The sequence below is a fragment of the Pseudomonas sp. PH1b genome (assembly GCF_000633395.1).
Classification (GTDB): domain Bacteria; phylum Pseudomonadota; class Gammaproteobacteria; order Pseudomonadales; family Pseudomonadaceae; genus Aquipseudomonas.
This window is the reverse complement of the sequence record NZ_AYMU01000033.1, coordinates 53,477-109,043: the sequence shown is the minus strand read 5'-3', so window position 1 is coordinate 109,043 and position 55,567 is coordinate 53,477. Positions and strand designations below refer to the sequence as shown.

Annotated in this window: 57 protein-coding genes (2 of these 57 cut by a window edge); 22 read left to right on the top strand and 35 right to left on the bottom strand. The window is 61.2% G+C overall.

Annotation, left to right across the window (positions count from 1 at the left end):
- The 16 genes from U873_RS0132035 to U873_RS0131960 all read right to left on the bottom strand — a co-directional run.
- Nucleotides 1-317, bottom strand: partial view of a F0F1 ATP synthase subunit epsilon gene (locus U873_RS0132035; RefSeq protein WP_011064380.1) — the 5' portion only. It extends 109 nt beyond the left edge of the window; 317 of the gene's 426 nt are visible here — the first part of the coding sequence; it begins with the start codon at nucleotides 315-317; its stop codon lies beyond the left edge, outside the window.
- A 45-nt stretch (nucleotides 318-362) separates the two neighbouring features.
- Nucleotides 363-1,739 (bottom strand): F0F1 ATP synthase subunit beta, encoded by a 1,377-nt coding sequence (gene atpD / locus U873_RS0132030; protein ID WP_025132146.1) that lies wholly within the window; start codon nucleotides 1,737-1,739, stop codon nucleotides 363-365.
- A 27-nt stretch (nucleotides 1,740-1,766) separates the two neighbouring features.
- On the bottom strand, nucleotides 1,767-2,627 hold the full coding sequence (atpG, locus tag U873_RS0132025; RefSeq protein WP_011064382.1) for a F0F1 ATP synthase subunit gamma: 861 nt from the start codon (nucleotides 2,625-2,627) through the stop codon (nucleotides 1,767-1,769).
- Nucleotides 2,628-2,677: 50 nt separating this feature from the next.
- Nucleotides 2,678-4,222, bottom strand: a complete 1,545-nt coding sequence (gene atpA / locus U873_RS0132020; RefSeq protein WP_025132145.1) for a F0F1 ATP synthase subunit alpha — start codon at nucleotides 4,220-4,222, stop codon at nucleotides 2,678-2,680.
- Nucleotides 4,223-4,243: 21 nt separating this feature from the next.
- Complete coding sequence (locus U873_RS0132015) at nucleotides 4,244-4,780, bottom strand: F0F1 ATP synthase subunit delta (protein WP_025132144.1); 537 nt, start codon at nucleotides 4,778-4,780, stop codon at nucleotides 4,244-4,246.
- A 12-nt stretch (nucleotides 4,781-4,792) separates the two neighbouring features.
- The gene (locus tag U873_RS0132010) at nucleotides 4,793-5,263 is read right to left on the bottom strand and encodes a F0F1 ATP synthase subunit B (RefSeq protein WP_025132143.1); all 471 of its coding nucleotides are present in this window, start codon (nucleotides 5,261-5,263) and stop codon (nucleotides 4,793-4,795) included.
- 57 nt (nucleotides 5,264-5,320) lie between these two features.
- Nucleotides 5,321-5,578, bottom strand: coding sequence for a F0F1 ATP synthase subunit C (atpE, locus tag U873_RS35620; protein ID WP_002555987.1), 258 nt, complete (start codon nucleotides 5,576-5,578; stop codon nucleotides 5,321-5,323).
- A 133-nt stretch (nucleotides 5,579-5,711) separates the two neighbouring features.
- Nucleotides 5,712-6,584, bottom strand: coding sequence for a F0F1 ATP synthase subunit A (gene atpB / locus U873_RS0132000; protein ID WP_025132141.1), 873 nt, complete (start codon nucleotides 6,582-6,584; stop codon nucleotides 5,712-5,714).
- 16 nt (nucleotides 6,585-6,600) lie between these two features.
- The gene (locus tag U873_RS0131995) at nucleotides 6,601-7,008 is read right to left on the bottom strand and encodes a F0F1 ATP synthase subunit I (protein ID WP_025132140.1); all 408 of its coding nucleotides are present in this window, start codon (nucleotides 7,006-7,008) and stop codon (nucleotides 6,601-6,603) included.
- A 148-nt stretch (nucleotides 7,009-7,156) separates the two neighbouring features.
- A complete protein-coding gene (locus U873_RS0131990) occupies nucleotides 7,157-8,029 on the bottom strand; it encodes a ParB/RepB/Spo0J family partition protein (RefSeq protein WP_025132139.1) in 873 nt (290 codons plus the stop codon).
- A gap of 9 nt (nucleotides 8,030-8,038) precedes the next feature.
- Nucleotides 8,039-8,836: a ParA family protein gene (locus tag U873_RS0131985; RefSeq protein WP_025132138.1), complete on the bottom strand. Its 798-nt coding sequence runs from the start codon at nucleotides 8,834-8,836 to the stop codon at nucleotides 8,039-8,041.
- A gap of 18 nt (nucleotides 8,837-8,854) precedes the next feature.
- Nucleotides 8,855-9,499 carry a 16S rRNA (guanine(527)-N(7))-methyltransferase RsmG gene (rsmG, locus tag U873_RS0131980; RefSeq protein ID WP_025132137.1) on the bottom strand — a complete coding sequence of 215 codons (645 nt, stop codon included), beginning with the start codon at nucleotides 9,497-9,499 and terminating at the stop codon, nucleotides 8,855-8,857.
- Nucleotides 9,496-11,388: a tRNA uridine-5-carboxymethylaminomethyl(34) synthesis enzyme MnmG gene (mnmG, locus tag U873_RS0131975; RefSeq protein WP_025132136.1), complete on the bottom strand. Its 1,893-nt coding sequence runs from the start codon at nucleotides 11,386-11,388 to the stop codon at nucleotides 9,496-9,498. The genes rsmG and mnmG overlap by 4 nt, the downstream gene beginning before the upstream one ends.
- Before the next feature lie 560 nt (nucleotides 11,389-11,948).
- Nucleotides 11,949-12,290, bottom strand: a complete 342-nt coding sequence (locus tag U873_RS0131970) for a hypothetical protein (protein ID WP_025132135.1) — start codon at nucleotides 12,288-12,290, stop codon at nucleotides 11,949-11,951.
- A 194-nt stretch (nucleotides 12,291-12,484) separates the two neighbouring features.
- Entirely contained in the window at nucleotides 12,485-13,315 is an 831-nt protein-coding gene (locus U873_RS0131965) for a phytanoyl-CoA dioxygenase family protein (protein WP_025132134.1), read from the bottom strand.
- A 57-nt stretch (nucleotides 13,316-13,372) separates the two neighbouring features.
- A complete protein-coding gene (locus U873_RS0131960; protein ID WP_025132133.1) occupies nucleotides 13,373-14,764 on the bottom strand; it encodes an amino acid permease in 1,392 nt (463 codons plus the stop codon).
- Between the two features lie 343 nt (nucleotides 14,765-15,107).
- Between U873_RS0131960 and U873_RS0131955 the strand changes: the two genes are divergently transcribed.
- Nucleotides 15,108-15,941, top strand: coding sequence for a GyrI-like domain-containing protein (locus tag U873_RS0131955; protein ID WP_025132132.1), 834 nt, complete (start codon nucleotides 15,108-15,110; stop codon nucleotides 15,939-15,941).
- Between the two features lie 25 nt (nucleotides 15,942-15,966).
- Here the strand turns inward: U873_RS0131955 and U873_RS0131950 are convergent, their stop codons facing one another.
- From U873_RS0131950 to rpmH, 6 genes are all read right to left on the bottom strand, one after another.
- Nucleotides 15,967-17,016 carry a hypothetical protein gene (locus U873_RS0131950; protein WP_025132131.1) on the bottom strand — a complete coding sequence of 350 codons (1,050 nt, stop codon included), beginning with the start codon at nucleotides 17,014-17,016 and terminating at the stop codon, nucleotides 15,967-15,969.
- 183 nt (nucleotides 17,017-17,199) lie between these two features.
- Nucleotides 17,200-18,570, bottom strand: coding sequence for a tRNA uridine-5-carboxymethylaminomethyl(34) synthesis GTPase MnmE (gene mnmE / locus U873_RS0131945; RefSeq protein ID WP_025132130.1), 1,371 nt, complete (start codon nucleotides 18,568-18,570; stop codon nucleotides 17,200-17,202).
- A 79-nt stretch (nucleotides 18,571-18,649) separates the two neighbouring features.
- On the bottom strand, nucleotides 18,650-20,350 hold the full coding sequence (yidC, locus tag U873_RS0131940) for a membrane protein insertase YidC (protein ID WP_025132129.1): 1,701 nt from the start codon (nucleotides 20,348-20,350) through the stop codon (nucleotides 18,650-18,652).
- Nucleotides 20,351-20,352: 2 nt separating this feature from the next.
- Nucleotides 20,353-20,598 (bottom strand): membrane protein insertion efficiency factor YidD, encoded by a 246-nt coding sequence (yidD, locus tag U873_RS35615; protein ID WP_003213574.1) that lies wholly within the window; start codon nucleotides 20,596-20,598, stop codon nucleotides 20,353-20,355.
- Nucleotides 20,591-20,992, bottom strand: coding sequence for a ribonuclease P protein component (gene rnpA, locus U873_RS35610; RefSeq protein WP_218188941.1), 402 nt, complete (start codon nucleotides 20,990-20,992; stop codon nucleotides 20,591-20,593). The genes yidD and rnpA overlap by 8 nt, the downstream gene beginning before the upstream one ends.
- Nucleotides 20,993-21,008: 16 nt before the next feature.
- Nucleotides 21,009-21,143 carry a 50S ribosomal protein L34 gene (gene rpmH, locus U873_RS35605; RefSeq protein WP_003213577.1) on the bottom strand — a complete coding sequence of 45 codons (135 nt, stop codon included), beginning with the start codon at nucleotides 21,141-21,143 and terminating at the stop codon, nucleotides 21,009-21,011.
- A gap of 565 nt (nucleotides 21,144-21,708) precedes the next feature.
- Between rpmH and dnaA the strand changes: the two genes are divergently transcribed.
- The 9 genes from dnaA to U873_RS0131890 all read left to right on the top strand — a co-directional run bounded on the left by dnaA (nucleotide 21,709) and on the right by U873_RS0131890 (nucleotide 30,359).
- Complete coding sequence (gene dnaA, locus U873_RS0131930; protein WP_025132127.1) at nucleotides 21,709-23,247, top strand: chromosomal replication initiator protein DnaA; 1,539 nt, start codon at nucleotides 21,709-21,711, stop codon at nucleotides 23,245-23,247.
- A 38-nt stretch (nucleotides 23,248-23,285) separates the two neighbouring features.
- Complete coding sequence (gene dnaN / locus U873_RS0131925; RefSeq protein WP_025132126.1) at nucleotides 23,286-24,389, top strand: DNA polymerase III subunit beta; 1,104 nt, start codon at nucleotides 23,286-23,288, stop codon at nucleotides 24,387-24,389.
- Nucleotides 24,390-24,409: 20 nt separating this feature from the next.
- Complete coding sequence (recF, locus tag U873_RS0131920) at nucleotides 24,410-25,513, top strand: DNA replication/repair protein RecF (protein WP_025132125.1); 1,104 nt, start codon at nucleotides 24,410-24,412, stop codon at nucleotides 25,511-25,513.
- A gap of 4 nt (nucleotides 25,514-25,517) precedes the next feature.
- The gene (gene gyrB, locus U873_RS0131915; RefSeq protein ID WP_025132124.1) at nucleotides 25,518-27,935 is read left to right on the top strand and encodes a DNA topoisomerase (ATP-hydrolyzing) subunit B; all 2,418 of its coding nucleotides are present in this window, start codon (nucleotides 25,518-25,520) and stop codon (nucleotides 27,933-27,935) included.
- A gap of 114 nt (nucleotides 27,936-28,049) precedes the next feature.
- Nucleotides 28,050-28,565 (top strand): Imm21 family immunity protein, encoded by a 516-nt coding sequence (locus U873_RS0131910; RefSeq protein ID WP_025132123.1) that lies wholly within the window; start codon nucleotides 28,050-28,052, stop codon nucleotides 28,563-28,565.
- A gap of 12 nt (nucleotides 28,566-28,577) precedes the next feature.
- A complete protein-coding gene (locus tag U873_RS34595) occupies nucleotides 28,578-29,048 on the top strand; it encodes a hypothetical protein (protein WP_043274763.1) in 471 nt (156 codons plus the stop codon).
- Nucleotides 29,049-29,176: 128 nt separating this feature from the next.
- A complete protein-coding gene (locus tag U873_RS0131900) occupies nucleotides 29,177-29,662 on the top strand; it encodes a DUF4265 domain-containing protein (protein WP_025132122.1) in 486 nt (161 codons plus the stop codon).
- Between the two features lie 23 nt (nucleotides 29,663-29,685).
- Entirely contained in the window at nucleotides 29,686-30,027 is a 342-nt protein-coding gene (locus U873_RS0131895; RefSeq protein ID WP_025132121.1) for a hypothetical protein, read from the top strand.
- 11 nt (nucleotides 30,028-30,038) lie between these two features.
- Nucleotides 30,039-30,359 carry a hypothetical protein gene (locus tag U873_RS0131890; RefSeq protein WP_029978795.1) on the top strand — a complete coding sequence of 107 codons (321 nt, stop codon included), beginning with the start codon at nucleotides 30,039-30,041 and terminating at the stop codon, nucleotides 30,357-30,359.
- 17 nt (nucleotides 30,360-30,376) lie between these two features.
- On the opposite strand, the gene U873_RS0131885 is transcribed toward U873_RS0131890, so the two are convergent.
- Complete coding sequence (locus U873_RS0131885) at nucleotides 30,377-31,105, bottom strand: response regulator transcription factor (protein ID WP_025132119.1); 729 nt, start codon at nucleotides 31,103-31,105, stop codon at nucleotides 30,377-30,379.
- Nucleotides 31,106-31,334: 229 nt separating this feature from the next.
- Between U873_RS0131885 and U873_RS0131880 the strand changes: the two genes are divergently transcribed.
- The 4 genes from U873_RS0131880 to U873_RS0131865 all read left to right on the top strand — a co-directional run bounded on the left by U873_RS0131880 (nucleotide 31,335) and on the right by U873_RS0131865 (nucleotide 36,138).
- The gene (locus tag U873_RS0131880; protein ID WP_025132118.1) at nucleotides 31,335-31,622 is read left to right on the top strand and encodes a hypothetical protein; all 288 of its coding nucleotides are present in this window, start codon (nucleotides 31,335-31,337) and stop codon (nucleotides 31,620-31,622) included.
- A gap of 296 nt (nucleotides 31,623-31,918) precedes the next feature.
- A complete protein-coding gene (gene aqpZ, locus U873_RS0131875; RefSeq protein WP_025132117.1) occupies nucleotides 31,919-32,608 on the top strand; it encodes an aquaporin Z in 690 nt (229 codons plus the stop codon).
- A 194-nt stretch (nucleotides 32,609-32,802) separates the two neighbouring features.
- Complete coding sequence (locus U873_RS0131870; RefSeq protein WP_025132116.1) at nucleotides 32,803-33,798, top strand: FecR domain-containing protein; 996 nt, start codon at nucleotides 32,803-32,805, stop codon at nucleotides 33,796-33,798.
- 18 nt (nucleotides 33,799-33,816) lie between these two features.
- Nucleotides 33,817-36,138 carry a CHASE2 domain-containing protein gene (locus tag U873_RS0131865; protein WP_025132115.1) on the top strand — a complete coding sequence of 774 codons (2,322 nt, stop codon included), beginning with the start codon at nucleotides 33,817-33,819 and terminating at the stop codon, nucleotides 36,136-36,138.
- 180 nt (nucleotides 36,139-36,318) lie between these two features.
- Here the strand turns inward: U873_RS0131865 and U873_RS0131860 are convergent, their stop codons facing one another.
- The 4 genes from U873_RS0131860 to glyQ form a co-directional block, all read right to left on the bottom strand.
- A complete protein-coding gene (locus tag U873_RS0131860) occupies nucleotides 36,319-37,089 on the bottom strand; it encodes a 1-acyl-sn-glycerol-3-phosphate acyltransferase (protein WP_025132114.1) in 771 nt (256 codons plus the stop codon).
- Between the two features lie 83 nt (nucleotides 37,090-37,172).
- Complete coding sequence (gene gmhB / locus U873_RS0131855; RefSeq protein ID WP_025132113.1) at nucleotides 37,173-37,706, bottom strand: D-glycero-beta-D-manno-heptose 1,7-bisphosphate 7-phosphatase; 534 nt, start codon at nucleotides 37,704-37,706, stop codon at nucleotides 37,173-37,175.
- A gap of 17 nt (nucleotides 37,707-37,723) precedes the next feature.
- Nucleotides 37,724-39,778: a glycine--tRNA ligase subunit beta gene (gene glyS / locus U873_RS0131850; protein ID WP_025132112.1), complete on the bottom strand. Its 2,055-nt coding sequence runs from the start codon at nucleotides 39,776-39,778 to the stop codon at nucleotides 37,724-37,726.
- Nucleotides 39,775-40,728, bottom strand: a complete 954-nt coding sequence (glyQ, locus tag U873_RS0131845; RefSeq protein WP_025132111.1) for a glycine--tRNA ligase subunit alpha — start codon at nucleotides 40,726-40,728, stop codon at nucleotides 39,775-39,777. The genes glyS and glyQ overlap by 4 nt, the downstream gene beginning before the upstream one ends.
- A gap of 81 nt (nucleotides 40,729-40,809) precedes the next feature.
- On the opposite strand from glyQ, the gene U873_RS0131840 reads away from it, so the two are divergent.
- The 3 genes from U873_RS0131840 (at nucleotide 40,810) to U873_RS0131830 (ending at nucleotide 42,726) form a co-directional block, all read left to right on the top strand.
- Nucleotides 40,810-41,370 carry a DNA-3-methyladenine glycosylase I gene (locus U873_RS0131840; protein ID WP_025132110.1) on the top strand — a complete coding sequence of 187 codons (561 nt, stop codon included), beginning with the start codon at nucleotides 40,810-40,812 and terminating at the stop codon, nucleotides 41,368-41,370.
- A 156-nt stretch (nucleotides 41,371-41,526) separates the two neighbouring features.
- Entirely contained in the window at nucleotides 41,527-42,414 is an 888-nt protein-coding gene (locus U873_RS0131835) for a lysophospholipid acyltransferase (protein WP_025132109.1), read from the top strand.
- A gap of 72 nt (nucleotides 42,415-42,486) precedes the next feature.
- On the top strand, nucleotides 42,487-42,726 hold the full coding sequence (locus U873_RS0131830; RefSeq protein WP_025132108.1) for a PilZ domain-containing protein: 240 nt from the start codon (nucleotides 42,487-42,489) through the stop codon (nucleotides 42,724-42,726).
- 114 nt (nucleotides 42,727-42,840) lie between these two features.
- Here the strand turns inward: U873_RS0131830 and U873_RS0131825 are convergent, their stop codons facing one another.
- The 5 genes from U873_RS0131825 to def form a co-directional block, all read right to left on the bottom strand.
- Nucleotides 42,841-43,161 (bottom strand): tetratricopeptide repeat protein, encoded by a 321-nt coding sequence (locus U873_RS0131825; RefSeq protein WP_177330337.1) that lies wholly within the window; start codon nucleotides 43,159-43,161, stop codon nucleotides 42,841-42,843.
- Nucleotides 43,162-43,259: 98 nt separating this feature from the next.
- A complete protein-coding gene (gene trkA, locus U873_RS0131820; protein WP_011058408.1) occupies nucleotides 43,260-44,633 on the bottom strand; it encodes a Trk system potassium transporter TrkA in 1,374 nt (457 codons plus the stop codon).
- A 22-nt stretch (nucleotides 44,634-44,655) separates the two neighbouring features.
- Complete coding sequence (gene rsmB, locus U873_RS0131815; RefSeq protein ID WP_025132106.1) at nucleotides 44,656-45,981, bottom strand: 16S rRNA (cytosine(967)-C(5))-methyltransferase RsmB; 1,326 nt, start codon at nucleotides 45,979-45,981, stop codon at nucleotides 44,656-44,658.
- Nucleotides 45,978-46,937, bottom strand: coding sequence for a methionyl-tRNA formyltransferase (gene fmt / locus U873_RS0131810; protein WP_025132105.1), 960 nt, complete (start codon nucleotides 46,935-46,937; stop codon nucleotides 45,978-45,980). The genes rsmB and fmt overlap by 4 nt, the downstream gene beginning before the upstream one ends.
- Before the next feature lie 69 nt (nucleotides 46,938-47,006).
- Nucleotides 47,007-47,513: a peptide deformylase gene (gene def, locus U873_RS0131805; RefSeq protein WP_025132104.1), complete on the bottom strand. Its 507-nt coding sequence runs from the start codon at nucleotides 47,511-47,513 to the stop codon at nucleotides 47,007-47,009.
- Between the two features lie 153 nt (nucleotides 47,514-47,666).
- On the opposite strand from def, the gene U873_RS0131800 reads away from it, so the two are divergent.
- From U873_RS0131800 to U873_RS0131790, 3 genes are all read left to right on the top strand, one after another.
- On the top strand, nucleotides 47,667-48,689 hold the full coding sequence (locus U873_RS0131800; protein ID WP_025132103.1) for a LysM peptidoglycan-binding domain-containing protein: 1,023 nt from the start codon (nucleotides 47,667-47,669) through the stop codon (nucleotides 48,687-48,689).
- Between the two features lie 86 nt (nucleotides 48,690-48,775).
- Nucleotides 48,776-49,882 (top strand): DNA-processing protein DprA, encoded by a 1,107-nt coding sequence (dprA, locus tag U873_RS0131795; protein WP_025132102.1) that lies wholly within the window; start codon nucleotides 48,776-48,778, stop codon nucleotides 49,880-49,882.
- Between the two features lie 54 nt (nucleotides 49,883-49,936).
- Complete coding sequence (locus tag U873_RS0131790) at nucleotides 49,937-50,494, top strand: L-threonylcarbamoyladenylate synthase (protein ID WP_025132101.1); 558 nt, start codon at nucleotides 49,937-49,939, stop codon at nucleotides 50,492-50,494.
- Nucleotides 50,495-50,691: 197 nt separating this feature from the next.
- Here U873_RS0131790 and U873_RS0131785 read toward each other — a convergent pair whose 3' ends face one another.
- Nucleotides 50,692-51,669, bottom strand: coding sequence for an NADPH:quinone reductase (locus U873_RS0131785; protein ID WP_025132100.1), 978 nt, complete (start codon nucleotides 51,667-51,669; stop codon nucleotides 50,692-50,694).
- 166 nt (nucleotides 51,670-51,835) lie between these two features.
- Between U873_RS0131785 and hemF the strand changes: the two genes are divergently transcribed.
- Both hemF and aroE read left to right on the top strand, forming a co-directional pair.
- Nucleotides 51,836-52,753 carry an oxygen-dependent coproporphyrinogen oxidase gene (gene hemF, locus U873_RS0131780; protein ID WP_025132099.1) on the top strand — a complete coding sequence of 306 codons (918 nt, stop codon included), beginning with the start codon at nucleotides 51,836-51,838 and terminating at the stop codon, nucleotides 52,751-52,753.
- Nucleotides 52,754-52,799: 46 nt separating this feature from the next.
- Entirely contained in the window at nucleotides 52,800-53,621 is an 822-nt protein-coding gene (aroE, locus tag U873_RS0131775; protein ID WP_025132098.1) for a shikimate dehydrogenase, read from the top strand.
- A 115-nt stretch (nucleotides 53,622-53,736) separates the two neighbouring features.
- On the opposite strand, the gene U873_RS0131770 is transcribed toward aroE, so the two are convergent.
- Nucleotides 53,737-55,305 carry a SulP family inorganic anion transporter gene (locus U873_RS0131770; RefSeq protein ID WP_025132097.1) on the bottom strand — a complete coding sequence of 523 codons (1,569 nt, stop codon included), beginning with the start codon at nucleotides 55,303-55,305 and terminating at the stop codon, nucleotides 53,737-53,739.
- Nucleotides 55,306-55,447: 142 nt separating this feature from the next.
- Nucleotides 55,448-55,567, bottom strand: the 3' portion of a protein-coding gene (gene choX / locus U873_RS0131765; RefSeq protein ID WP_025132096.1) for a choline ABC transporter substrate-binding protein. 798 nt of this gene lie beyond the right edge of the window; the window shows 120 of its 918 coding nt (coding positions 799-918); its start codon lies beyond the right edge, outside the window; it ends in the stop codon at nucleotides 55,448-55,450.

Sequence of the window (55,567 nt, the reverse complement as noted above, 5' to 3'; positions counted from 1 at the left end):
AGGGCCTTCTCAGCAGCCTTGACGGCTTCCTGAGCGGAGGCTTCGTCCAGGTCGGCAGCACGTTGCACGGTGTCGGCAAGAACCTTGACCATGTTCGGCTGAACCTCGAGGAAACCACCGGAGATGTAGAACACCTCGGCTTCCCCGCCCTGCTTGATCAAGCGGATCGGACCTGGCTTCAGATTGGTGATCAGCGGTGCGTGACCCAGAGCGATACCAAGATCACCCAGTTCACCGTGCGCAACCACCATCTCCACCAGACCGGAGAAGATTTCCCCTTCCGCGCTGACGATATCGCAATGGACTGTCATAGCCATCTGCTTGCCTCAACCTAAATTAGCGCCCGTTGCCGGGCGCCGGGATTACAGTTTCTTGGCTTTCTCGATCGCTTCTTCGATGCCGCCGACCATGTAGAACGCTTGTTCTGGCAGGTGGTCGTAGTCACCGTTGAGGATGCCTTTGAAGCCCGCGATGGTGTCTTTCAGGGAAACGTATTTACCTGGAGAACCGGTGAAGACTTCAGCCACGAAGAACGGCTGCGACAAGAAGCGCTGGATCTTACGAGCGCGGGATACCAACTGCTTGTCGGCTTCCGACAGTTCGTCCATACCCAGGATCGCGATGATGTCCTTCAGCTCTTTGTAACGCTGCAGTACATACTGAACGCCGCGAGCGGTCTCGTAGTGTTCGTTGCCGATCACGTTCGGGTCCAGCTGACGGGAAGTCGAGTCCAGTGGGTCTACCGCTGGGTAGATACCCAGGGAAGCGATGTCACGGGACAGAACGACGGTGGCGTCCAAGTGGGCGAAGGTGGTCGCTGGCGACGGGTCGGTCAAGTCGTCCGCAGGTACGTATACCGCTTGGATCGAGGTGATCGAACCTTCCTTGGTCGAAGTGATACGTTCTTGCAGAACGCCCATCTCTTCAGCCAGGGTCGGCTGGTAGCCTACTGCCGAAGGCATACGGCCCAGCAGTGCGGATACTTCGGTACCGGCCAGGGTGTAACGATAGATGTTGTCGACGAACAGCAGAACGTCGTTACCTTCGTCACGGAACTTCTCGGCCATGGTCAGGCCGGTCAGGGCTACGCGCAGACGGTTGCCCGGCGGCTCGTTCATCTGACCGTAAACCAGTGCCACTTTGTCCAGAACGTTGGAGTCCTTCATCTCGTGGTAGAAGTCGTTACCCTCACGAGTACGCTCACCCACACCGGCGAACACGGAATAACCGCTGTGCTCGATGGCGATGTTACGGATCAGTTCCATCATGTTTACGGTCTTGCCTACACCGGCACCACCGAACAGACCAACCTTGCCGCCTTTGGCAAACGGGCAAACCAGGTCGATAACCTTGATGCCGGTTTCCAGCAGGTCGTTGCCGCCTGCCTGGTCTGCGAAGGACGGAGCGGCGCGGTGAATGCCCCAACGCTCGTCGGTGTCGATTGGACCGGCTTCGTCGATCGGGTTGCCCAGAACGTCCATGATCCGGCCCAGGGTCGCTTTACCGACCGGTACGGAGATAGCTGCCTTGGTGTCGACAACGTCCAGACCGCGCTTCAAGCCTTCGGTGGAACCCATCGCAATGGTACGAACCACGCCGTCGCCCAGCTGCTGCTGAACTTCCAGAGTGGTTTCCGCGCCTTGTACTTTCAGCGCGTTGTAGATGCTCGGTACGCTGTCGCGTGGAAATTCCACGTCGATAACGGCGCCGATGATTTGAACGATACGTCCGCTACTCATAGCTGGATCCTCTGAATATTTGAACCGTTAAACCGCGGCAGCGCCGCCGACGATTTCCGAGATCTCTTGGGTGATCGCAGCCTGACGCGCCTTGTTGTAGATCAGCTGCAAATCGCTGATCAAATCACCGGCGTTGTCGGTAGCGTTCTTCATTGCGATCATCCGCGCCGCTTGTTCAGCTGCGTTGTTCTCGACCACCGCCTGGTAGACCTGCGACTCAACGTAACGGACCATCAAGCCGTCCAGCAGCTCCTTGGCATCCGGTTCGTAGAGGTAGTCCCAGTGGTGCTTGAGTTCTTGATCCGGGGTTGCCTCCAGTGGAATCAACTGCTCCACGGTCGGCTGCTGGGTCATGGTGTTGATGAACTTGTTGGATACCACGGACAGGCGGTCGATCCGGCCTTCCAGGTACGCATCCAGCATCACCTTGACGCTGCCGATCAGGTCATTGATCGACGGCTCTTCACCCAGATGGCTGATAGCTGCAACGACGTTACCGCCGAAGTTGCGGAAGAAGGCCGCACCCTTGCTACCGACCACACACAGATCGATCTCGACGCCTTGTTCGCGGTTTACCGCCATGTCCTTGACCAGGGCCTTGAACAGGTTGGTGTTCAAGCCACCACACAGACCACGGTCACTGCTCACCACAACGTAACCGACGCGCTTGATAGCACGGTCGATCATGAAGGGGTGACGATATTCCGGGTTGGCGTTGGCCAGATGACCAATAACCTGGCGGATGCGCTCCGCATAAGGACGGCTAGCAGCCATGCGCATTTGTGCCTTGCGCATTTTGCTGACCGCCACTTTTTCCATGGCGCTGGTAATTTTTTGCGTGCTTTTGATGCTCGCAATCTTACTGCGAATCTCTTTTGCGCCTGCCATGTAACACCTATCAGGTTAGCAAGCGGGAGCCTTGCGGCTCCCGCTGCGGCTTACCAGGTTTGGGTGGCTTTGAACTTCTCGATACCGGCTTTCAGGCCAGCGTCGATTTCGTCATTGAAGTCACCCTTCACGTTGATCTTCGCCATCAGTTCGGCGTGATCGCGGTTGAAGTAAGCAATCATGGCCTGTTCGAAGCTACCAACTTTGGCAATCTCGACGTCCGTCAGGAAGCCACGTTCAGCGGCATACAGGGACAAGGACATGTCGGCGATGGACATCGGCGCATATTGCTTCTGCTTCATCAGCTCGGTAACGCGCTGACCATGCTCAAGTTGCTTGCGGGTCGCTTCGTCCAGGTCAGAGGCGAACTGGGCGAATGCCGCCAGTTCACGGTACTGAGCCAGAGCGGTACGGATACCACCGGACAGCTTCTTGATGATCTTGGTCTGAGCGGCACCACCCACACGGGATACCGAAACACCGGCGTTCACAGCTGGACGGATGCCAGAGTTGAACATGGCCGATTCCAGGAAGATCTGACCGTCGGTGATGGAAATCACGTTGGTCGGAACGAACGCGGAAACGTCGCCAGCCTGGGTTTCGATGATCGGCAGTGCGGTCAGGGAACCGGTTTTGCCGGTCACTGCGCCGTTGGTGAACTTCTCTACGTACTCTTCCGAAACGCGGGATGCGCGCTCCAGCAGACGGGAGTGGAGATAGAACACGTCGCCTGGGTAAGCTTCACGGCCTGGTGGACGGCGCAGCAGCAGGGAGATCTGGCGGTAAGCCACTGCCTGCTTGGACAGATCGTCATAAACGATCAGTGCGTCTTCACCGCGGTCGCGGAAGTATTCGCCCATGGTGCAACCGGAGTACGGTGCCAGGAACTGCAGCGCAGGAGATTCGGAAGCACTGGCAGCCACCACGATGGTGTTGGCCAGGGCGCCGTTTTCTTCCAGCTTGCGAACCACGTTGGCGATGGTCGATTGCTTCTGACCGATGGCTACGTAGACGCAGAAAATGCCGCTGTCTTTCTGGTTGATGATCGCGTCGATCGCCAGAGCGGTCTTACCGATCTGACGGTCACCGATGATCAGCTCACGCTGGCCACGGCCGACCGGGATCATGGCATCGACAGCCTTGTAGCCAGTCTGTACAGGCTGGTCTACCGACTTACGCCAGATCACGCCTGGAGCAACTTTCTCGACCGCATCGGTCTCGGTGTTGTTCAGCGGACCTTTGCCGTCAACTGGGTTACCCAGTGCGTCGACTACGCGACCCAGCAGTTCCTTACCAACAGGAACCTCGAGGATGCGGCCGGTGCACTTGGCGCTCATGCCTTCAGCCAGAGACTGGTAAGCACCCAATACAACGGCACCTACAGAGTCTTGCTCCAGGTTGAGGGCCATACCGTAGACGCCGCCCGGAAACTCGATCATCTCGCCGTACATAACGTCGGCCAGACCGTGAATCCGCACGATGCCGTCAGAAACGCTGACGACAGTGCCTTCGTTACGGGCTTGGGAGGTCACATCGAGCTTGTCGATGCGGCCCTTGATAATTTCACTTATTTCGGAAGGATTGAGTTGCTGCATTGCTCTGCTGCCCCTTCAAACTCAAGATTTCAATGCTTCGGCAAGGTTCGCGAGTTTGCCGCGAATCGAGCCATCGATAACCAGGTCGCCGGCGCGGATTACGACGCCACCAATCAAGCTGGCATCCTCCGCAGCGTGCAGTCGCACTTCCCGGCCGAGCCGTGCACTGAGAACCTTGGCGAGTTTGTCTTGCTGTTCTTGGTTCAATGCGTAAGCACTGGTGACATCCACATCTACCGACTTCTCTTGCTCGGCCTTGTACAGGTCGAACAGAGCCGAGATCTCCGGCAACAGCAGGAGACGATCGTTTTCGGCGGCAACGTGAATGAAATTCTGTGCCTGTGCATCAAACTTGTCGCCACACACTTCAATAAAAGTGCTGGCCTTTTCTGCGCTCGTCAGTCGCGGGGCCTTAAGCACGCGCTGCATGGTGTCATCTTGTGACACCGCTGCAGCCAGGCCGAGCATGGCTGACCAAGAGGCCAGCTGCTGGTGGGCCTGAGCGTGCTCGAAGGCCGCCTTAGCGTAAGGTCGGGCCAACGTGGTCAATTCTGCCATGATCGCCCTCGCTTAAATTTCAGCAGCCAGTTTGTTAACCAGCTCTGCGTGCGCGTTTTGATCGATTGTGGCACCCAGGATCTTCTCTGCACCATTGACTGCCAGGCTACCCAGTTGGGCACGCAGCGCGTCTTTGACACCGTTCAGTTCCTGTTCGATCTCGGCCTGAGCCTGAGCCTTCACACGTTCAGCTTCGACACGAGCCTGTTCACGGGCTTCGTCGACGATCTGAGAACCGCGCTTCTTGGCTTGCTCAATGATTTCAGCTGCCTGAGCTTTTGCTTCGCGCAGTTGCTGACCCGCTTTATCTTGGGCCAGTTCCAGGTCACGAGCTGCTCGGTTGGCAGCGTCCAATCCATCCGCGATCTTCTTTTGACGTTCGTGCAAAGCAGCAATGACCGGAGGCCAAATGAACTTCATGCAGAACAATACAAAAATTAAGAACGCAACGGACTGGCCAATCAGGGTTGCATTAATGTTCACGCCAACACCTCGCTCGTTCGTTGTCCGTCACACCAATCAACTCGAAGAATCGAGTGATTAGCCAGCGAGTTGACCAACGAAGGGGTTTGCGAAGGTGAAGAACAGAGCGATACCAACACCGATCATGGTTACGGCGTCGAGCAGACCGGCAACGATGAACATTTTAACTTGCAGCATTGGAACCATTTCTGGCTGACGCGCTGCGCCTTCCAGGAACTTGCCGCCCAGCAGGCCGAAACCAATTGCGGTACCCAGTGCGCCCAGGCCGATCAACAGTGCAACAGCGATAGCGGTTAGACCAACTACAGTTTCCATCTTTCCTCCCGACTTTTACGTCGTATGGTTTAGGTTTTTTAGATTAAAGCGGTAAAACAAATCGTTTCATCGAGCCCGAGACGGGCTCCCTCTCGCCGCAACGAGAGGGACATCAGACTAGTCGAGACTGGTCTTAATGGTTCTCTTCGTGCGCCATCGACAGGTAGACGATGGTCAGCATCATGAAGATAAAGGCCTGCAGGGTGATGATCAGGATGTGGAACACAGCCCACGCCCATTGCAGAACCACACCCATCCCGCTGAGCCACAGCAGGCCGCTGCCGAACATCACAGCGATCAGGATGAACACCAGTTCGCCGGCATACATGTTGCCGAACAGACGCAGTGCCAGAGAGATTGGCTTGGCGATCAGGGTCACGAACTCCAGCAGGAAGTTCACCGGAATCAGCAGCGCCTGAACCAGAATGTTCTTGCTGCCGAACGGATGCAGGGTCAGTTCGCCGATGAAGCCGCCGATGCCCTTGACCTTGATGCTGTAGAAAATGATCAGTGCGAACACCGACAGGGCCATGCCCAGGGTCGCGTTCGGGTCAGTAGTGGAAACCGCACGGAATGGAATGTGCGGATCGCCCGAGATCAACATGGCCAGTTGTGGAATCCAGTCCACCGGTACCAGGTCGATGGCGTTCATCAGGAACACCCAGACGAAAATGGTCAGCGCCAGCGGTGCAATCACCGGGCTGCGACCGTGGAAGCTGTCCTTCACGCTGCCATCGACGAAGCCAACCATCACCTCGACGAAGTTCTGCAAAGCGCCCGGCACGCCGGAAGTCGCCTTCTTGGCCGCCATGCGGAACAGAAGAATGAAGATCACACCCAGTGCGACAGACCAGCCGAGGGTATCGACGTGGAATGCCCAGAAGCCCATTTCCTTGGCTTCTGCTGCGGAGTGGGCAAAGCCCCAGCTCCCATTGGGTAGCTGACCGAAGGTCAGGTTCTGCAAGTGGTGCTGGATATAGCCCGAAGCGGTTGTTTCTGCTGACATGGTTGCCTCAAACGCCCTAAGGTCTCGAAAGTCTTGTTCTCATTAGCAGGGGAGCGAACCAGCTGACCATCTGGGTCAGCACGAAGACGCCGAATACAGCCAGCGGCGCCAATGGCTTCACACCTGCAAACGTCAGTGCAAACAGCACCGCCGTCAAAATCAGTTTGCCCGCCTCACCGGCATAAAAAGACCGGACGATGGCTTGGGCTGCTCGGGCGCCGGAAAACCGAAATGCCCTGTGAGCGAAATACACATTGGGTAGCAAGGCTATCAGTCCTCCGCAAAGGCCTGAGTATCCGGCTACGACTCCACGCCATTGCCAGAGCGCCAGAGCGGCTATCAGTAGAATGACCAACTGAGCCAATAAAACCGGAAAAACCGCCAAGCGATGAAACGGCAAGCGGTTTGGCGTGCGGGTTTCCATCGCTCTTGCTCCTCAAGGGTCGGCTGCCAGAATTCAATAACTTGGCATAATTTGTGCCGACAAAATGCGCGCAGAGTATAGGGGCGGTTCAGCCCCTATTCAACTGCCGGGTAGTGATTTCCGACTGCGCGCTACATAAGGAAATGTTTCAGCGGATGTGAGCGAGGACGCCTTGCAGCTCATCCAGGGAGTTGTAGCCGATCACCAGCTGACCTTTGCCCTTCTTCCCGTGGCGGATCTGCACCGCAGAGCCCAGGCGCTCGGCCAGGCGCTGCTCGAGACGAGCGATATCCGGGTCCGGTTTGACCGGTTCGGCAGGCTCCTGCTTGCCGCTCAGCCACTGGCGTACCAGGGCTTCTGTCTGGCGCACCGTCAGGCCTCGTGCGACAACGTGTCGCGCCCCTTCAACCTGTTGATTTTCCGGCAATCCGAGCAATGCACGGGCGTGCCCCATTTCCAGGTCGCCGTGGGACAGCATGGTCTTGATCACCTCAGGCAAGGCAATCAGGCGCAGCAGGTTGGCCACGCTGACGCGGGACTTGCCCACCGCCTCGGCGACCTGTTGCTGAGTCAGCTGGAATTCCTGCTGCAGGCGCTGCAGGGCTACCGCTTCTTCGATGGGATTGAGGTCTTCGCGCTGGATGTTCTCGATCAATGCCATGGCAATGGCGGTTTCATCGGGGACATCGCGGACCATCGCCGGGATGGTTTCCTGGCCAGCCTGCTGGCTGGCACGCCAGCGGCGTTCACCGGCGATGATCTCGAAACGACCACCACCGATAGGGCGCACCACGATCGGCTGCATAACCCCCTGGGTCTTGATCGAGTTCGCCAGTTCTTCCAGCGCTTGCGGATCCATGTCCCGGCGCGGCTGGTACTTGCCGCGCTGAATCAGGTCCAGGGGCAGGTGTTGCAGTTCACGCTGGTCAGCCTGCACCGCTTGTTCTTCCAGTGCGCTGACAGTCGGACCACTCAACAGTGCATCCAGTCCACGTCCGAGACCTCGTTTCTTGACGGCCATGGGGATTCCTTAAGTTGGCTGGGCGGCTGCGGCGCGCGATTGTTTACGTTGCCGGCGAACCATCTCGCCCGCCAGGGCCAGATAGGCCAGCGCGCCACGGGATTGTTTGTCGTACGCCAATGCCGGCATGCCGTAGCTCGGCGCCTCGGCCAAACGGATGTTGCGCGGAATCACGGTGTCGTAGAGCTGATCACCGAAGTGTTCCTTGAGCTGCGCCGACACATCGTTCATCAGGCTCAGGCGCGGGTCGAACATGGTCCGCAGCAAGCCTTCGATCTTCAGCTCAGGGTTGAGCAGTTCAGCGATGCGCTTGATGTTATCCACAAGGTCGCTCAAGCCTTCCAGGGCGTAGTACTCGCACTGCATGGGGATAATCACCCCATCGGCGGCCACCAGGGCATTGAGGGTGAGCATCGACAGCGACGGCGGGCAGTCGATCAGGATGTAGTCGTAGTTCTCACGGATCGGTGCCAGGGCGCTGCGCAGACGGCTTTCCTTCATCTGCATTTCCAGCAGCACCACTTCCGCGGCGGTCAGGTCGCGGTTGGCCGGCAACAATTGATAACCACCGTGCTCGGAATAGTGCATGGCCTGGGCCAGGTCGCATTCGCCGATCAGCAGGTCATAGACCGAGTTTTCCAAACCGTGTTTATCCACACCGCTACCCATGGTGGCGTTGCCCTGTGGATCGAGATCGATCAGCAGCACCCGGCGCTTGGTCGCTACCAGGGATGCTGCGAGGTTGATGCAGGTGGTGGTCTTGCCCACGCCACCTTTCTGGTTCGCTATCGCGAATACCTTAGCCATTCTTGCTTGTGTTCCCAATCATGCCGTGCGGCGCAGTATCAGCAGATGGCGTTGGCCTTGGCAACCGGGTACGGCCAAGGCGTGTTCGCTATCGAGGTGGAAGTCTGCCGGCAATGCTAACAGCTCATCGGAGGGATGGACGCCCTTCATTGCCAGCCAGCGTGTATCGCGGTCGCCGAGGTGGCGGGTCCAGCTGGTGAAGTTTTCCATGCTGCTGAACGCCCGGGAAATGATCCCGTTGAAAGGCCGTTCAGGCGTGAAGGCTTCGACCCGACTGTGGATAACTTGCAGGTTGTCCAGCTTGAGCTCCAGTTTGACCTGGGTCAGGAACCGGGTTTTCTTGCCGTTGCTGTCCAGACAGGTGACCTGCGACTCGGGAAACAGGATCGCCAGCGGGATGCCGGGCATGCCGCCGCCGCTACCGACATCCAGCCAATGGCCGTTTTCGATGAACGACATCACGCTCAGGCTGTCGAGCAAGTGGCGGGAAACCATTTCGTCGGGATCGCGCACCGCGGTCAGGTTGTAGGCCTTGTTCCATTTGATCAACAGGGCCAGGTAGCCCAGCAGCAATTGCTGCTGGGTTTCGCTCAGGCTGACGCCAAGCTGGCGAGCACCTGTGGATAACTCTTCGGCGTGTTTCGAGGTAACCAACGAACTCAAGCGCTTTGCTCCAACTGACGGCCCGCGCCGCGTTTTTTCAAATGAATCATCAACAGGGAAATCGCCGCCGGGGTCACGCCGGGAATCCGTGAGGCCTGGCCCAGGGTTTCTGGACGGGTCGCGCCGAGCTTGCTCTGGATTTCCTTCGACAGTCCGGAAATACCGGAATAGTCGATATCCACAGGCAGCTTGGTGTCTTCGCTGGCACGCAGCCGGGCAATCTCGTCCTGCTGACGGTCGATGTAACCGGCGTACTTGGTCTTGATCTCGACCTGTTCCGCGACCTGCGGGTCTTCTGCGCCCTGCCCAGTCACTTCGACCAGACCAGCGTAGTCGATTTCCGGACGGCTCAAGAGGTTCAACAGGTTGTATTCGTGAGTCAGCGGGGTACCGAATTTTTGCGCGATGGCATCGCCCTGCTCGGTGCCCGGGCGAACCCAGGTGGACTTCAAGCGCTGCTCTTCCTGGGCGATTTCTTCACGCTTCTTGCAAAACGCGGCCCAGCGCACGTCATCCACCAGGCCCAGTTCGCGACCTTTTTCGGTCAGACGCAGGTCAGCGTTGTCTTCGCGCAGGATCAGGCGATATTCCGCCCGGGACGTGAACATCCGGTACGGTTCCTGGGTACCCAGGGTGATCAGGTCGTCTACCAGCACGCCGATGTAGGCTTCGTCGCGACGCGGGCACCAGCTGTCTTTGCCTTGAGCACGCAGTGCCGCATTGGCCCCGGCCAGCAAACCTTGGGCTCCGGCCTCTTCGTAACCGGTGGTGCCGTTGATCTGTCCGGCAAAGAACAGACCGCCGATAACCTTGGTTTCCAGGCTGTACTTCAAGTCCCGCGGGTCGAAGTAGTCATATTCGATGGCATAGCCTGGACGCACGATGTGGGCGTTTTCCATGCCGCGGATCGATTGCACGATCTGCAACTGCACATCGAACGGCAAGGATGTGGATATCCCGTTCGGGTACAGCTCATGGGTGGTCAAGCCTTCGGGTTCGATGAAGACCTGGTGGCTTTCCTTGTCGGCAAAGCGGTGGATCTTGTCTTCGATCGACGGGCAGTAGCGTGGGCCAATGCCTTCAATCACCCCGGAGTACATCGGCGAACGGTCGAGGTTCGAGGCGATGATCTCGTGGGTGCGGGCGTTGGTGTGGGTAATCCAGCAACTGACCTGCTGCGGATGCTGTTCCTTGGAGCCCAGGAACGACATCACCGGAATCGGCGTATCGCCGGGTTGCTCGGTCATCACCGAGAAATCCACAGAACGGCCATCGATACGTGGCGGTGTACCGGTTTTCAGGCGGCCGACACGTAACGGCAGCTCCCGCAGTCGTTGCGCCAGGGCTATCGAGGGCGGATCGCCGGCGCGACCGCCGGAATAGTTCTGCATGCCGATGTGGATAAGTCCGCCGAGGAAGGTTCCGGTGGTCAACACCACGGATTCGGCGAAGAAACGCAGACCCATCTGAGTCACGACGCCACGTACCTGATCCTGCTCGACGATCAGGTCGTCGGCCGCCTGTTGAAATATCCACAGGTTGGGCTGGTTTTCCAGAATCTCGCGTACCGCGGCCTTGTACAGAACGCGGTCGGCCTGGGCGCGAGTAGCGCGCACGGCTGGGCCTTTGCGGCTGTTCAAGACGCGAAACTGAATACCACCTTTATCGGTGGCCATGGCCATCGCGCCGCCCAGGGCATCGATTTCCTTGACCAGATGGCTCTTGCCGATCCCGCCAATTGCGGGGTTGCAACTCATGGCTCCGAGGGTTTCCACGTTATGCGTCAGCAACAGGGTTTTTGCCCCCATGCGTGCTGATGCAAGTGCTGCCTCGGTACCGGCATGACCGCCGCCGATGACGATCACTTCAAAACGGGAAGGGAAATCCACCACGCACCTCGTGCCTGCTTCAAGTAGGAGTAATTAGGAGTAGTTGTTGGGTTGGTTTTTGGACCAAGGCGGCAAGTATAGGGACTTCGCCCTTCCTAAAGAACCCTTTGAACAAAATTTAACCAGCTGTGGATGACTCACGGACAATAGAAATTAAAAAGAAAGAAATTTATTAAAACCTTGTTTTTATGTTTATTCTTATACAGCACCCTATCTGTGGATAAAGCTCTGAAGGCCTTATTATTCAATATGTACAGAGGTTTTTAACTCTGTGGTTAGGTGGTCATGAGGCCCTTGGATAAGCGCTTTAAGCCTGTGGATTAAAGGGGTGGTTATCCACAGAGGGGTTTTTCCTCAGTTTTGAAGCCCGGTTATCAACCGCCCACAAGGGCAGTTATGCACAGGGCTTAATCCACAGGAATACCCTCTGTGGATGAAAATCAGGCAGGGCAGGTCGTACCAGGACCGCAAGAGCTGGCAAAAATGAAGCGCAGAGGGACAACAGACGAGTCAGACAGGCTGCAAGAGCCTGTCTGTGGAACAGAAAGGAAGGCGGTGAGCTAGTCGGAGCGCTTGGTCAAGCGTCCCTGAAGCCACCAGCTTCCCCCCAGAAACAAGACGATCAGGACCAGCCAGTATTTCTTCAGCAGCGCTTTGATCCCTTCGATGCCATGTTCACCGGTTATTTCATCCTTTGGCCAGGTGTCCTCTGTGGACAAGGGGCTGTCGTTCCCTTGGGCAATCGAACTGTCCCCAGGAGCAGCTGTTGCTGGCACGGAAGCCGGCGACTCGAAGGCGGCGACACCCGTCGCCGCTGGCGCCTTATCGGTGGAGGGTTGAGCCCAGGCAGCCTGATGGACAAGGGCCAGGCTCAAGATGGCAAGACAAGCATAAAAGCGCATAAACACCCTTTCATCTCCCGCGTTGTGTACAGGGCGGCAATCACATTGCCGGAGTTTTCCATGCGGTCGTCACCCGACGAAGCATGTCCGCGTGACAGCAGCGGCGCGACATGCTGGCCGGCCCTGCCCGGCACGAATATCAGATCAATCTGAAATACCGGCGGATAGTGCGCCGCAATGCCGTGTTGAGTTCTTCAGCCTTGTCCTTCCTGGGTGAGTGGCCACAGGCGAGGGAACAGTGGATGTTCCATCGGCGCTCCTCCCTCCAGTTCGCTCGCCAGCCCCGGAAACTCTGGCGAGGTGCGCCACGGCCGCGGCGCATGACACATGTCCTCGCCAAGAAAGCGCAAGGAGAACGCCCGGCGTCGGCGAGCACCGCCCACACCTCCTGCAGCGTGGAGGGTCAGCATGTGGAAAAACACCGCATCCCCGGGTTCTAGGGCCCAGCCAAGGATGTTCCAGGCTGACCGGTCGGCTTCGATATCCGGGAGATCGGCAAGGCTACCTTCGGGAAACCACTTGGCCTGGTTGTCGAGAAAGGTCCTGGGCATCAACCAGGGGCCCAGATGGGAGCCGGCGACAAATTCCAGGGTTGACTCGCGCGCCACCGGATCCACGGGCATCCACATGCTGCAGTTCTGCCGTCCCTCTACGTTGTAGTACGGCTGATCCTGGTGCCAGGGCGTGGGCTGGCGAGTGTTGGGTTCCTTGACCAACAGATGATCGTGGTACAACCGGGCGCTGTTGCTGCGCATCAGCTGGCTGGCGACGTGCCCCACCCGGCTGTTGAAGATGAACTGGCGGTATTGGGGATTGTCCTGCCAATTGCAGAAATCCTCGAAAAACCAGCCAGGGTCATCCGCACTGCTGGCCACCTTGGCTCGTTCACTGGGGCTGGCCAGATTCTGTTCGATTCCCTGCTCCAGCAGAGCCACTTCGTCAGCGCTGAAGAGTTGGCGGATACATACGGCACCATCGCGCTGAAAAGCTTCGAGGGTGGATTCCGGCAATTGAAATGTTTGCATGGTGATTTCCTTTTCATTCGTTCAGAGCGTCTTGTTGCCAGGTGCGACGATTGCCACTCAATTCAAGGTGATTTCCTCGGCGGCCATCCGGCCGGGCCGGATCCAGATCCAGTAGGCCAGCGACAGCAGCAACAGCCAGCCTCCCCCGACATAGAGTGCCAGGCGGGTTTCGGGGAATGTGCCGAGCACAACGAAGATGAACAACATGAAAAGCACCGCGCAGATCTGGCCCGCAGCACCAAAAGGCACGGGAAAGTGCAAGGCCGCGATCTCATCCGGACTCAGCCCACGGCGCATGGCCATTTGCGAAAGCAGGATCATCAGCCAGACCCAGACCACCGAAAAGGTCACCATCGAAGCAAAGATCAGGAACAATTCTTGCGGTACCAGGTAATTGAGCAGGACCCCCAGCAACAATGCCCCGGACATCACCAGAACCGTCATCCACGGCACCCCGGACTCGGTGGTCCTGGCGAAAGCCTGCGGGGCCTGGCCAATGGAAGCCATGCCGTACAGCATCCTCCCGGCGCTGAAAATATCGCTGTTGATGGCAGAGATCACTGCGGAAATCACCACCAGGTTCAACACACTGGCCGCCGAACTTATCCCCAGGCCACTGAATATCTGAACGAAGGGGCTGCCCTGGCTACCGATTCCAGACCAGGGAAACAGGGTCAACAACACCAGCAAGGTCAGGACGTAGAAAATCAGGATGCGCAGCGGTACCGAATTGATCGCCTTAGGGATCATGCGCTGCGGATCCTTGGCCTCTCCCGCAGTGATGCCGATCACTTCGATGCCGCCGAAGGCGAACATGACCACGGTGAAGGACGCGATCATGCCCTCGAGGCCATTGGGGAAGAAGCCGCCATGCATCCACAGGTTGCTCAGGCTGGCGGTTTCCGTGCCCTGCCCCAGCTGGATTCCGAAAAACAACAGGGTAAAGCCGCCGGCGATCATCGCAATGATTGCCCCGACCTTGAGCAGGGACAGCCAGAATTCCATCTCGCCGAAGACCCGCACACTGCACAGGTTCAGCGCACCGATGCCCAGGACTATGCCCAGAACCCAGATCCAGCGTGGGGTATCGGGAAACCAGAATCCCATGTAGATGCCGAAGGCGGTGACATCTGCCAGGCACACCATCAACATCGAGAAGGCGTAGCTCCAGCCGGTAAGAAAGCCGGCAAAACGGCCCAGGTACTGGCTGGCGTAATGGCTGAATGATCCGGACACCGGGTTCTTCACCGCCATCTCGCCCAGGGCACGCATGGTCAGGTATATCGCGGCGCCACCGATCAGATAGGCCAGCAGTACCGACGGCCCGGCTCGCTGAATGGCTGCCGCTGAACCATAAAACAGACCTGTTCCGATGGCCGAGCCCAGGGCGATGAAACGGATGTGCCGAGTGCTCAGGCCGCGATGTAGAGCGGTGCTTGCGTTAGCCATGACTGTTCCTTGAATGCATGGGACCTGAGAGAAATCGATGGCCATCGGCTCTGTTGCCGACTCGATTTCTTCGGATGTACGAACCTGTACACCAGGTCTCGATGCAAATTGGGAACCACCTGGGGAAGTCCGGTAAATAACGCAGAAATGAAGGCGAAGACGCCAAGTAATGCGGCTAAATGAGCCAATCCTGGCAATTTGAGTGTTACGCAACCGAGCCCTACCAGGAAAGGGGGACAAAGGTAACGCCGATGGGCACCGATGATCCGGCTCGGAGAGAGGGGCTAAAATCGCAAAATCTGCAAATCGCCCCCTCATACAGTGGACCGCCAAGGAGGCCCCCATGAAACCCGCAACGCGAATCCACTACGCCCAACGCATGGAACCGGTCCTGCGGTGGCTGGCCAGCCACCCTCACTGCGATCCGGATCTGTACCAACTGGCGGATCTGGCCTGCATGTCGCCCTATCACTTTCACCGTATCTACCGAGCGATGCTGGGAGAGACCGTGAATGCCTCGGTGCAACGTATCCGCATGCACCAGGCAGCGGTGGCATTGGCCGGGTCGCAGGAGGCAGTGCATGAGGTGGCTTCGCGGGCCGGGTACGAATCGAGCGCCGCCTTCAACCGGGCATTTGCCGCTACGTTCGGGTTGCCCCCCGGCCGCTATCGCGAAACCCGTTCCCGCCCTTTCGCTCCCGAGGAGTCAGGTATGTACCCCATCACTCTAGAAACCTTCCCCGGCGTCACCCTGGCAACATTGCCCCACCGCGGCAGCTATCAGGAGATCGGCCCGGTGTTCACCCGGCTCTTCATGCTGGCAGCCAGCCGGGACCTTGCCCAGCCGGATGCCTGTGGTTTTGGCGTGTACTTCGACGATCCCGAACAGGTGCCGCCGGCGCAACAGCGTTCACTGGCTGGCCTATCGGTCGATCCGGATGCCCACCTGGGGGAAGACCTGGAAAGGTTCGACATCCCCGAAGGACGCTATGCGATCCTGAGCTATACCGGCCCCTACAACGAGATGGGCAAAGCCTACAGTTGGATGTTCTCCGAATGGTTGCCCGGCAGCGGCTTGATACCGGCGAACTTTCCGATGTTCGAACAGTATGTGAACGACCCGCGCAGTACCCCGCCGGCGCAGTTGCAAACGCGGATCTATTTGCCGCTGGGGTAAGTAGAGCGCACTAGCAGGTGGTGGCTTATTTGCCCGCACGCAAGGACACCGGGACGCCCCAGACCGGGTCTTCCAGGCCTTGCTTGCCCAGCGGCGTAATCTGCATGGGTTCAAGCCTGGACAGCATCTGCTGGTGTTGCGCGCTGAGGTTCTTGCGCTGGGCGATGAACTTCTGCGAAAACTCCATTGGCGCCGGGCGGGTATAGACAGTCATGTTCTCCAAAGGACACTCGATCATCTTGGGTTCGACCGCTCGGCACCCGGACTGCTGGTACTTGTAGCTGGGAGTTTTCAGGTGCATGCGCTGGCTCAGCACCAACTGGCCGCCTTTGAGGGTAAAGCTGGCCAATGCCTGCTTGGGGGGAATGCGCGACTGCACCTTGATCGCGGGGATATCGCGGTACTGCGTATCTTCACGATAGCCCGCTGCCCCGGTCTGCCTGGTGTCGTTGTATTGTTGCTCCCCCTGGCTTACACAGGCCCCCGAAGCCATGTGCACGGCAGTGCAGACCGTGCGGGTCTTGGTCTCTGTCAGGTAGCTGGCGTCATGCCAGTTGGTCTGCTTGTAGAACTCTCGATAGAGTTCCGGCGACAGATAGGAGGTGCCGTTGGCACCGCGCCCCGAGCCGATCGCGCCATTCTTGGCACCGACCTGGTCGAGCTGGGCATTCAACCGGTAATCATCACCGCCAGTCAGCAAGTACTTGCCCGGTGGCAAGACATGAACTTCGAACGACTGGAACAGGTAGACCGTCTTGGTGTCCTTTTGCAGCGAATTATTCTGGAAGCCGCGGCTGAAGGTCACCTGCGGTGCCGCTTCGTTCATCCAGATGACCCGGGTGGTGTACTGGGTCATGGCCATTGCATCTCCCAGCTTGGGGTGCGGTGTCAGATCAGCCACCAACACCACGGCCATATCCGATTTGAGTGCTTCATCGATCAGGTCCAGCAACTGCGAATAGCGTGGATCATCCCGGGTGCCTTCAGCGCTCATGAACTGATTGGGCGCGCACCCCGACAGGGCAAGCGATAGGGCCAGGGTGGGCAAGGCAAATCGAAGTCGTGGCAAGGTCATAGATCGATCCTTGATCAGGGGGAGTGGATAATTGAGCCCACATGCTACTGAATCGAGGTCGGATCGCGATACCCACGCGTGGGGGCTTCCGCTCGGCGGAATGGGCAGACATGTCCTGCAGCGCCAGGACCGTGGTTCAGCTGGTCGCGCGGCATTGCCGCGCTTGCAGGACGCTTTGAAAAGTCATTTGCCGATGCAGAAGCTGGAGAAAATACGCCCCAGCAGATCGTCGGAGCTGAAGGCTCCAGTGATTTCCCCCAGGGACTGCTGGGCCTGACGCAGATCCTCGGCCAGCAGTTCGCCCGCCCCCGCCAGGGTCAGTTGCGCGCGGCCATGCTCCAGCGCGGCGCTGGCATAGCGCAAGGCTTCCAAGTGCCTGCGGCGAGCACTGAAGCTGCTTTCAGAGGTTTGTTCGTACCCCATGCAGGCTTTCAGGTGATCGCGCAGCAACTCCAGCCCGGTGTCGGCCGACATGGCACTGAGGCTGATGGTGACATGGCCGTCGTCACAGGTTTCCAGGGCTATGGGTTCGCCCGTGAGGTCGGCCTTGTTGCGGATCAGGGTGACCTTGGCCGGATCCGGGCGCTGCTCGAGAAACTCCGGCCACAGGGCGAAGGGATCTGCTGCCTCGGCAGCCGTGGCATCCACCACCAGCAGTACCCGATCAGCCTCGCGAATAGCCTTGAGCGCACGTTCGACGCCAATCTTTTCCACTTGATCCTCGGTATCCCGCAATCCGGCGGTATCCACTACGTGCAAGGGCATGCCGTCGATGTGGATATGTTCGCGCAGAATATCCCGGGTAGTGCCGGCGATATCGGTAACGATGGCAGCCTCGCGCCCGGCCAGGGCATTGAGCAGGCTGGATTTGCCAGCGTTCGGGCGCCCGGCGATCACCACGGTCATGCCGTCACGAAGCAAGGCCCCCTGCCCGGCTTCCCGCAGTACTGTGGATAACTCATCGCGAACCGCATCGAGCATGGTCAGCACGTGGCCATCGGCGAGGAAGTCGATTTCCTCCTCGGGGAAATCGATGGCCGCTTCGACATAGATCCGCAGGGCGATCAGTTGCTCGGTCAAGTTATGCACACGTTGGGAAAACGCGCCTTGCAGCGAACGCAGGGCATTGCGCGCAGCTTGTGCAGAACTGGCCTCGATCAGGTCAGCGATGGCTTCGGCCTGGGCCAGGTCGAGCTTGTCGTTGAGAAACGCGCGTTCGCTGAATTCCCCTGGTCGGGCCAGGCGACAACCCAGGCCGAGGCAACGCTGCAGCAGCATGTCTAGGACAACGGGACCGCCGTGCCCCTGGAGCTCCAGTACATCTTCGCCGGTGAAGGAGTTCGGCCCCGGGAAATACAAGGCAATGCCTTCATCCAGAACCTCTCCCTGCTCACCCACAAAGGGGCCGTAATGAGCGAATCGCGGCTTCAATTCGCGACCACTGATGGCCTTGGCGGCCATGCCCGCCAGGGGCCCGGAAATCCGTACGATGCCCACGCCACCGCGACCTTGGGCGGTAGCAATGGCAGCGATGGTTTCACGAGGAATAGTCATAACCGCAAATCCAGACAAAAGTGACAGATAGCAAAACGCCCCACTAGGGGGCGTCTTGTGTGGTTATCCACAGCGTAGGTCAGGCAGCTTCTTTCTTGGTAGCCGCTTCGATCTTACGAGTGATGTACCACTGTTGGGCGATCGACAGGCAGTTGTTGACTACCCAGTACAGCACCAAACCAGCAGGGAACCAGAGGAAGAAGAAGGTGAAGATGATAGGCATCATTTTCATCACCTTGGCCTGCATCGGATCCGGCGGCGTCGGGTTCAACTGCTGCTGGATGAACATGGTGGCGCCCATGATGATCGGCAGGATGAAGAACGGATCCTTGATCGACAGGTCGGTAATCCACAGCATGAACGGTGCCTGGCGCATTTCCACGCTTTCCAGGAGCACCCAGTACAAGGACAGGAAGACCGGCATCTGCACCAGGATCGGCAAGCAGCCACCCAGCGGATTGATCTTCTCTTTCTTGTACAGCTCCATCATCGCCTGGGACATTTTCTGACGATCGTCGCCGAATTTTTCCTTCAGCGCGGCCAGTTTCGGTGCCACTGCACGCATACGTGCCATGGACTTGTAGCTGGCGGCCGACAGTGGGAAGAAGATCCCCTTGATCAGCATGGTCAGGAAAATGATCGACCAGCCCCAGTTACCTACCAGGCTGTGGATATGTTGCAGCAGCCAGAAGATCGGCTGGGCAATGAACCACAGGAAACCGTAGTCCACGGTCAGTTCCAGACCTGGGGACAACTCTTTCAGCACCGCCTGGCTTTTCGGACCGGCGTAGAGAATGGCACTGGTTTCAGCCTTGGCACCCGGAGCAACGGTCAGCGAAGGACCGGTGTAGCCGATGATGTAGTTGCCTTTGCTGTCCTTGCGCGCCAGTACCTGGTTGTTCTCGCCCTTTGGCGGAATCCAGGCAGTCACGAAGTAGTGCTGCAGCCAGGCGACCCAGCCACCCTGAACGTTTTCAGTGATCGGGGCCTTGGATTTGTCCTCGTTCACCTTGTCCATGTCTTTCATGGACACTTTTTTGTACGGCTCGGAACTTGTCCACAGGGCGGCGCCCAGGTAAGTCGCGGTGCCGGTGGCGGTGCTGGAGGACGGATCGGAACTGGCGTCGCGCTTGAGCTGGGCGAACATCGCACCGGTCCAAGGTTGAGCGCTTTCGTTGTCGATCAGGTAGGAAACGGTGATGTCATACAGGCCACGCTTCAGGGTGAAGCGCTTGATGTAGTTGACGCCGTCCTTGCTGAACTTCAGGTCGACCACCAGTTGGTCCTGACCGTCAGCCAGTTGATAACTTTTCTTCTCCGAGGAGTAGACAGGACGACCAGCCGGGTTGGCATCCGGGCCGTTGCTGCCAATCAGGCCGCTTTGCGCCAGATAAGTCCGTTCGTTGCCGTTGTCGAACAGCTGGAAGGGAATTTCCGGGTGGTCCTGACGACGTGGATACAGTGGCAGGCGCAGTTGCGCGATATCCCCACCTTGTGGATCGACAGCCAGGTCAAGCACGTCCGTTTTGATCTGAATGAGATCTTTGCTGACAGCTACCGGTGCTTCGGCAGGTGCAGTTGTATCACTGGCTGCACGCGGGATGTCGTCGTTGGCAGCAGGAGTGCCAGTTGGCGTATCCGGCAAGCCCGGAGTGGTCGTGCTGGAAGCAACATTCTGAGTCGGCAGGGCAGCTTGGCCATAATCCTGGTTCCATTTAAGAACCATGACGTAGGACACGATTGCCAGGGCGACGATCAGGATCGTGCGTTTGATATCCATGATTACTCGGCCATCGAAGAAGAACGGGAGGTAGGGATAGGTGGAACCGGGTCATAACCACCGGGATTCCACGGATGACAGCGACCTAAACGACGAAAGGTCAGCCAGCCACCGCGCAGAAGGCCATGATTTTCGATGGCTTCCAACGCGTAGCAGGAACAACTGGGGTAGAAACGACAGTGATTGGCCATCAGAGGACTAATGGCATAGCGATAAAACTGGATCGGAACGAGGGCCAGTTTACGCATCAGGACTGTCTACCCCTACAGTTTCGGATTTCACCGCTGGTTCCGGCTTGTTGCGTGCCAGACGTTTCCAGAGTTTGCCGAAATGCTGAATCAATTCGGGGTTTTCTACATCGCCCAAACCTTTGCGCGCGACGATAACGATGTCCCATCCGACCAGAGACTCCTGGTGGAGGCGAAACGATTCGCGCATCAGACGCTTGAGGCGATTGCGCTCAACGGAGAGTTTTACGCTCTTTTTCCCGATCACAAGCCCCAGACGGGGATGATCGAGGTCGTTGTTGCGCGCAAGGAGCAGGAGATTTTTCCCCGGAACCTTGCCGGTAGGGGAGTCAAAGACCGCCTTGAAGTGCCGGGGGGTAAGCAGACGCTTTTCCCGACTGAAGTCCTGACTCACCTCCAGTGCCGGATTATCAAACTGCCAGACGCGCACGACCTTTGGCGCGACGACGCGACAGGACGGCGCGACCGTTCTTGGTAGCCATGCGAGCACGGAAACCGTGGGTACGAGCGCGTTTGATAGTGCTTGGTTGGAAAGTACGTTTCATGTCGTGTTACCTGGTTCGTCCACAACGGGCCGGAATGGCCCCCGTTTTAAGAGATCGGCGATTCTAGAGAAAGCAAGCCTCTAGGTCAATTTCCAACCAGCTTTTCCTTTATCTATGTATGTCCAGGTCGGGCTTGTGAACCAGGGACAGCCAAATATAAAAATAAAGAAGGAAAGTATTTAAAGCTTTTCTGTAAAGCTTATAAAGGCTAGGGACGCCATCCTCTGTGGATAACTACCTTTAGCCCTTGTAGCTCGTGCTGTACAGAGAATGACAACACGGTTGAGAAGCGGTGTCCTGCCTGTGCTGCACCCTCGGAAAACCTGTGTGTGGAAAGTGTTGTTATCCACAGGCGAGTTACCCACAGAGTTTCGCCCCGAGTTGTGCAATGACCTCAAGCGTGGTTATCCACAGAGCTTATGCACATACCATTGGTCGTGTTTATTCGGGGTAAGGCGTTGATTCTTAGTGCTCTGAGGTCACGCTACATGTGGATAAGTGGACGGCTGATCGCTACAATGGCCGCTTGTTTTTGCCTCACCGGCTTTCAACTTAGGGGATATCCGTGTCAGTGGAACTTTGGCAGCAGTGCGTGGAGCTTCTGCGTGATGAGCTGCCTGCCCAGCAATTCAACACTTGGATCCGTCCGCTACAGGTCGAAGCCGAAGGCGACGAGTTGCGTGTTTACGCACCGAATCGTTTTGTTCTCGATTGGGTCAATGAAAAATACCTGGGGCGTGTGCTCGAGCTACTGGATGAGCACGGCAACGGTATGGCACCAGCGCTTTCCTTATTAATAGGCAGCAAACGCAGTTCGGCGCCTCGCGCCGCTCCGAATGCCCCGCTGGCCGCGGCGGCTTCTCAAGCCCTGCAGGCCGCCGCGGCCAATGCAGCGCCGGCCGCCCCCGCACCGACACCGGCCCCTTCCGCCGCGCCCGCCAAGAAAGCGGCAGCGCAGAAGAATGCCGAGATCAGTGAAGAGCCCTCTCGTGACAGCTTCGACCCGATGGCGGGCGCCAGCTCGCAACAGGCTCCGGTACGTGCAGAGCAACGCACTGTGCAGGTGGAAGGCGCGCTCAAGCACACCAGCTACCTGAACCGGACCTTCACCTTCGAAAACTTCGTCGAGGGCAAGTCCAACCAACTAGCCCGCGCTGCGGCCTGGCAGGTGGCGGACAACCCCAAGCACGGTTACAACCCGCTCTTCCTTTATGGCGGCGTCGGCCTGGGTAAGACCCACTTGATGCACGCTGTGGGTAACCACCTGTTAAAGAAGAACCCGAATGCCAAGGTCGTGTACCTGCATTCCGAGCGTTTTGTGGCGGACATGGTCAAGGCGTTGCAGCTCAACGCGATCAATGAATTCAAACGCTTCTATCGTTCGGTCGATGCCTTGCTGATCGACGATATCCAGTTCTTCGCCCGCAAGGAGCGTTCCCAGGAAGAGTTTTTCCACACCTTCAACGCCCTTCTTGAAGGCGGTCAGCAGGTGATTCTCACCAGTGACCGTTACCCGAAGGAGATCGAAGGCCTGGAAGAACGCCTCAAGTCCCGCTTCGGTTGGGGCCTGACGGTGGCGGTCGAGCCGCCGGAACTGGAAACCCGGGTGGCGATCCTGATGAAGAAGGCCGACCAGGCCAAGGTCGATCTGCCCCACGACGCAGCGTTCTTCATTGCCCAGCGCATTCGCTCCAACGTCCGTGAACTGGAAGGTGCGCTCAAGCGGGTCATCGCCCACTCGCACTTCATGGGCCGCGACATCACCATCGAGTTGATTCGCGAATCCCTGAAGGACCTGCTGGCCTTGCAGGACAAGCTGGTCTCTGTGGATAACATTCAGCGCACCGTCGCCGAGTACTACAAGATCAAGATCTCCGATCTGTTGTCCAAGCGCCGTTCGCGTTCGGTGGCTCGTCCGCGCCAGGTGGCCATGGCCCTGTCCAAGGAACTGACCAACCACAGCCTGCCGGAAATCGGCGATGTGTTCGGCGGCCGCGACCACACCACGGTCCTGCACGCCTGCCGCAAGATCAATGAACTTAAGGAATCCGACGCGGACATCCGCGAGGACTACAAGAACCTGCTGCGTACTCTGACCACTTGATGATTCCAACGCAGCTTATTAAGGCAAGGGACTAGACCATGCATTTCACCATTCAACGCGAAGCCCTGTTGAAACCCCTGCAACTGGTCGCCGGCGTCGTCGAACGCCGTCAGACCTTGCCGGTACTTTCCAACGTGCTGCTGGTTGTCGAAGGCCAGCAACTGTCGCTGACCGGTACCGACCTGGAAGTCGAGCTGGTCGGTCGTGTGCAACTTGAAGAGCCCGCAGAGCCGGGGGAAATCACCGTTCCCGCGCGCAAGCTGATGGACATCTGCAAGAGCCTGCCCAATGACGCCCTGATCGATATCAAGGTCGACGAGCAGAAGCTGGTGGTGAAGGCTGGCCGTAGCCGCTTCACCCTGTCGACCCTGCCGGCCAACGATTTCCCGACTGTGGAAGAAGGCCCGGGCTCGCTGACCTGCCAGCTGGAGCAGAGCCGGTTGCGCCGCCTGATTGAGCGCACCAGCTTCGCCATGGCTCAGCAGGACGTGCGCTACTACCTCAACGGCATGCTGCTGGAAGTGTCTGCCGGCATTATCCGCGCCGTGGCTACCGACGGTCACCGTCTGGCCATGTGCTCGATGCAGGCCGATATCGGCCAGCCTGATCGCCATCAGGTGATCGTGCCGCGCAAAGGCATCCTGGAACTGGCGCGCCTGCTCACCGAGCCCGATGGCATCGTCAGCATCGTTCTGGGCCAGCACCACATCCGCGCCACCACCGGCGAGTTCACCTTCACCTCCAAGCTGGTCGACGGCAAGTTCCCGGACTACGAGCGCGTACTGCCCAAGGGCGGTGACAAGCTGGTGCTGGGCGATCGTCAGGCCCTGCGCGAAGCGTTCAGCCGTACCGCGATCCTGTCCAACGAGAAGTACCGCGGTATCCGTCTGCAACTGGCCAATGGTCAGTTGAAGATCCAGGCCAACAACCCGGAGCAGGAAGAAGCGGAAGAAGAAGTGGGCGTGGAATACAACGGCGGCTCGCTGGAAATCGGCTTCAACGTCAGCTACCTGCTGGACGTGCTGGGGGTGATGACCACCGAACAGGTGCGCCTGATCCTGTCCGACTCCAACAGCAGTGCGCTGGTGCAGGAATCCGACAACGACGACTCGGCTTACGTTGTCATGCCGATGCGCCTGTAATCATGCTCAGCAGAAGCTAGATGTCCCTCAGTCGCGTCTCGGTCACCGCGGTGCGCAATCTGCACCCGGTGACCTTCTCCCCCTCTCCCCGCATCAACCTTCTCTACGGCGCCAACGGCAGTGGCAAGACCAGCGTGCTGGAAGCCATCCACTTGCTGGGGCTTGCCCGCTCGTTTCGCAGTGCCCGCCTGTTGCCAGTGATCCAGTACGAGCAGCTGGCCTGCACGGTGTTCGGCCAGGTGGAATTGGCCCAGGGTGGGCACAGTAGCCTGGGGATATCTCGCGATCGCCAGGGGGAATTCCAGATCCGCATCGACGGTCAGAATGCCCGCAGTGCGGCGCAACTGGCCGAAATCTTGCCGCTGCAGTTGATCAACCCGGACAGCTTCCGCCTGCTGGAAGGCGCTCCGAAGATCCGCCGCCAGTTCCTCGACTGGGGAGTGTTCCATGTGGAACCTCGCTTCATGTCCACCTGGCAGCGCTTGCAGAAGGCCCTGCGGCAGCGGAACTCATGGCTGCGGCATGGTACACTTGACGCCGCTTCGCAAGCGGCCTGGGACCGGGAACTGTGTCAGGCCAGCGCTGAAATCGATGAATACCGCCGCGCTTACATCAAAGCCTTGAAACCAGTCTTTGAGCGGACCTTGAGCGAACTGTTGGAGCTCGAGGGCCTGACGCTTAGCTATTACCGTGGTTGGGACAAGGAACGGGAACTCAGTGAAGTCCTCGCGACCGCCCTGCACCGTGATCAGCAAATGGGTCATACCCAGGCCGGCCCGCAACGTGCTGATTTGCGTCTGCGCTTAGGTGGACACAACGCCGCGGACATCTTGTCCCGTGGCCAGCAGAAGTTGGTGGTCTGTGCCTTGCGCATTGCCCAGGGGCACCTGGTGAGCCAGGCCCGTCGCGGTCAGTGTATTTATCTGGTGGATGACTTGCCGTCCGAGCTGGACGAGCAGCACCGCCGCGCACTTTGTCGCTTGTTGGAAGACTTACGCTGCCAGGTGTTCATCACCTGTGTAGATCACGAATTATTGAGGGAAGGCTGGCAGACGGAAACGCCAGTTGCTTTGTTCCACGTGGAACAAGGCCGTATCACCCAGACCCACGACCATCGGGAGTGAAGGCATGAGCGAAGAAAACACGTACGACTCGACCAGCATCAAGGTGCTGAAAGGTTTGGATGCCGTACGCAAACGTCCCGGTATGTACATTGGCGACACCGATGACGGCAGCGGTCTGCACCACATGGTGTTCGAGGTGGTCGATAACTCGATCGACGAAGCTCTGGCAGGCCATTGCGACGACATCAGCATCATCATCCACCCGGACGAATCCATCACCGTGCGCGACAACGGTCGCGGCATCCCGGTGGATGTGCATAAAGAAGAAGGCGTTTCGGCAGCAGAGGTCATCATGACCGTGCTCCACGCCGGCGGTAAGTTCGACGACAACTCCTACAAGGTCTCCGGCGGTCTGCACGGCGTAGGTGTGTCGGTGGTGAACGCGCTGTCCGAAGAGCTGATCCTGACGGTGCGCCGCAGCGGCAAGATCTGGGAACAGACCTACGTCCACGGTGTTCCGCAAGAGCGGATGAAGATCGTTGGCGACAGCGAAACCACCGGTACCCAGATCCACTTCAAGCCTTCGGCGGAAACCTTCAAGAACATCCACTTCAGCTGGGACGTCCTGGCCAAGCGGATTCGTGAGCTGTCGTTCCTCAACTCCGGTGTCGGCATCATCCTCAAGGATGAGCGCAGCGGCAAAGAGGAGCTGTTCAAGTACGAAGGCGGCCTGCGGGCGTTCGTTGAATACCTGAACACCAACAAGACCGCGGTCAACCAGGTGTTCCACTTCAACATCCAGCGTGAAGACGGCATCGGCGTGGAAATCGCCCTGCAGTGGAACGACAGTTTCAACGAGAACCTGTTGTGCTTCACCAACAACATTCCTCAGCGTGACGGCGGCACCCACTTGGTGGGCTTCCGTTCGGCCCTCACCCGTAACCTGAACAACTACATCGAGCAGGAAGGCCTGGCCAAGAAGCACAAGGTCGCCACCACCGGTGATGACGCCCGTGAAGGCCTGACCGCGATTATCTCGGTGAAGGTGCCGGATCCGAAGTTCAGCTCCCAGACCAAGGACAAGCTGGTGTCTTCCGAAGTGAAGACCGCGGTCGAACAGGAAATGGGCAAGTACTTCTCCGACTTCCTGCTGGAAAACCCCAACGAAGCCAAGTTGGTGGTGGGCAAGATGATCGACGCCGCACGTGCCCGTGAAGCGGCGCGCAAGGCCCGGGAAATGACCCGTCGTAAAGGCGCGCTGGATATCGCCGGCCTGCCGGGCAAACTGGCGGACTGCCAGGAAAAAGACCCTGCCCTTTCCGAACTCTACCTGGTGGAAGGTGACTCTGCTGGCGGCTCCGCCAAGCAGGGACGCAACCGCAAGACCCAGGCGATCCTGCCGCTCAAGGGCAAGATCCTCAACGTCGAGAAGGCTCGCTTCGACAAGATGATCTCCTCGCAAGAGGTGGGCACCTTGATCACCGCGCTGGGCTGCGGCATCGGCCGCGAAGAGTACAACATCGACAAGTTGCGTTATCACAACATCATCATCATGACCGATGCTGACGTCGACGGTTCGCACATCCGTACCCTGCTGCTGACCTTCTTCTTCCGTCAGTTGCCGGAGCTGATCGAGCGCGGCTACATCTACATCGCCCAGCCGCCGCTGTACAAGGTCAAGAAAGGCAAGCAAGAGCAATACATCAAAGACGACGACGCCATGGAAGACTACATGACCCAGTCGGCTCTGGAAGATGCCAGCCTGCACCTGAACGACGAAGCACCGGGTATCTCCGGCGCTGCGCTGGAAGCCCTGGTCAACGACTTCCGCATGGTGATGAAGACCCTCAAGCGTCTGTCGCGCCTGTACCCTCAGGAGCTGACCGAGCACTTCATCTACCTGCCGGCCGTGAGCCTGGAGCAGCTGTCCGATCACGCCGCCATGCAGGATTGGCTGGCCAAGTACGACGCCCGCCTGCGCACTTCCGAGAAGTCCGGCCTGGTCTACAAGGCCAGCCTGCGCGAAGACCGTGAACGCAATGTCTGGCTGCCAGAGGTCGAGCTGATCTCCCACGGCCTGTCCAACTACGTCACCTTCAACCGCGACTTCTTCGGCAGCAACGACTACAAGACCGTGGTTTCCCTGGGCGCGCAACTGAGCACCCTGCTGGACGAAGGCGCTTATGTTCAGCGTGGCGAGCGCAAGAAAGCGGTCACCGAGTTCAAGGAAGCCCTGGACTGGCTGATGGCCGAAAGCACCAAGCGCCACACCATCCAGCGATACAAAGGTCTGGGCGAGATGAACCCTGACCAGCTGTGGGAAACCACCATGGACCCAAGCATGCGCCGCATGCTCAAGGTGACCATCGAAGACGCCATTGGCGCCGACCAGATCTTCAACACCCTGATGGGTGATGCGGTCGAGCCTCGTCGCGACTTCATCGAAAGCAACGCCCTGGCGGTGTCCAACCTGGACTTCTGATCCGCAGCGACACCCCAAAAGCCAACGCCTAGCGTTGGCTTTTTTTTGCGCGGACATCATGGCGTTGTCTGTGTTTCAGGTAGCTGTTCTGCTCAACAGGAAGGCAAGGAGCCTATGAGTCGATTCAAGATTTCTCCATGGCTGTCCAGTTCCGGTGGCCCCTTGGTGGTGATGGGGGAAGGCTTGGCCACTATGTGGCGTGGCCTCGACGGTGATCCCTCGGATTACCACCGGGCGTGTCAGATTGATGACTATGCTGGCCGGCTAGAGGGGGACGATGGCGACATTCTTGTCCTGGGTGACGAGCCTTTGGACACGGCGATTGCCACAGCAGACGATGCCTTGCTGGTTATCCGATGGATGTGCGCCCCATCTGAGGCCGAGGTGCTGGCGCAGCTTGAGTTGCTTGAGCTTGGTGCACTGACCCCGATCGAGCGATTGAGTATTGATTGCTCAAGCGACGCGCTGGTGCTGTTTGATGGGGTCGAGCGGTTTGATCCACAGGCTTGTCTGCGGCTTCAACTGCTGTCGCCGCACAGTGATGTATCGACATTCCGCTACCAGCCCACGCTCGATACCGCCCTGATGATCCACCAGATAGTGCCTCGCCAGTGGGCCCGTCCGTACTGAGGTTTGGCATGCATGGATAGGCAGCATTACCTTTTTGATGAGCAACGCTACCCCATTGCCTGGCGGTTCAATGCTCGGGATTGTGGGTTGTCCGATAGCGACAAACAGCGTCTGTGCTTCTACCAGCAGGCGCAGTCCCAGGCGCTATGGGATGAGTGGATTCCGGTTTCGCACCTGATGCGCCTCAGCGCCGGGACGTTCCAGGTCAGCGAAACGACCACTCTGGATTTCAAGCGTCGGGCTGACGGCGCCAGGTTTTTCCACAAGGCCCTGGAGGGTGAGGAATGGCTCTGGCTGTTCTGGGGCAGATGCAGCGCAGCGCAGGTGCCCAGGGATATTTTTATAAAATGTTGGGACGACTTTTTCTATCCGTCCGATGAGAATACGGCCCTGGTCATGCCGGGCAGTGCAGAGGTCATATTTTCCTTCGAGGAAAACTTCTTTCACGGACAGTTTGTGAGGCCCCTGGCGGCGCCTTTGTGAGAGGGGATGGAAAACTCGACAGCACGTGCTTCCAGACCTGTTTGTCGAGGCGTTGACCCGCTACGCGGCTGAGCCTGGCTCGGCCCTTTTCACCCTTGGTAAAAACAGCAATCGCTCGGAAATTTGTTATGGATGATGAAAACCAGGAAATGTCGATTCGGGTGGTTGCGGGGCAGAACAGCCGCGGCCCGGTCTATGAGCCGCTGCATGTACGGCGGATCGATGAGGACAGTTACGAGATTCTCTACTCCCCCGGGCTGACGCTGAACCTGGCCAAGGGCGACATCATCTCGATCAAGGACCCGCAGGCCCCCGCCGTGGTGCTCAAGCGTGGCGGCAACTTCTGCATCCACATCTATTCGAATCACATCCCTGAAGAGCACATTGTTGCCCTGGCGGCGGATGTGGCGACCGAACTGGACGGCATGCTCGACGGGCGCCATAAGGGCAACCTGACATTGTCGGTGCCGGCGCGAAACGGCATGGACACCATCGCCCTGTTCTTCAACCGCTTCCGCGAAACCACCGGCATCGAGTGGTACTACGCCAACATCTATAAAAACCTCGATGACACCGATGACCAGACCTTGCTCAATTGGTGGCTGGACAGCTGACCGCGAACGGAGTGAAGACGAGCATGAGCTACGAATATCGCCTGGTATTTGATGAGCCGCTGGACGTGCGGCAGGTGATGGACAGGCTGCGCAGCCGTGCGGATTGTGTGCGGGCGGCAGAGCAGGTGGTCGAGTTCAAGGACCCTGGCCTGGGCAGCAGCGCTGACTATGACCTGCGCCTGACCTGCGAGAGCGACCATACGCTCTGGATGGAGCTACTGTTTCGTACCACGGCGTTGTACCAGTGCCTGGAGCCGGCACTGCGGGGGCGTCGTTTCCGGTGCTTCGAAGACGGTGACGGCGCTGACGAGGTCGCACTCGAACAGGTCTTTGCGCTGGGCAGGACCCTCTCTATTTTCCCTTGATGGCTGGCCCCATGAACGAAAGACAGCAGCTTATCTGTGAACGCTACGACCTTGCTCCCCAGGCACCGGAGCCGATGATTGCTCTGGCCACCGGCTCCCTTGCGCAGTCGCCCATCTATGGCACCCGGGTCGAGTTGCCGGAGAACGGCACGGTCAGTTGGTTTATCCACTGCGGCGAACATTCCACCGCTGTGGATTTCTACCAGCCTCTGTGCGCCGAGCATCTGCTCGAGCTGTTGCCGCAGGTGATCGATTACCTGTATCTGCCGAGCGGGACGCGTTTCATCATCGACCGCGCCGGCTATGAAGACGTCTGGCGCGACCCGGAATAACAGCAAGCCGCTAGCCGTCAGGTGCCCTGCTCTTCAGGCGCCGCGACACTTTCCAGGCGGTAGCCGTAGCCGTAGATCGTCAGCAGCTGCCAGCCTCGATCCGCCGTCAGCCCGAGCTTGTTGCGCAGTCGATAGATGTGGGTATCCAGGGGCCGTGACGAAACGATTTCCTCGTGGGTCCAGAACCGCTCGTACAGGTACTCCCGGGACAGTGGCCGGCCCAGGTTGGCGAACAGGCAGCGGGCCAGGCGGTACTCGCGCTCGGTCAGGCTGATGGGGGCGCCGGCGCGGGTGACGGTGAGCTCGGCATCGTCGAAGCTCAGGTCATTGAAGGTCAGCACTTCCTCACCGTGATTGCGTTGCAGGCCATGGCGGCGCAGCACCGCATTGACCCGGGCCTTGAGCTCGTTGGGCCGGAACGGCTTGCTCAGGTAGTCATCGGCACCGGTGTTCAGGGCCTGGACGATATCGCTCTCGGCATCGCGGCTGGTCAGCATGATGGCGGCGGGGGGCGAATCCATGTGCTCGCGGGTCCAGCGCAGCAGCGACAGGCCGCTGAGATCCGGCAGTTGCCAGTCGAGGATCAGCAGGTCGAAGGTTTCTCGGCGCAATTGGCGCAACAGGTCCTCACCCCGTCCGAAGCTGTGCAGGGTCCAGGGTTGTTCACCTGGGCCGGGTATCTCTCGCAGTGTCTGTTCCACCCGCGCCAGTTCAGCGGGTTCGTCATCCAGTATCGCGACACGCATGCGAGGCAGTTCCTTGTTGTTTGGGGAGCGCCCGAGGTTGTGGCCGGTGTTGATCGGGTCAGGAGAAGTTTAGGCCTCAGGCCTGAATCTGAACAATTGTGGCGAATTGCTCTAGGGCTCCTGCTCCCTCGGTACGCTGATATCAAATAGCCGGTAGCTGTTGGGAGCACCATTCAGCGCTGCATTCATTGCGGGACGATACCGGCTCGAACGAGCAAGGAAAAGGACAATGGCCAACATGTCGGGGACGGTGGGTGTGTGGTGGAAAAAATGTGCCGAAGGAGCGGACTTGGCGAAACTCGTCACCCTGTCTCTTGCGGCGTTCTTGAGCTTTGAACCTTCCTCTACGGAGATCGCCATCGTGGAGGTTTCTCACTATGACCTTCCGGTCCAGCGCTATTTCAGTCCTTCGGTGAACCAGGTCGACTTTGCCGATTCGCGAGGCTTCGCACCTACGAACATTGCGCAACCGGCACCGCCGATTGTGTATCAGGAACAGCAGCGCTGGGTGTTTTGACCCTGGGACTGAGAATTCTGAACAAATATTGCAAAGCGACACCGGGCTCCTGGCTCCCGGTAAATTCTCACTCGCTGAGTGGCACACAGGGGCAATCGGAAGTGCTCCGACACAGGGAGTGTCATCCGCCGGTTTGGCGGTGGTGGATCGAAGCTCGCTTTGGTTTGCCGTACAGGGGAAGACAAGGAGTGCCTCCTCAGGACGTAATACTCGACACAAGGATGTGTCTCCCCCCTCCCCGCTGATCCTCGGCGAAGTAGACCCCCTCTTATTCAAAACTTGTGTGAAGGCTTCTGATGAAAACATTCGGCGCGGAATTTTTCGGTACGTTCTGGTTGGTGCTGGGAGGATGCGGCAGTGCCGTACTGGCCGCAGGGGTTCCACAGTTCGGCATTGGCTACCTGGGCGTCGCCCTGGCGTTTGGCCTCAGCGTACTGACCATGGCGTATGCCGTAGGACCCATTTCCGGTGCTCACCTCAATCCGGCGGTCTCGGTAGGCCTGTGGCTGGGTGGGCGCTTTCCGGGCAACCGGCTGCTGCCTTACATCGTCGCTCAGGTTCTCGGCGGCCTGGCGGCTGGTGGCGTATTGTTCCTGATCGCTTCGGGCAAGACCGGTTTCGACGCTTCGGCAGGTTTTGCCGCTAACGGTTATGGCGAGCATTCTCCGGGTGGCTACTCGATGTTCGCCGCTCTGTTGAGTGAAGTGGTGCTGACGGCCATGTTTCTCCTGATCATTCTGGGGGCCACCGCCAAGCGTGCCGCTCCTGGTTTTGCGCCGATTGCGATTGGCCTGACCTTGACCCTGATCCACCTGATCAGCATTCCGGTCACCAATACCTCGGTCAACCCGGCACGCAGCACCGCTGTGGCATTTTTTGCCGGAGAGTGGGCGGTGTCCCAGTTGTGGCTGTTCTGGATTGCGCCGCTGCTGGGTGCAAGCCTGGGCGCCCTGGCGTATCGATTGATCGCCAGCGAGCGGGATTGACGAAAGGCCGGCCCCCCTCGTGCGGGGCCGGCGAATCACGCAATGAACGCACGACCGCTCGAGAGCGGTTGTGCTGTTCCTGCAGGGATGAACGCTGCGGACCGACCTCGCTAGAGAGGTATGGTCAGAACGCCAACAATGTAGTTCTAATGGCACGGACTTCAGAAGAGCGCGACCACGGACCCGATGACCTCATGACCTATTTGCCTATTCGCCAGGGGTCGATGTTCGCCCCGCTTCTGTTTGGCCTGGCGCTGGCGCTGTGCGCCCCGCAGGCCAGCGCCGCCCTCTCCCCTGCCAAGCGTCTGCCTTACATCGATGACAACCAGCAATGCCGTGGGCAGCCGCTGCCGGCAACCGTCGAGCACCTCACCGGCGAAGCCTGGAAGCTGGATGCCAAGGGCCGCGAAGTGCCCCTGGAGGAAGGTATGAGCATCGATGAGAAAGAGGGCGTGAAGACCTCGCCATCGGCTTTTGTCAGCCTGTCCCTGGGGGATGGTTCACGGGTGGTGCTGCCTTCCAGTTCCCAGGTCACCCTGCAACTGAATAGCCAGTACCTCATCCCCCAGGTGGTCCTGGAGCAGGGGCAGATCGAGTCCTACGTGATCAAGCGCGACAGCGACCATGATCGCTTCCAGATCGTGACCCCGGTGGGCGTACTGGGAGTTCGTGGCACGCATTTCCGCGTGCGTAACGACGATCAGCAATCCCTGGTGGAAGTGCTCAATGGCCAGGTGGCGGTGAACCGCGATGAAGCCTTGCCAGGCAAGGTTGCGAAACGTTCCGCCAAGGGCGTTGTGGATAAAGCTGCGGGCCCGCTGCCGGGAGAGGTCCAGGTCATGGCCCGCCAGGGCTTGCGCATCCACAAGCAGGGCGAGTTGAAACCGGTGGAACTGCTGGCCGCTCCCCGGCTGCTGGGGCAGGCCGGGCAAGTCGCTGCCCTGCCGGTCTGGCAACTGATCCTGCAGCCCTTGCCCGGGGCTCGTCGCTACCGGGCCCAGGTGGCCACCGACAAGGATTTCCTGAATATCAAGCAAGAGCAGTTCTCCAGTACCCCGCAAGTCAACTTCACTGGGTTGAAGGCGTTTTTCTATCATGTGCGCCTCTCGGCGTTCGACGAGCATGGCCTGGAAGGAGAAACCGGGGTTTATGACATCTTCTATTACCCCAGAACCACCCGCGTTGAATAACCTGCCGGTGGGCAACTGGTGAGCGGCTGGCGCCGCCGGGCCGACGGCCGTGAGGCGACCCAGGCCCAGCGTCTGTTTCGCGGGTTGATCCGCGAATGGCTGTGGGTCAGCCTGATTCTGCTGCCGCTGACGGCGCTGTTGTCCCTGAGTCATGGTCTGGCCCTGAACAACCTGTTCTATGACAGGCTGCAGCGCTTTACCCCGCTGCCGGTGGATCCGCGGATCCTGCTGGTGACCATCGATGACTACAGCCTTCAGCAACTGGGGCGCTGGCCCTGGCCACGGTCGACCCATGGCGAACTGCTGGACCGGTTGACGGCGGCGCAGGCCAAGGGCGTGCTGTTCGATGTGATCCTCAGCGAACCGGGCAGCACGATGGAAAACGACACTCGGTTGGCTGCTGCGCTGTGTCGCGCCGGCAACGTGTTCCTGCCGGTACTGCGTGAAAGCGTTGCCCGTTATGGCCAGGACCTGGGGGAAATTCTCCCGGTGCCCGTGCTGCGCAACTGTGCCCGGGGCCTGGGCCATATCAATGCCGAAGCTGACCCAGATGGCACGGTACGCAGCGTCTACCTGGAAGAAGGGCCGGAACAGGCACCCCAGGCGCAGTTGGCGTGGATGCTGTACCAACTGGCTGAAGCGGACCCATTGCTGAGCTCGCCGCTGCCCGGGGTGGCGACGCCCCGTGTGGCTCAGGGCTGGCTGTGGGCCAATCCGGTACGCATTCCCTTTATCAGCGGCGCTGCAGGCTTTCCCAGCGTGCCTTATGTCAGCGTGCTGCGTGGCGAGGTGCCCGCGCAGTTGCTGCGGGATCGGCTGATCCTGGTAGGGTCCACCGCCCCGGGACTGGGGGACCGCTACGTGACGCCGCAATCCGGCAGCCAGGGCACCACGCCGGGGGTCGAGATCCAGGCCAATCTGCTCAATGGGTTGCTGCAGCATCGCAGCATCGTGGCCCTGGGCAAATGGTCGGGGATGCTGCTGTCCATGGCCTTGACCGCGGCCCTGCTCGGGCTCCTGCTGTGGCGCCCGCGCCATGCCCTGTGGATAACCCTGGGGTGCATGGGCCTGGCGTTGCTGGGGTCGGTGCTGATGTTGCGCTTGGGCTATTGGTGGTCGCCGGTGGCCAGTCTCCTGGGCATGCTCCTGGCCTACCTGATCTGGAACTGGCGGCGCCTGAGCGTGATCCTGGCCTATTTCGGCTGGGAACTGGAGCGCCTGGACAGCGAACCCAAGGTGCTGCCGGAGCGGCGCCGCAACCTGGCACCGGTCGGGGACGTGCTGCAAGGGCAGATTGTCGCCCTGGAGCAGGCCTTGAGCCGGACCCGAGACACCCGGCGTTTTATCGCTGATGGCCTGGAGTACCTGCCGGTAGCGACCCTGATCAGCGATCCGCATGGAAAAATCCTCCTGGCCAATCGCAATGCCCGGGAAGTGTTTGCCCACTCACTGGTGGGTGAAGGGCTGATTCCGCAACTGGCCGCCCTGGGGTATCCGGGGCTGGCGGACCCAAGCCAGTACCCGAGTATCGGGCAATTGCCCGCCGTGGAGTTTCGCGACCTTCGGCAACGCAGCCTGCGCATGGAACTGGCGCCGCTGCTGCCGGTGGACAGTGACGCGGCCATCGGCTGGTTGCTGAGCCTGACCGACCTCAGCGTCGAACGCGATGCCGAACAGCAGCGCGGTGTGCTGCTGCGGTTTCTTTCCCATGATTTGCGCGCGCCGCATTCGGCGATCCTGGCCCTGCTGGATGTGCAGCGAAACCAGCCGTCGCTGCCCCAGCAGGTCTATGGGCAGATCGAACTGCAGGTACGCCGGGCCCTGGGGCTGACCGAGGCCTTCGTGCAGTTGGCCAAGGCCGAGTCGGAGGCGTATCAGTTCCAGCCGAGCATGTTTGCCATGCTGGTGCTGGATGCTTTCGACCAGGCCACCACCCTCGCCCAACTGAAGAACATCCGCCTGCAACATGACCTGGACGAGGAGGCCGAGAGCCTGGTCCTGGCAGACCAGTCGTTGCTGACCCGGGCCTTGTTCAACCTGCTGGAGAATGCCATCAAGTACAGCCCGGCAGGCTCGACCGTGAGTGTGCAGGTCAGCTGCGCCGAAGGCTGGCTGCGTTGTGAGGTCATCGATGAAGGCCAGGGCATTGCGGATGCGGATCTGCCCCTGCTGTTCGGCCAGTACCAGCGTTTTGCCTCGGCCAAGGGTATCGACGGCCTGGGCCTGGGCCTGTCGATGGTCAAGGCGGTGGTAGACCGGCACCAGGGGCATATCAGTTGTCACAGCGTGGTGGGCCGGGGCTCGCGCTTCTGTTTTGAATTGCCCCTGTTGGAGGAATGAAGGGCGCGAAATCATCCAGGCGAAAAAAAACCGGCGATCAGGCCGGTTTTTTTGCTGCCGTAAAACTTATGCACGTTTTTCCGAATTTTATGAGCTTGAGAAATATACATATAAATCAGTGATTTATACGTTGATTTCAGACCCTGTGAGAAAAATCGTACACAGGTTATCCACAGAAGCTCATACAGCAACCTTATCCGTGGAAGTGGCCAATGGTGGCAATGAGCCCATATCTCGCTGGGCCTGCTCGTTCCAGGCGGCCACTCGGTCATTGAGCTCGGCGATGGCCCGGGGACCACTGCCTTCGGCATGCATCGGTGCGCCGATGGTCACGGTGATGGTGCCAGGGCGCTTGGCCCAGCCGGTCTTGGGCCAGAACTTGCCGGCGTTGTGCGCCACCGGCAGGACCGGCAGGTCGGCATTCACCGCCAGGGCACTGCCGCTGCGGGAGAACTTGCCCACCTGGCCGAACGGCACCCGGGTGCCCTCCGGAAAAATCAGCACCCAGACATTGTCCTTGAGCAATTCGTCGCCCTTGCTTGCCACTTGCTTGAGGGCGGCCTTGGGGTTGTCGCGGTCAATGGCGATGGGGCGCAGCATGGCCATGGCCCAGCCGAAGAACGGTACATACAGCAGCTCGCGCTTGAGCACCTGGCTCAAGGGCTCGAAGTAGGCCGAGAGAAAGAATGTCTCCCAGGTGCTCTGGTGGTTCGAGACGATCACGCAAGGCCGCTCGGGAACGTTTTCCACGCCCTTCACTTCCACGTGGATATTCAGGAATACCTTGGTCAGCCACAGCGCGCAGCGACACCAGTAGACGTTGATAAAGCGATAGCGCGCCTTGAACGGCAGGAACGGCGCGATAAAAAAGCTCAGTGAGCACCACAGCAGCGAAGAGGTACCCAGCAGCAGGTAAAAGAAGAAGGTTCTGATGGCCTGCAGGATCGACATAGCGGCATTTACCATTGCGGGCATTGCCCGCCTGTTAAAAAGCGCTCTCCCGAACAGTCCTTGGTCAGGATGCCAGAAGGGGCCTAATTGTGGATAAGTTCAGCGGCAACGGCCGCCAGGTCGTCAAAAATCAAGGTGCCTACCGGCAGGGTTTTCCCCAGGGTCTTTTCGCCTTTCCCGGTCTTTACCAAAACTGGCTGAGAGTCGACGGCTTTTGCGGCCTCCAGGTCACCGAGACTGTCACCGACAAACCATAGACCGGCAAGGTCGGCCTGGTAATGCGCGGCGATGGTCTGCAGCATGCCCGGTTTTGGTTTGCGGCAGGCGCACCCTTCATCGGGTCCATGGGGGCAGTAGACAATCAGCCCCACCTCGCCGCCCTGCTCCGCCACCAGCTCGCGCAAGCGCGCGTGCATGGCGTCGAGGGTGGCCAGGTCGTAGTAGCCGCGAGCGATGCCGGACTGGTTGGTGGCAATCGCCACCGTCCAGCCGGCCTTGCTCAACTGCGCAATGGCTTCGATCGCGCCGGGGAGTGGAATCCACTCCTGCACCGATTTGATGTAGGCATCGGAGTCGTGATTGATCACGCCGTCACGATCGAGTATCAGCAGTTTCACAGCAGTTCCTTACCTGATCAGCTCAGTACCGAAATGTCCGCCACGCCCAGGAACAGGCCCCGCAGCCGCGCCAGCAGCGCATAGCGGTTGGCCCGTACCTTGGCGTCTTCGGCATTGACCATCACCGCCTCGAAGAAGGCGTCCACCGGCTCGCGCAGGGCGGCCAGGCGGGCCAGGGTCTCGCTGTACTGACGAGCGGCGGCCATGGGCTGTACAGCCTGGTCCGCCTGCTGGATCGCCGAGTACAGGGAGAACTCGTTGGCGTTGTCGAAGTACTTGGCTTCGACGGTGGTCGGCACATTGCCTTCGATCTTGCTCAGCAGGTTCGACACGCGCTTGTTGACCGCGGCCAGGGCGGCGGCTTCAGGCAGCTTGCGGAAGGCCTGCACGGCTTGCACGCGCTGGTCGAAGTCCAGGGCCGAGCCCGGCTTCAGGGCACGTACCGACAGGTAGGTGGCCACGTCCACGCCTTCGTCTTCGTAACGGGCACGCAGGCGGTCGAAGATGAACTCCAGCACCTGGTCGGCCAGGCCGGCGGCCTTGACCTTGCTGCCGAAGGCGCTGACGGCGAAGGCCACGGCGTCGTTCAGGTCGAGGTCGAACTTCTTCTCGATGAGGATCCGCAGCACGCCCAGGGCCGCGCGGCGCAGGGCGTAGGGGTCCTTGCTGCCGGTGGGCAGCATGCCGATGCCGAAGATGCCGACCAGGGTGTCGAGCTTGTCGGCAATCGCCACGGCGGCACCGGTCACGGTGCTTGGCAGCTCGGCACCGGCGCCACGAGGCATGTACTGCTCGTTGAGGGCCAGGGCCACATCTTCCGGCTCGCCGTCATTGAGGGCGTAGTAGTAGCCGGCGATGCCTTGCATCTCCGGGAACTCGCCGACCATTTCGGTGGCCAGGTCGCACTTGGACAGGAGGCCGGCACGGGCTGCGCGCTGGGCGTCGCCGCCGATGCGCGGGGCAATGAAGGCGGCCAGCTTGGAGATCCGCTCGGCCTTGTCGTAGACGCTGCCGAGTTTTTCCTGGAAGACCACGTTCTGCAGGCGCTGGTTGAAGTCTTCGAGCTTCTGCTTCTTGTCCTGCTTGAAGAAGAACTCGGCGTCGGTCAGGCGTGGGCGCACGACTTTCTCGTTGCCCTCGATGATCTGGCGCGGGTCCTTGCTCTCGATGTTGGCCACGGTGATGAAGCGCGGCAGCAGCTTGCCGTCCACGTCCAGCAGGCAGAAGTACTTCTGGTTGTCCTGCATGGTGGTGATCAGGGCTTCCTGGGGCACGTCGAGGAAGCGCTCTTCGAACGAGCACACCAGCGGCACTGGCCATTCCACCAGGGCGGTGACTTCGTCCAGCAGGTCGGCCGGGACGATGGCGGTGCCTTCCTGCAGGGTCGCCAGCTCGGCGGTGCGCTTGCTGATCAGCTCGCGACGCTCGTTGGCGTCGGCCAGCACATAGGCGGCACGCAGGTCGGCCAGGTAGTTGGCCGGCGCGGTGATGCGCACGCTTTGCGGGTGGTGGAAGCGGTGGCCACGGGAGTCGCGGCCGGCCTTCTGGGCGAGAATGGTGCAGTCGATGACGTCGTCACCCAGCAGCATTACCAGCCATTGGGTCGGGCGCACGAACTCTTCCTTGCGCGCGGCCCAGCGCATGCGCTTGGGAATCGGCAGGTCGTTGAGCGAATCCTCGACGATGGTCGGCAACAGACTGGCGGTGGGCTTGCCCTTGATGCTCTGGCTGTAGCGCAGTTTCGGACCGCTCTGGTCGATCTCGCTGAGGTCGACGCCGCACTTCTTGGCAAAGCCCAGGGCGGCCTGGGTCGGGTTGCCTTCAGCGTCGAAGGCCGCCTGGCGTGGCGGGCCGTCGAGGTTGATGCTGCGATCGGGCTGCTGGGTGTCCAGCTGGCTGATCAGCACCGCCAGGCGCCGTGGCGCGGCGTACACGTGCTTGGCCTGAAAGCTCAGGCCAGCGCTCTGCAGGCCTTTCTCAATGCCGGCCAGAAAGGCCTCGGCCAGGGTGTTCAGGGCTTTGGGTGGCAGTTCTTCAGTGCCCAGTTCAACCAGAAAATCTTGCGCACTCATTGTGCCGCCTCCAACTTAGCCAACACTTCATCACGCAGGTCCGGGGTTGCCATCGGGAAGCCCAGCTTGGCGCGAGCCATCAGGTAGGCCTGGGCGACGGAACGCGCCAGGGTGCGCACACGCAGGATGTACTGCTGGCGTGCAGTCACCGAGATCGCCCGGCGTGCATCCAGCAGGTTGAAGGTGTGCGAGGCCTTGAGGACCATTTCATAGCTCGGCAGCGGCAGCGGCTGATCCAGTTCGATCAGGCGCTTGGCTTCGCTTTCGTAGAAGTCGAACAGTTCGAACAGCTTCTCGACGTTGGCGTGTTCGAAGTTGTAGGTCGACTGCTCCACTTCGTTCTGGTGGAACACATCGCCATAGGTGACCTTGCCGAACGGGCCGTCGGCCCAGACCAGGTCGTACACCGAATCCACGCCTTGCAGGTACATGGCCAGGCGTTCCAGGCCGTAGGTGATCTCGCCGGTCACCGGGTAGCACTCGATGCCGCCAGCCTGCTGGAAGTAGGTGAACTGGGTCACTTCCATGCCGTTGAGCCAGACTTCCCAGCCCAGGCCCCAGGCGCCCAGGGTCGGCGATTCCCAGTTGTCTTCGACGAAGCGGATATCGTGCACCAGCGGGTCCAGGCCCACGTGCTTGAGCGAGCCCAGGTACAGCTCCTGGAAGTTTTCCGGGTTGGGCTTCAAGACCACCTGGAACTGGTAGTAGTGCTGCAGGCGGTTGGGGTTTTCGCCGTAGCGGCCGTCAGTCGGGCGACGACTGGGCTGCACATAAGCGGCGTTCCAGGTTTCCGGGCCGATGGCCCGCAGGAAAGTGGCGGTGTGGAAAGTGCCGGCGCCTACTTCCATATCGTAGGGCTGAAGTACCACACAACCTTGCTCGGCCCAGTACTGCTGGAGGGCGAGGATCAAGTCTTGGAAGGTACGCACGGCTGGCGTAGGCTGGCTCACGAAATTCACCTGTTACTTGGGCTGCGATTTAAGGAGCGGGAGTATACCCGATTCAGTCCTGCGCACGCCCCCTGGAGCCTTATGCCACGCTGCTTTTGGTGTTCCGACGATCCGCTGTACATGGCTTATCACGATCAGGAGTGGGGCGTGCCGCTACGCGATGCGCAGCGCTTGTTCGAGTTGTTATTGCTCGAAGGGTTCCAGGCCGGGCTGTCATGGATCACCGTATTGAAGAAACGCGAGCGCTATCGCCAGGTGCTGTTCGGCTTCGACGTGCAGCGCGTGGCGCAGATGAGCGACGCCGAGATCGAGGACCTGATGCAGGACCCGGGCATCATCCGCAACCGCCTCAAGCTCAATGCCGCTCGGCGCAACGCCCAGGCCTGGCTGGAGCTGGACGACCCGGTGGGGTTGCTCTGGTCCTTCGTCGGCGGTGTACCGAAGATCAATCATTTCCAGGACCGCAGCGAAGTACCGGCGGTGACCCCGGAGGCCGAAGCCATGAGCCGTGGCCTGCGCAAGGCCGGCTTCACCTTTGTTGGCCCGACCATCTGTTATGCCCTGATGCAGGCCTCGGGCATGGTCATGGATCACACCCGCGACTGTGGTCGCTACGCCGTCCTGGCCCAACAGGCCGGGTGAACGCCGTGGGCCAGGTCGCTTCGTGGGCAGCAGGCCATTGCGGGACAGGCACAGGCAGGGCCTGCCTTCACTCGCGAGGTTTTCACACAGCCGGTTGCGGCCGGTTAGAATAGCCGGCTCGCGACTAGGTCATGATCAACCGATCAGGAGTCATTTGTGGATAAGTTCAAAGGCGCCCTGCTGGTGGGCGCTCTGCGGTTGTTTGCCCTGCTGCCCTGGCGCGCGGTGCAGGCGGTTGGCACGGCCATTGGCTGGATCATGTGGAAGACCCCCAACCGCTCCCGCGATGTGGTGCGCATCAACCTGGCCAAGTGTTTTCCACAGATGGACCCTGCCGAGCGCGAGCGCCTGGTGGGCCAGAGCCTGAAGGACATCGGCAAGTCCCTGACCGAAAGCGCCTGCGCCTGGATCTGGCCGGCGGAGCGCTCGATCGCCCTGGTGCGCGAAGTCGAAGGCCTGGAAGTGCTCAAGGAGGCTCTGGCCTCGGGCAAGGGCGTGGTCGGCATCACCAGTCACCTGGGCAACTGGGAAGTGCTCAACCACTTCTACTGCAGCCAGTGCAAACCGATCATCTTCTACCGTCCGCCCAAGCTCAAGGCGGTGGACGAGCTGCTGCGCAAGCAGCGGGTACAGCTGGGCAATCGCGTGGCGGCCTCCACCAAGGAAGGCATCCTCAGCGTCATCAAGGAAGTGCGCAAAGGCGGAGCCGTGGGGATTCCCGCCGACCCGGAGCCGGCCGAATCCGCCGGCATCTTTGTGCCCTTCTTCGCCACCCAGGCCCTGACCAGCAAGTTCGTGCCGAACATGCTGGCCGGCGGCAAGGCGGTCGGGGTGTTCCTCCATGCCCTGCGCCTGCCCGATGGTTCGGGCTACAAGGTGATCCTCGAAGCGGCCCCGCAAGACATGTACAGCACCGATACCGAGACCTCCTGCGCGGCCATGAGCAAAGTGGTCGAGCGCTATGTGGGGGCGTATCCGAGCCAGTACATGTGGAGCATGAAGCGTTTCAAGAAGCGCCCGCCGGGTGAGGAACGCTGGTACTGACAGGGTAGGCACGATCTGTGGATAACCCCATGCCGGGTGTTATCCACAGCCCATTGCACAAGGGCGCAGCAGATGTCCGATCACCGCAAGTCGTTCCGTATCAAGATTCAGCACGAGAGCATCGGCGAATGCCTGGGGCAGACGCGCAACCTGTCTGCCAGCGGCGTCTACGTGCAAAGCCCGGCCCTGGCGAAGCTGCCCAAGGGCGCAGTGGTGTACGGCCAGGTGCAAGGCCTGCCGGTGAGTGCACCGCGGGTGCGCATGGAAGTGGTGCAGGTGGATGCCGAAGGGATCGCCCTGCGCTACCTGTGACACGCCATGAGTGCGCCGCCCAGGCCGCAAAAATCTAGAGGGATTTCGAGACGCTGAAGGGCTGCGCCAGTCACGGTCTGGGTCTGTGCCAATGGGAGCGGGTCGAGGCAGGGCTCAGGCCTGGGACTGGCGTTCGAGCTTCTTGATGAACACGGTCATTTCCTTTTCCGCCTGCTTGTCGCCATGGCCACGGGCCGCTTCCAGGCCCTGCTCCCAGGCCTGGCGCGCTGCCGGCAGGTCGCCCTGCCCCTGGCAGGCCTTGCCCAGCAGCTTCCACGCCGCGGAATACTTGGGGTCGAAGGCCACGCAGCGTTGCAGGTGTTCGGCGGCCTTGGCGAAATCGCCCTGATCCAGGTAACCCTTGCCCAGGCCAAAGCGCAGCAGGGCGTTATCCACACCTTTGGCGAGCATTTTCTCCAGGGATTCAAGCATCAGCGACTCCTCATCGTTGGCTGGCGCAGCTGTGTAGCAGCCGGCTTGCCGGCGAAGGCGATCTCCGGGATCCCTTCGCCGGCAAGCCGGCTCCTAGGGTGTTAGAAGAAGCTCAGGCCGACGTGGAACAGTTTCTCCACGTCGCGGATGTGTTTTTTATCCACAAGGAACAGGATCACGTGGTCGCCGGCTTCGATCACCGTGTCGTCGTGGGCGATCAGCACTTCTTCATCGCGGATGATCGCGCCGATGGTAGTGCCCGGCGGCAGGCCGATGTTCTCGATGGCCCGGCCAATCACCTTGCTCGACTTGGCGTCGCCATGGGCGATGGCCTCGATGGCCTCCGCTGCGCCCCGGCGCAGGGAGTGCACGCTGACGATGTCGCCGCGGCGCACGTGGGCCAGCAGGGTACCGATGGTGGCCAGCTGCGGGCTGATGGCGATGTCGATATCGCCACCCTGGATCAGGTCGACGTACGCCGGGTTGTTGATGATGGTCATGACCTTCTTCGCCCCCAGGCGCTTGGCCAGCAGCGAGGACATGATGTTGGCCTCGTCGTCGTTGGTCAGGGCCAGGAAGATATCGGCATCGGCGATGTTCTCTTCCAGCAGCAGGTCGCGATCCGAAGCGCTGCCCTGCAGCACCACGGTGCTGTCCAGGGTGTCGGACAGGTAGCGGCAGCGAGCCGGGTTCATCTCGATGATCTTCACCTGGTAGCGGCTTTCGATGGCCTCGGCCAGGCGCTCGCCGATCTGCCCGCCACCGGCGATGACGATGCGCTTGTAGGATTCCTCCAGGCGGCGCATCTCGCTCATCACTGCGCGGATGTGGGCCTTGGCGGCGATGAAGAACACCTCGTCGTCGGCCTCGATCACCGTATCGCCCTTGGGCATGATCGGCCGGTCGCGACGGAAGATCGCCGCCACCCGGGTGTCGACGTTGGGCATGTGCTCGCGCAGCTGGCGCAGTTGCTGGCCCACCAGCGGGCCACCGTAGTAGGCCTTGACCGCCACCAGTTGCGCCTTGCCCTCGGCGAAGTCGATCACCTGCAGGGCGCCGGGGTGCTCGATCAGGCGCTTGATGTAGTTGGTCACCACCTGCTCGGGGCTGATCAGCACGTCCACCGGGATTGCATCGTTGTCGAACAGCCCGGCGCGGGTCAGGTAGGCGGCCTCGCGCACCCGGGCAATCTTGGTCGGGGTGTGGAACAGGGTGTGGGCCACCTGGCAGGCGACCATGTTGGTCTCGTCGCTGTTGGTCACCGCCACCAGCATGTCGGCATCGTCGGCACCGGCCTGGCGCAGCACCGTGGGAAAGGACGCCCGGCCCTGGACGGTACGGATGTCCAGGCGGTCGCCAAGGTCGCGCAGGCGTTCGCCATCGGTGTCGACCACGGTGATGTCGTTGGCTTCGCTGGCCAGGTGTTCCGCCAGCGTGCCACCCACTTGGCCGGCACCGAGGATGATGATCTTCATCCAGTCACTCCCTTAAAACCGTTTAGCCGCGAGCCGCGGCAATCTTGATCAGCTTGGCGTAGTAGAAACCGTCATGACCACCCTCTTGCGCCAGCAACTGGCGCCCGTGAGGCTGCTTGAGACCGGCCGCAGGCTGCCCCAGTTGGCCGCCGATGTCCAACTCCCGGGCGCCCGGGGTGCGGGCCAGGAACGCCTCGATCACCTCGGTGTTCTCGGTCGGCAGGGTCGAGCAGGTGGCATAGAGCAGGATGCCGCCGACTTCCAGGGCCTGCCACATGGCATCCAGCAACTCGCCTTGCAACTGCGCCAGGGCGAGGATGTCTTCGGGCTGGCGAGTCAGCTTGATGTCCGGGTGGCGACGGATCACCCCGGTGGCCGAGCAGGGGGCGTCCAGCAGGATCCGCTGGAACGGCTTGCCGTCCCACCAGGCCTGGGTATCGCGGCCATCGGCGGCGATCAGTTGCGCGTCGAGCCCCAGGCGATCGAGGTTCTCCCGCACTCGCACCAGGCGCTTGGCTTCCAGGTCCACCGCGACCACGCCGGCCAGGGCCGGCTCGACTTCGAGGATGTGGCAGGTCTTGCCCCCCGGTGCGCAGCAGGCATCCAGTACCCGTTGCCCCGGTGCCAGTTCCAGCAGGTCGGCGGCCAGTTGTGCGGCTTCGTCCTGCACGCTCACCCAGCCTTCGGCGAAGCCCGGCAGGCTGCGCACGTCACCGGCCTCGTCGAGGACAATGCCGTCCTGGCTGTAGACGCAAGGCCCGGCTGCCACGCCGGCCTGCGCCAGGAGCTTCAGGTAGGCGTCACGGGAATGATGGCGACGGTTGACCCGCAGAATCATCGGCGGGTGGGCGTTGTTGGCCGCGCAGATGGCTTCCCACTGCTCGGGCCAGAAAGCCTTGAGAGATTTCTGCAACCAGCGCGGGTGGGCGGTACGCACCACCGGGTCGTGCTCCAGCTCGGCCAGCAGGGCCTCGCTCTCGCGCTGGGCGCGGCGCAGCACAGCGTTGAGCAGGGCCTTGGCCCAGGGCTTTTTCAGCTTGTCGGCGCAGCCCACGGTTTCGCCGATGGCGGCGTGGGCCGGAACCCGGGTGTAGAGCAGTTGGTAGAGGCCCACCAGCAGCAATGCCTCGACATCGGCGTCGGCGGCCTTGAAGGGCTTTTGCAGCAGCTTGGCGGCCAGGGCCGACAGCCGTGGCTGCCAACGGGCGGTACCGAACGCCAGGTCCTGGGTGAAGCCGCGGTCACGCAGCTCGACCTTGTCCAGCTGGGTCGGCAACGAACTGTTGAGCGAGGCCTTGCCGTTGAGCACGGCGGCCAGTGCCTTGGCGGCGGCCAGGCGCGGGTTCATTGGGCGTCCACCGCTTGGCCGAGAACGGCGCCGAGGGCGAATTTCTCGCGGCGGCTGTTGAACAGGTCGCTGAAGTTCAGCGCCTTGCCGCCGGGCAGTTGCAGGCGAGTCAGGCACAGCGCCTGTTCAGCGCAGGCGACGATCAGGCCGTCCTTGCTGGCGCCGAGGATCTGCCCCGGGGTGCCCTGGCCCTCGGCCAGGGTCGCGGCCAGCACTTTCAGGGCTTCGCCTTTGAGCGTGCTGTGGCAGATCGGCCAGGGATTGAAGGCCCGGATCAGGCGCTCCAGCTCTACCGCCGGGCGGTTCCAGTCAATGCGCGCCTCGTCCTTGTTCAGCTTGTGGGCGTAGGTGGCCAGGCTGTCGTCCTGGACTTCTCCTTCCAGGGTGCCGGCGGCCAGGCCCTGGATGGCTTGCAGCACGGCTGGCGGGCCCAGTTCGGCGAGACGGTCGTGCAGGCTGCCACCAGTGTCCGTGGCGCTGATCGGGGTGCTGGCCTTGAGCAGCATCGGCCCGGTGTCCAGGCCGGCCTCCATGCGCATCACGGTCACCCCGCTCATCGCATCACCGGCCTCCACGGCGCGCTGGATCGGCGCCGCGCCGCGCCAGCGTGGCAGCAGCGATGCGTGGCTGTTGATGCAGCCCAGGCGCGGGATATCCAGCACCACCTGCGGCAGGATCAGGCCGTAGGCCACCACCACCATCAGGTCCGGCTTGAGCGCCGCCAGTTCGGCCTGGGCCTCGGCGTTGCGCAGGGTGGGCGGCTGCAGCACTGGAATGTGGTGCTCCAGCGCCAGTTGCTTGACCGGGCTGGGCATCAGTTTTTGCCCACGACCGGCCGGGCGATCCGGTTGGGTGTAGACCGCGACGATCTCATAAGGGCTGTCGAGCAGGGCCTTGAGGTGTTCGGCGGCAAACTCGGGAGTGCCGGCAAAGACGATGCGCAGTGGCTCAGTCATGGGAGTTCTCGGTAGTAAACATGCGGAAAAGAAAAAGGCTTGCTGTTGCAAGCCTTTGGAAGAGGAGCATCAAGCGTTCTGGCGATGCTGCTTTTCCAGTTTCTTCTTGATCCGGTCACGTTTGAGGGTGGACAGGTAGTCAACGAACAATTTGCCGTTGAGGTGGTCGCATTCGTGCTGGATACACACCGCGAGCAGGCCCTCGGCGATCAGTTCATAAGGCTGGCCATCGCGGTCCAGGGCCTTGACCTTGACCCGCTGCGGACGGTCGACGTTCTCATAGAAACCCGGTACCGAGAGGCAGCCCTCCTGATACTGGTCCATCTCGTCGGTCAGGGGTTCGAACTCGGGGTTGATGAACACCCGCGGCTCGCTGCGGTCTTCGGACAGGTCCATGACCACGACGCGTTTGTGCACGTTGACCTGGGTCGCCGCCAGGCCAATGCCTGGGGCCTCATACATTGTTTCAAACATGTCGTCGACCAACTGACGCACTTCGTCGTCCACTACGGCCACTGGTTTGGCGATAGTGCGCAGGCGCGAATCGGGGAATTCGAGGATGTTTAAAATGGCCATAAGCGTAATTGCTACACGTGTGAAGTAAGGGCGGAGTCGGCGTCCTGGCAGGTCCTGGACCTGGGCCGCCGATGCAAAACGTGCTCTGGGAAGGAGCGAGCCGCGCAGGCTCTGGCGTTTTACGCGAACGCACATAATAAAGGGATTCAGCCCATGATGAAATCACTGTTCGCCTTGCTGCTGTTGGGCTGGAGCAGCATCGGCCAGGCCCAGGTGCAGCTCAGGGACGGGTATCCGGCGGATTATCGGGTGGTGGCGGGCGATACCCTGTGGAGCATCGCCAGCCTTTATCTGCAGCAGCCCTGGCAGTGGCGCGAGCTCTGGCCCGCGGATTCCGTGGGTGGGGCGCCGAGCCGGATCTTCCCCGGCGACCGCCTGCAACTGGTGCATCCCGCTGGCCAGCCGCAGTTGCAGCTTGAACGGTCGGCCACGCTGCCCACCGTCAAGCTCTCGCCCCAGGTGCGGCGCCTGCCGCCAGCAGCGATACCGAGCATTCCCCTGCAGGCCATCAGCAGCTTTGTCCTGCATAACCGCATCGTCGATCAGCCGGAGGCCTTCGAGCAGGCGCCCTATATCGTCGCCGGCGATGGCGAGCGGGTGCTCGGCGGCCTGGGCGACCGACTCTTCGCCCGTGGCCGGCTCGACCCGGGGCAGCCGGTCTATGGCGTGTTTCGCGAGGGCAAGCGTTATCGCGATCCGTTGAGCCAGGAGCTGCTCGGTATCAACGCCGATGCCATCGGCACCGCCCAGGTGCAGGCGATCAACGGCGACCTGGCCACCCTGACGCTGCAGCGCACCACCCAGGAAGTGCGCCTGGGCGATCGGTTGCTGGAGATGGGGGCCCAGGACCTGGCCCCTCGCTTCAGCCCCAGTGCGCCGCCACGCCCTGTGGATGGCGTGATCATCGATGTGCCCCGCGGCGTTACCCAGATCGGTGCCCTGGATGTGGTCACCCTGAACCGGGGCCGGCGTGACGGGCTGGTGGAGGGCAACGTACTGGCGGTGATCAAGACCGGTGAAACCGTGCGCGACCGGCTGACCGGCGAGCCGCTGAAGATTCCCGACGAGGCCGCCGGCTGGCTGATGGTGTTCCAGAGCTACGACAAGCTCAGCTATGGCCTGGTGCTCAAGGCTTCGCGTTCCCTGGCGCTGCAGGACAAGGTGCAGAGTCCCTGAAAAGGCCTTTCCTCAACAACTTACCAACAGACTTATCCACAGCTTGTTCCGGTTCCGACCGGGTTGAAAACGATCAAGGATGATCCATGTCAAGCTCGATTGCTGGCACCCTTTCCCCCGCGGAACTGGAAGCCCGCCTGCGTTTGCATTGTCTGCCCGGCCTGGGGCCGATGCATTTTCAGCGCCTGCTCCAGGCCTTCGGTTCGGCCTCCAGGGCCATCAGTGCGCCGGCCGCTGCCTGGCATTCCCTGGGCATCCCGCTGGCGTCTGCCGAGGCCCGGCGCAGTGCGCTGGTGCGCGAGGGTGCCCGCCATGCATTGGCCTGGATGGATAGCCAGGCCCAGCATTTGCTGATGTGGGACCAGCCTGGGTACCCGGCCTTGCTCGCACAGTTGGAGGATGCACCACCGCTGCTGTTCGTTGCCGGCGACCCTTCGATTCTCGAGTTGCCGCAGCTGGCGATGGTGGGTAGCCGTCGTGCTTCGCGACCGGGGCTGGACACTGCCGCGGCCTTTTCCCGGAGCCTGGCGGGCGCCGGGTTCGTCATCACCAGCGGCCTCGCACTGGGCATCGACGGTGCCGCGCATCAGGCGGCCCTGGACGTGGGCGGGCGTACCGTGGGGGTGCTCGGCACCGGCCTGGAAAATTTTTATCCACAGCGGCATCGAAACCTGGCCAGGGCGATGATCGACCAGGGCAGCGCGGTGATTTCCGAGTTCCCGCTGGACACCGGTCCGCGCCCGGAACACTTCCCCAGGCGCAACCGGATCATCAGCGGCCTGGCCGTGGGGGTACTGGTGGTGGAAGCCAGCGTGGCCAGCGGTTCGCTGATCACCGCGCGCCTGGCGGCGGAGCAGGGCCGCGAGGTGTATGCCATTCCCGGCTCGATCCACCACCCCGGCGCCCGTGGTTGTCATCAGTTGATCCGCGATGGCGCGGTGCTGGTGGAAAGTGTCCAGCACATCCTCGAGACCCTGCAGGGCTGGCAATACCAGGGGCCACCTGCCTTTTCCCAGTCCCGGGGCGGGGATCATCCCCTGCTGGTCCTGCTGCAGGCCGCGCCCCACAGCAGTGAAGCCCTGGCCAGGGCCTGCGGCTGGCCACTGCCGCGGGTACTGGCGGCCCTCACCGAGCTGGAGATCGAGGGGCGCGCAGTCAATGAAAACGGCCGCTGGTTGGCACGCCTGAGCTAGGTTTTATAAGCAGGATCGGTAAACTGCGCACAGCTTTTATCTGGAGAGTCGGTAATGGTCAGCAGTTGGCGTGTGCAACAAGCCGCACGAGAGATTCGCGCAGGGGCGGTGATTGCCTATCCAACCGAAGCGGTCTGGGGCCTGGGGTGTGATCCGTGGAATGAAGAAGCGGTGGATCGCCTGCTGGCGATCAAGTCGCGTTCGGTGGACAAGGGGCTGATCCTGATCGCCGACAATATCCGTCAGTTCGACTTCCTCTTCGAGGATTTCCCGGACAGCTGGATCGAGCGCATGTCCAGTACCTGGCCGGGGCCCAATACCTGGCTGGTACCCCATCAGGATCTGTTGCCCGAATGGGTGACCGGGGTCCATGACACCGTGGCGCTGCGGGTCAGCGATCACCCGCAGGTGCGTGAGCTGTGCGCCTTGGTTGGTCCGTTGATCTCCACCTCGGCCAATCCCCAGGGGCGGCCGGCGGCCCGGACCCGGATTCGCATCGAGCAGTATTTCCGCGGGCAACTGGACATGGTGCTGGGCGGCAGCCTCGGGGGCCGCAAGAACCCGAGCCTGATCCGCGACCTGGCCACTGGCAAAGTGGTGCGCCCTTCCTGAGTCCTGCGTGGCCCAGCCCCTGGCGCGGCGAGGGTGCTTGCGCCCGCTGGGGCGACTTGTGCGCCGGAGCGCAGTCGCCCCACTCCGGCCATCGCGGTGTCGCAGCCCTACTCCAAGGGCCGGAACAGGGAGCGCCGTGCCCGTCAGCGCGGGCCGGCTCCCCTGCCTATGCCAGTCTCAACCAGCCGGATTCGGCTTCAGGGCAAGAGCAGCGTCGAGCCGGTGGTGCGCCGCGCCGACAGTTCGGTATGGGCCTTGGCCGCGTCCGCCAGGGCAAAGCGCTGGCCAATCTCGATCTTCAGCTTGCCGCTGGCAATCATGGCGAACAGGTCGTCGGCCATGAGCTGCAGGCTCTCGGCGTTGTTGGCATAGCTGGCCAGGGTCGGCCGGGTCACGTACAGCGAACCCTTGGCCGAGAGAATCCCCAGGTTGACCCCGTCCACCGCGCCCGAGGCGTTGCCGAAGCTGACCATCAGCCCGCGGGGCTGCAGGCAGTCCAGGGAGGTCAGCCAGGTGTCCTTGCCGACGCCGTCGTAGACCACCGGGCACTTCTTGCCATCGGTCAGCTCCAGCACGCGCTGGGCCACGTTCTCATGGCTGTAGTCGATGGTTTCCCACGCGCCGAGGGCCTTGGCGATGGCGGCCTTTTCCGCTGAGCTGACGGTACCGATCAGCTTCACCCCAAGGGCCTTGGCCCATTGGCAGGCCAGGGAACCGACGCCCCCTGCGGCGGCGTGGAACACTATGGTTTCGCCCCCCTTGAGCTCGTAGGTCTGACGCAGCAGGTACTGCACCGTCAGGCCCTTGAGCATGGCCCCGGCGGCCTGTTCGAAGCTGATGCTGTCCGGCAGGTGCACCAGGTTGGCTTCCGGCAATACATGCACATCGCTGTAGGCGCCCAGCGGGCCACTGCCGTAAGCCACGCGGTCGCCCACCTTGAAGCGGGTCACCGCGCTGCCTACCGCCTCCACCACCCCGGCTCCTTCGGCGCCCAGGCCGGACGGCAGTGCCGGTGGGGCATACAGGCCACTGCGGAAATAGGTGTCGATGAAGTTCAGGCCAATGGCCTTGTTGCTGACGCGAACCTGCTGTGGGCCCGGCTCGGCTGGCTGGTAGTCGACATACTCGAGTACTTCGGGGCCGCCGTGGGCGCGGAACTGGATACGTTTGGCCATCTCACTCTTTCCTCGGTGGTGGGGTGAAAGTGCTCTATCGGACTCCTGTGCTTGACCTTCGTCAACTGCGGCGGGCCCCGACGCAGTGTTATGCTACGCGCCCATTTGCGCCGCCCCCCGCTCCATTGCTGGCGCCGCGTAGCTTTGCCCGATTCAAGGTGATGCCATGACTACCCGCACCGAGGCCGTAAAAGCCTACCTGCTCGACCTGCAAGACCGCATTTGCGCTGCCCTGGAAACCGAAGACGGCGGCGCACGCTTCATCGAGGATGCCTGGACCCGCCCCGCCGGTGGCGGCGGACGCACCCGGGTGATCGGCGATGGCGCGGTGATCGAAAAGGGCGGGGTCAATTTTTCCCATGTGTTTGGTGCCGGCCTGCCGCCTTCCGCCAGCGCCCATCGTCCGGAACTCGCCGGTCGGGGCTTCGAAGCCCTGGGCGTGTCCCTGGTGATCCACCCGCACAACCCTCATGTTCCGACGTCCCATGCCAATGTGCGTTTCTTCATTGCCGAGAAGCAAGGTGAGGAGCCGGTCTGGTGGTTCGGTGGCGGTTTCGACCTGACCCCCTACTACGCCAACGAGGAAGACTGCGTGCATTGGCACCGAGTCGCCGAGCGCGCCTGTGCGCCCTTCGGTGCCGACGTCTACCCGCGCTACAAGGCCTGGTGCGACAGCTACTTCCACATCAAGCACCGCAACGAGCCGCGGGGCATTGGCGGCCTGTTCTTCGACGACCTGAACGAGTGGGACTTCGACACCAGCTTCGCCTTCATGCGCGCCATCGGCGACGCCTACATCGAGGCCTACCTGCCCATCGTCCAGCGCCGCAAGGCTGTCGCCTACACCGAGCAGCAGCGCCAATTCCAGGAATTCCGCCGGGGCCGCTACGTCGAGTTCAACCTGGTCTACGACCGCGGCACCCTGTTCGGCCTGCAATCGGGTGGCCGTACCGAGTCGATCCTCATGTCGCTGCCGCCGCAAGTGCGCTGGGGCTATGACTGGAAGGCCGAGCCGGGCAGCGAAGAAGCGCGCCTGACCGAGTACTTCCTGCAGGATCGCGACTGGCTGGCAGGCGGCAACTGATGGGCGCACCTGCCGCTTGAGGCAGGCATTGAACGAAGGGTGAGAGATGGACCAGTACGTTGTCTTTGGTAATCCGATCGGCCACAGCAAGTCGCCGCTGATCCATCGGCTGTTCGCCCAGCAAACGGCCCAGCAGCTGGAATACAACACCCTGCTGGCGCCCCTGGACGATTTTGCCGGCACTGCCCGCCGCTTCTTCGCCCAGGGGCGCGGGGCCAATGTCACGGTGCCGTTCAAGGAAGACGCCTATCGCCTGTGTGACTGCCTGACCGAGCGCGCGCAGCGGGCCGGCGCGGTGAACACCCTGAGCAAGCAGGCCGACGGTCGCCTGCTGGGAGACAACACCGATGGCGCCGGGCTGGTGCGTGACCTGACGGTGAATGCCGGGGTCAGCCTCAAGGGCAAGCGGATCCTTTTGCTGGGCGCTGGCGGCGCGGTGCGGGGAGCCCTGGAGCCTGTGTTGGCCGAGCAGCCGGCGTCGGTGGTCATTGCCAATCGCACCGTGGAAAAAGCCGAGTTGCTGGCTGAGCTGTTCGCCGACCTGGGGCCGGTGGCGGCCAGTGGCTTCGACTGGTTGCAGGAGTCGGTGGATCTGATCATCAACGCCACGTCCGCCAGCCTGTCGGGGGAGTTGCCGCCGATTGCCGGCAGCCTGATCGAACCGGGCAAGACCGTGTGCTACGACATGATGTACGGCAAGGAGCCGACGCCGTTCTGCCGCTGGGCCAGCGAACAGGGCGCGCTGCTGGTTATGGATGGCTTGGGCATGCTTGCCGAGCAGGCGGCGGAAGCCTTCTACCTGTGGCGCGGGGTGCGCCCTGACAGCGCGCCGGTGCTGGCTGAACTGCGTCGCCAACTGGCCCTGTAACCCGCCGCAGGAACTGGCTTGCCAGCGAAGGCGGGGTCAAGGCTGGGCCAGGCTCAAGGGCCTCTTCGCCGGCAAGCCGGCTCCTACGTCGGGTGTGGGCAAGGCGCCTGCGGGTTCAGTCTTCGAAGTGGATCGGGCAGCGCTCCGCGCCTTCGAGCTTGATCAACTCTTCTTTCACCGCCTGCCGTGCCCGGCGCAGGATCAGGCTGCGCTCCTGGCGCCTGAGGCGGCGTGCTTCCTGGTGCAGCATTTCCACTCCTGAATAATCGATGAAGTTGATCTGCCGCGCGTCGATCACCAGTTTCGGTGCGTGGCAGCGCTGCATGCGCACCTGCAGGTAATGGCTGGCGCCGAAGAAGATCGAGCCGCCGACCCGCAGAATGTCTTCATCGCCCTCGCGAGACTGCTGCACCCGAGGCTGCGAAGTGCGCTTGAGGTAGAAGAACAGCGACGCCAGGACCCCGGCGTAGATCGCCGTCTGCAACTCCAGCAGCAGGGTGGCGAGGCAGGTCAGACTCATCACCACGAACTCGGCGCGGCTGACCCGGAACAAGGCGCGGATACCCCGGTGATCCACCAGGCCCCAGCAGATCAGCAGGATGCTGCCGGCCATGGCGGGAATAGGAATATGGGCGATCAGCCCCGCGCCGCCCACGGCGAACAGGGCCACCCACAGCGCCGAGAACACCCCGGCCAGGGGCGAGCGGGCGCCGGCTTCGTAGCTCAGCCCGGAGCGGGTGAAGGAGCCGGAAGACAGGTAGCCGGAGAACAAGGCGCCGACGATGTTCGACAGGCCCTGGGCGCGGATTTCCTGGTTGGCGTCCAGCAGTTGTTCCGAGCGCGCCGACAGCGAGCGAGCAATCGACAGGCTGGTCACCAGCCCCAGCATGCCCACCGCCACGGCGCTGGGCAGCAGGCGCAGGATCAGCTCCAGGTCCAGCGGTACCGGGCTCCAGGGTGGCAGTCGGCCAACGAAGGCGCTGACCCGTTGCACATGGCCGAACACCCCCGGCAGCAGCCACACCACCAAGGCGCTGAGCACCAGGCTCAGCAGCAGGCTCGGCCAGCGTGGTGCCAGCAACTTCAGGGCAATGCCCATCGCCAGGGTGCCCAGCCCGAGCAACAGTGAAGGTCGGTCCACGCCATCCAGATGCTCCAGCAACTGGGTCAGGCTATTGAGGGCGGTGGCCTGGTTCGGCAGGTCCAGGCCCATCAGGTTGGGCAGTTGGCCAAGGGCGATCACCGCTGCCGCGCCTAGGGTGAAGCCCAGCACCACGGAATGGGAGACGAAGTTCACCAGGGTGCCGAAGCGCAGCATGCCCAGCAGCCACTGGAAGATCCCGGCCAGCAGGGTCAGCAGCAGGATCAGGGTGATGTAGTCCTCCGAGGCTGGCACCGCCAGGGGGCTGATGCTGGCATAGAGCACGATGGAAATGGCCGCCGTGGGGCCGCAGATCAGGTGCCAGGACGAGCCCCACAGACAGGCGATCAGCACCGGGACTATGGCCGCGTACAGCCCGTACTCCGGAGGCAGGCCGGCAATCAGGGCGTAGGCGATGGATTGCGGCAGGGCGAGGATCGCGCCGCTCAGGCCCACCAGCAGATCGCGGCCGATGCTGGCGCGGGTCTGGCGTGGCAGCCAGCTCAGGAAGGGCAGGAGTGAATGGCGGTTGGGCCAGGCCATGGTGCCTCGCGGTTTGGTTCAGTCAAAGGTGCGTGCGAAGGTGTCAGGGTAAAGCATTGTCCACCTCGTTGCCGGGGATGGAGGGCCGTTGTGGCGAGTGAGCTTGCCCCCTCGCCACATCAGTTGCTGTCCAGGCTCCGAGTCAGAGCTTGGCCTTCACCGCTGCCAGGGCATCCTGGCCATCGAGGGTCCGCACCCCTTCCAGCCACTGCTCCAGCACCGCCGGGTTGGCCTTGATCCAGGCCTTGGCGGCCTCGCCGTT

Excerpts from the sequence above, each read along its gene's own strand:
- atpB (WP_025132141.1), bottom strand. The coding sequence starts at position 6,584 with ATGTCAGCAGAAACAACCGCTTCGGGCTATATCCAGCACCACTTGCAG.
- U873_RS0131890 (WP_029978795.1), top strand. The coding sequence starts at position 30,039 with ATGAACGAAAGACAGCAGCTTATCTGTGAACGCTACGACCTTGCTCCC.
- mnmE (WP_025132130.1), bottom strand. The coding sequence starts at position 18,570 with ATGACTATTCCTCGTGAAACCATCGCTGCCATTGCTACCGCCCAAGGT.
- U873_RS0131985 (WP_025132138.1), bottom strand. The coding sequence starts at position 8,836 with ATGGCTAAGGTATTCGCGATAGCGAACCAGAAAGGTGGCGTGGGCAAG.
- U873_RS0131965 (WP_025132134.1), bottom strand. The coding sequence starts at position 13,315 with ATGCAAACATTTCAATTGCCGGAATCCACCCTCGAAGCTTTTCAGCGC.
- rpmH (WP_003213577.1), bottom strand. The coding sequence starts at position 21,143 with ATGAAACGTACTTTCCAACCAAGCACTATCAAACGCGCTCGTACCCAC.
- dprA (WP_025132102.1), top strand. The coding sequence starts at position 48,776 with ATGTCAAGCTCGATTGCTGGCACCCTTTCCCCCGCGGAACTGGAAGCC.
- U873_RS0132015 (WP_025132144.1), bottom strand. The coding sequence starts at position 4,780 with ATGGCAGAATTGACCACGTTGGCCCGACCTTACGCTAAGGCGGCCTTC.
- dnaN (WP_025132126.1), top strand. The coding sequence starts at position 23,286 with ATGCATTTCACCATTCAACGCGAAGCCCTGTTGAAACCCCTGCAACTG.
- U873_RS0131995 (WP_025132140.1), bottom strand. The coding sequence starts at position 7,008 with ATGGAAACCCGCACGCCAAACCGCTTGCCGTTTCATCGCTTGGCGGTT.
- U873_RS0131910 (WP_025132123.1), top strand. The coding sequence starts at position 28,050 with ATGAGTCGATTCAAGATTTCTCCATGGCTGTCCAGTTCCGGTGGCCCC.
- U873_RS0131900 (WP_025132122.1), top strand. The coding sequence starts at position 29,177 with ATGGATGATGAAAACCAGGAAATGTCGATTCGGGTGGTTGCGGGGCAG.
- recF (WP_025132125.1), top strand. The coding sequence starts at position 24,410 with ATGTCCCTCAGTCGCGTCTCGGTCACCGCGGTGCGCAATCTGCACCCG.
- trkA (WP_011058408.1), bottom strand. The coding sequence starts at position 44,633 with ATGAAGATCATCATCCTCGGTGCCGGCCAAGTGGGTGGCACGCTGGCG.
- gyrB (WP_025132124.1), top strand. The coding sequence starts at position 25,518 with ATGAGCGAAGAAAACACGTACGACTCGACCAGCATCAAGGTGCTGAAA.
- U873_RS0131800 (WP_025132103.1), top strand. The coding sequence starts at position 47,667 with ATGATGAAATCACTGTTCGCCTTGCTGCTGTTGGGCTGGAGCAGCATC.
- U873_RS0131785 (WP_025132100.1), bottom strand. The coding sequence starts at position 51,669 with ATGGCCAAACGTATCCAGTTCCGCGCCCACGGCGGCCCCGAAGTACTC.
- U873_RS0131840 (WP_025132110.1), top strand. The coding sequence starts at position 40,810 with ATGCCACGCTGCTTTTGGTGTTCCGACGATCCGCTGTACATGGCTTAT.
- U873_RS0131790 (WP_025132101.1), top strand. The coding sequence starts at position 49,937 with ATGGTCAGCAGTTGGCGTGTGCAACAAGCCGCACGAGAGATTCGCGCA.
- atpD (WP_025132146.1), bottom strand. The coding sequence starts at position 1,739 with ATGAGTAGCGGACGTATCGTTCAAATCATCGGCGCCGTTATCGACGTG.
- U873_RS0131950 (WP_025132131.1), bottom strand. The coding sequence starts at position 17,016 with ATGACCTTGCCACGACTTCGATTTGCCTTGCCCACCCTGGCCCTATCG.
- U873_RS0131970 (WP_025132135.1), bottom strand. The coding sequence starts at position 12,290 with ATGCGCTTTTATGCTTGTCTTGCCATCTTGAGCCTGGCCCTTGTCCAT.
- U873_RS0131860 (WP_025132114.1), bottom strand. The coding sequence starts at position 37,089 with ATGTCGATCCTGCAGGCCATCAGAACCTTCTTCTTTTACCTGCTGCTG.
- atpG (WP_011064382.1), bottom strand. The coding sequence starts at position 2,627 with ATGGCAGGCGCAAAAGAGATTCGCAGTAAGATTGCGAGCATCAAAAGC.
- yidD (WP_003213574.1), bottom strand. The coding sequence starts at position 20,598 with ATGCGTAAACTGGCCCTCGTTCCGATCCAGTTTTATCGCTATGCCATT.
- U873_RS0131770 (WP_025132097.1), bottom strand. The coding sequence starts at position 55,305 with ATGGCCTGGCCCAACCGCCATTCACTCCTGCCCTTCCTGAGCTGGCTG.
- U873_RS0131830 (WP_025132108.1), top strand. The coding sequence starts at position 42,487 with ATGTCCGATCACCGCAAGTCGTTCCGTATCAAGATTCAGCACGAGAGC.
- fmt (WP_025132105.1), bottom strand. The coding sequence starts at position 46,937 with ATGACTGAGCCACTGCGCATCGTCTTTGCCGGCACTCCCGAGTTTGCC.
- def (WP_025132104.1), bottom strand. The coding sequence starts at position 47,513 with ATGGCCATTTTAAACATCCTCGAATTCCCCGATTCGCGCCTGCGCACT.
- rsmB (WP_025132106.1), bottom strand. The coding sequence starts at position 45,981 with ATGAACCCGCGCCTGGCCGCCGCCAAGGCACTGGCCGCCGTGCTCAAC.
- atpE (WP_002555987.1), bottom strand. The coding sequence starts at position 5,578 with ATGGAAACTGTAGTTGGTCTAACCGCTATCGCTGTTGCACTGTTGATC.
- U873_RS0131960 (WP_025132133.1), bottom strand. The coding sequence starts at position 14,764 with ATGGCTAACGCAAGCACCGCTCTACATCGCGGCCTGAGCACTCGGCAC.
- atpA (WP_025132145.1), bottom strand. The coding sequence starts at position 4,222 with ATGCAGCAACTCAATCCTTCCGAAATAAGTGAAATTATCAAGGGCCGC.
- U873_RS0131895 (WP_025132121.1), top strand. The coding sequence starts at position 29,686 with ATGAGCTACGAATATCGCCTGGTATTTGATGAGCCGCTGGACGTGCGG.
- U873_RS0131880 (WP_025132118.1), top strand. The coding sequence starts at position 31,335 with ATGGCCAACATGTCGGGGACGGTGGGTGTGTGGTGGAAAAAATGTGCC.
- aqpZ (WP_025132117.1), top strand. The coding sequence starts at position 31,919 with ATGAAAACATTCGGCGCGGAATTTTTCGGTACGTTCTGGTTGGTGCTG.
- U873_RS0131990 (WP_025132139.1), bottom strand. The coding sequence starts at position 8,029 with ATGGCCGTCAAGAAACGAGGTCTCGGACGTGGACTGGATGCACTGTTG.
- yidC (WP_025132129.1), bottom strand. The coding sequence starts at position 20,350 with ATGGATATCAAACGCACGATCCTGATCGTCGCCCTGGCAATCGTGTCC.
- U873_RS0131870 (WP_025132116.1), top strand. The coding sequence starts at position 32,803 with ATGACCTATTTGCCTATTCGCCAGGGGTCGATGTTCGCCCCGCTTCTG.
- glyS (WP_025132112.1), bottom strand. The coding sequence starts at position 39,778 with ATGAGTGCGCAAGATTTTCTGGTTGAACTGGGCACTGAAGAACTGCCA.
- aroE (WP_025132098.1), top strand. The coding sequence starts at position 52,800 with ATGGACCAGTACGTTGTCTTTGGTAATCCGATCGGCCACAGCAAGTCG.
- U873_RS34595 (WP_043274763.1), top strand. The coding sequence starts at position 28,578 with ATGGATAGGCAGCATTACCTTTTTGATGAGCAACGCTACCCCATTGCC.
- U873_RS0131885 (WP_025132119.1), bottom strand. The coding sequence starts at position 31,105 with ATGCGTGTCGCGATACTGGATGACGAACCCGCTGAACTGGCGCGGGTG.
- U873_RS0131955 (WP_025132132.1), top strand. The coding sequence starts at position 15,108 with ATGAAACCCGCAACGCGAATCCACTACGCCCAACGCATGGAACCGGTC.
- hemF (WP_025132099.1), top strand. The coding sequence starts at position 51,836 with ATGACTACCCGCACCGAGGCCGTAAAAGCCTACCTGCTCGACCTGCAA.